Annotated in this window: 49 protein-coding genes and 1 tRNA gene (1 of these 50 only partly in view); 23 read left to right on the forward strand and 27 right to left on the reverse strand. The window is 68.0% G+C overall.

Annotation, left to right across the window (positions count from 1 at the left end):
- Positions 1-73 precede the first annotated feature (73 nt).
- Both parE and IE88_RS17275 read right to left on the reverse strand, forming a co-directional pair.
- On the reverse strand, positions 74-2080 hold the full coding sequence (gene parE, locus IE88_RS0107915; protein ID WP_051881692.1) for a DNA topoisomerase IV subunit B: 2007 nt from the start codon (positions 2078-2080) through the stop codon (positions 74-76).
- A 62-nt stretch (positions 2081-2142) separates the two neighbouring features.
- Positions 2143-2424 carry a hypothetical protein gene (locus tag IE88_RS17275; RefSeq protein ID WP_051881693.1) on the reverse strand — a complete coding sequence of 94 codons (282 nt, stop codon included), beginning with the start codon at positions 2422-2424 and terminating at the stop codon, positions 2143-2145.
- 64 nt (positions 2425-2488) lie between these two features.
- Here IE88_RS17275 and IE88_RS0107920 point away from each other — a divergent pair, with 64 nt between their 5' ends.
- From IE88_RS0107920 to IE88_RS17280, 4 genes are all read left to right on the forward strand, one after another.
- Positions 2489-3301 carry a competence/damage-inducible protein A gene (locus IE88_RS0107920; RefSeq protein WP_202900460.1) on the forward strand — a complete coding sequence of 271 codons (813 nt, stop codon included), beginning with the start codon at positions 2489-2491 and terminating at the stop codon, positions 3299-3301.
- A gap of 115 nt (positions 3302-3416) precedes the next feature.
- Positions 3417-4511 carry an HWE histidine kinase domain-containing protein gene (locus IE88_RS0107925; RefSeq protein ID WP_051881695.1) on the forward strand — a complete coding sequence of 365 codons (1095 nt, stop codon included), beginning with the start codon at positions 3417-3419 and terminating at the stop codon, positions 4509-4511.
- A 5-nt stretch (positions 4512-4516) separates the two neighbouring features.
- Positions 4517-5887, forward strand: coding sequence for an L-serine ammonia-lyase (locus IE88_RS0107930; protein WP_031552656.1), 1371 nt, complete (start codon positions 4517-4519; stop codon positions 5885-5887).
- A gap of 44 nt (positions 5888-5931) precedes the next feature.
- A complete protein-coding gene (locus IE88_RS17280; RefSeq protein ID WP_272945603.1) occupies positions 5932-6345 on the forward strand; it encodes a response regulator in 414 nt (137 codons plus the stop codon).
- An 18-nt stretch (positions 6346-6363) separates the two neighbouring features.
- On the opposite strand, the gene IE88_RS0107940 is transcribed toward IE88_RS17280, so the two are convergent.
- A complete protein-coding gene (locus IE88_RS0107940; RefSeq protein ID WP_031552664.1) occupies positions 6364-8343 on the reverse strand; it encodes an alpha/beta hydrolase family protein in 1980 nt (659 codons plus the stop codon).
- A 128-nt stretch (positions 8344-8471) separates the two neighbouring features.
- Between IE88_RS0107940 and IE88_RS0107945 the strand changes: the two genes are divergently transcribed.
- The 3 genes from IE88_RS0107945 (at position 8472) to spt (ending at position 11070) form a co-directional block, all read left to right on the forward strand.
- A tRNA-Leu gene (locus tag IE88_RS0107945) sits at positions 8472-8557 on the forward strand.
- A gap of 333 nt (positions 8558-8890) precedes the next feature.
- Positions 8891-9868 (forward strand): NAD-dependent epimerase/dehydratase family protein, encoded by a 978-nt coding sequence (locus IE88_RS0107950; RefSeq protein WP_051881699.1) that lies wholly within the window; start codon positions 8891-8893, stop codon positions 9866-9868.
- Positions 9865-11070: a serine palmitoyltransferase gene (gene spt / locus IE88_RS0107955; RefSeq protein WP_031552680.1), complete on the forward strand. Its 1206-nt coding sequence runs from the start codon at positions 9865-9867 to the stop codon at positions 11068-11070. The genes IE88_RS0107950 and spt overlap by 4 nt, the downstream gene beginning before the upstream one ends.
- Position 11071: 1 nt before the next feature.
- On the opposite strand, the gene IE88_RS0107960 is transcribed toward spt, so the two are convergent.
- From IE88_RS0107960 to IE88_RS0107975, 4 genes are read right to left on the reverse strand one after another with little or no spacing between them, the layout of a single operon-like run.
- Positions 11072-11980 carry a hypothetical protein gene (locus IE88_RS0107960; RefSeq protein ID WP_031552683.1) on the reverse strand — a complete coding sequence of 303 codons (909 nt, stop codon included), beginning with the start codon at positions 11978-11980 and terminating at the stop codon, positions 11072-11074.
- Positions 11977-12825, reverse strand: a complete 849-nt coding sequence (locus IE88_RS0107965) for a diacylglycerol/lipid kinase family protein (protein WP_162178316.1) — start codon at positions 12823-12825, stop codon at positions 11977-11979. The genes IE88_RS0107960 and IE88_RS0107965 overlap by 4 nt, the downstream gene beginning before the upstream one ends.
- Before the next feature lie 35 nt (positions 12826-12860).
- Positions 12861-13934, reverse strand: a complete 1074-nt coding sequence (locus tag IE88_RS0107970; RefSeq protein ID WP_031552690.1) for an LptF/LptG family permease — start codon at positions 13932-13934, stop codon at positions 12861-12863.
- A gap of 4 nt (positions 13935-13938) precedes the next feature.
- On the reverse strand, positions 13939-15114 hold the full coding sequence (locus IE88_RS0107975; protein ID WP_272945604.1) for an LptF/LptG family permease: 1176 nt from the start codon (positions 15112-15114) through the stop codon (positions 13939-13941).
- A gap of 43 nt (positions 15115-15157) precedes the next feature.
- Between IE88_RS0107975 and IE88_RS16485 the strand changes: the two genes are divergently transcribed.
- The 4 genes from IE88_RS16485 to IE88_RS0107995 all read left to right on the forward strand — a co-directional run bounded on the left by IE88_RS16485 (position 15158) and on the right by IE88_RS0107995 (position 18496).
- Positions 15158-15673, forward strand: coding sequence for a DUF2141 domain-containing protein (locus tag IE88_RS16485; protein WP_036766896.1), 516 nt, complete (start codon positions 15158-15160; stop codon positions 15671-15673).
- A gap of 130 nt (positions 15674-15803) precedes the next feature.
- Positions 15804-16571 carry a sterol desaturase family protein gene (locus IE88_RS0107985; RefSeq protein WP_031552698.1) on the forward strand — a complete coding sequence of 256 codons (768 nt, stop codon included), beginning with the start codon at positions 15804-15806 and terminating at the stop codon, positions 16569-16571.
- Entirely contained in the window at positions 16572-17738 is a 1167-nt protein-coding gene (locus tag IE88_RS0107990; protein ID WP_031552702.1) for a hypothetical protein, read from the forward strand. It begins immediately after the preceding gene.
- Between the two features lie 2 nt (positions 17739-17740).
- Complete coding sequence (locus IE88_RS0107995) at positions 17741-18496, forward strand: NTP transferase domain-containing protein (RefSeq protein WP_081871533.1); 756 nt, start codon at positions 17741-17743, stop codon at positions 18494-18496.
- Positions 18497-19796: 1300 nt separating this feature from the next.
- Here the strand turns inward: IE88_RS0107995 and IE88_RS18940 are convergent.
- On the reverse strand, positions 19797-20231 hold the full coding sequence (locus tag IE88_RS18940) for an HIT family protein (protein ID WP_081871534.1): 435 nt from the start codon (positions 20229-20231) through the stop codon (positions 19797-19799).
- A 41-nt stretch (positions 20232-20272) separates the two neighbouring features.
- Between IE88_RS18940 and IE88_RS0108010 the strand changes: the two genes are divergently transcribed.
- The 3 genes from IE88_RS0108010 to IE88_RS0108020 are packed head-to-tail and all read left to right on the forward strand — an operon-like array spanning position 20273 to position 22778.
- Positions 20273-21385, forward strand: coding sequence for a CDP-alcohol phosphatidyltransferase family protein (locus IE88_RS0108010; RefSeq protein ID WP_031552713.1), 1113 nt, complete (start codon positions 20273-20275; stop codon positions 21383-21385).
- Positions 21382-22038, forward strand: coding sequence for an HAD family hydrolase (locus tag IE88_RS0108015; protein WP_031552717.1), 657 nt, complete (start codon positions 21382-21384; stop codon positions 22036-22038). Before IE88_RS0108010 ends, IE88_RS0108015 begins: the two co-directional genes overlap by 4 nt.
- Positions 22035-22778: a phosphocholine cytidylyltransferase family protein gene (locus IE88_RS0108020; RefSeq protein WP_031552720.1), complete on the forward strand. Its 744-nt coding sequence runs from the start codon at positions 22035-22037 to the stop codon at positions 22776-22778. The genes IE88_RS0108015 and IE88_RS0108020 overlap by 4 nt, the downstream gene beginning before the upstream one ends.
- On the opposite strand, the gene IE88_RS0108025 is transcribed toward IE88_RS0108020, so the two are convergent.
- The 7 genes from IE88_RS0108025 to topA form a co-directional block, all read right to left on the reverse strand.
- Positions 22724-23185: a PaaI family thioesterase gene (locus IE88_RS0108025; protein WP_031552722.1), complete on the reverse strand. Its 462-nt coding sequence runs from the start codon at positions 23183-23185 to the stop codon at positions 22724-22726. The genes IE88_RS0108020 and IE88_RS0108025 overlap by 55 nt on opposite strands.
- Positions 23182-23607, reverse strand: coding sequence for a DUF1330 domain-containing protein (locus IE88_RS0108030; RefSeq protein WP_036766897.1), 426 nt, complete (start codon positions 23605-23607; stop codon positions 23182-23184). The genes IE88_RS0108025 and IE88_RS0108030 overlap by 4 nt, the downstream gene beginning before the upstream one ends.
- 50 nt (positions 23608-23657) lie before the next feature.
- The gene (locus IE88_RS0108035; protein WP_051881701.1) at positions 23658-25406 is read right to left on the reverse strand and encodes a SulP family inorganic anion transporter; all 1749 of its coding nucleotides are present in this window, start codon (positions 25404-25406) and stop codon (positions 23658-23660) included.
- A 46-nt stretch (positions 25407-25452) separates the two neighbouring features.
- Complete coding sequence (locus tag IE88_RS0108040) at positions 25453-26124, reverse strand: carbonic anhydrase (protein ID WP_031552731.1); 672 nt, start codon at positions 26122-26124, stop codon at positions 25453-25455.
- Positions 26125-26165: 41 nt separating this feature from the next.
- The gene (locus IE88_RS16490) at positions 26166-26510 is read right to left on the reverse strand and encodes an ArsR/SmtB family transcription factor (protein ID WP_036766898.1); all 345 of its coding nucleotides are present in this window, start codon (positions 26508-26510) and stop codon (positions 26166-26168) included.
- Positions 26511-26601: 91 nt separating this feature from the next.
- Positions 26602-27840: an MFS transporter gene (locus IE88_RS0108050; protein WP_031552736.1), complete on the reverse strand. Its 1239-nt coding sequence runs from the start codon at positions 27838-27840 to the stop codon at positions 26602-26604.
- 63 nt (positions 27841-27903) lie between these two features.
- The gene (gene topA, locus IE88_RS0108055) at positions 27904-30567 is read right to left on the reverse strand and encodes a type I DNA topoisomerase (protein ID WP_031552739.1); all 2664 of its coding nucleotides are present in this window, start codon (positions 30565-30567) and stop codon (positions 27904-27906) included.
- A 165-nt stretch (positions 30568-30732) separates the two neighbouring features.
- On the opposite strand from topA, the gene IE88_RS0108060 reads away from it, so the two are divergent.
- Positions 30733-30975 carry a hypothetical protein gene (locus tag IE88_RS0108060; protein WP_031552742.1) on the forward strand — a complete coding sequence of 81 codons (243 nt, stop codon included), beginning with the start codon at positions 30733-30735 and terminating at the stop codon, positions 30973-30975.
- Here IE88_RS0108060 and IE88_RS0108065 read toward each other — a convergent pair.
- From IE88_RS0108065 to IE88_RS0108090, 6 genes are read right to left on the reverse strand one after another with little or no spacing between them, the layout of a single operon-like run.
- A complete protein-coding gene (locus IE88_RS0108065; RefSeq protein WP_031552745.1) occupies positions 30972-31919 on the reverse strand; it encodes a tyrosine-type recombinase/integrase in 948 nt (315 codons plus the stop codon). The genes IE88_RS0108060 and IE88_RS0108065 overlap by 4 nt on opposite strands.
- 58 nt (positions 31920-31977) lie before the next feature.
- On the reverse strand, positions 31978-32556 hold the full coding sequence (locus IE88_RS0108070; RefSeq protein WP_031552748.1) for a hypothetical protein: 579 nt from the start codon (positions 32554-32556) through the stop codon (positions 31978-31980).
- A 58-nt stretch (positions 32557-32614) separates the two neighbouring features.
- A complete protein-coding gene (locus IE88_RS0108075; protein ID WP_031552752.1) occupies positions 32615-34687 on the reverse strand; it encodes a glutamine amidotransferase in 2073 nt (690 codons plus the stop codon).
- On the reverse strand, positions 34684-37383 hold the full coding sequence (locus tag IE88_RS0108080; RefSeq protein WP_031552755.1) for a DUF4159 domain-containing protein: 2700 nt from the start codon (positions 37381-37383) through the stop codon (positions 34684-34686). The genes IE88_RS0108075 and IE88_RS0108080 overlap by 4 nt, the downstream gene beginning before the upstream one ends.
- On the reverse strand, positions 37380-38249 hold the full coding sequence (locus IE88_RS0108085; protein ID WP_031552757.1) for a DUF58 domain-containing protein: 870 nt from the start codon (positions 38247-38249) through the stop codon (positions 37380-37382). The genes IE88_RS0108080 and IE88_RS0108085 overlap by 4 nt, the downstream gene beginning before the upstream one ends.
- Complete coding sequence (locus IE88_RS0108090; RefSeq protein WP_238319284.1) at positions 38242-39195, reverse strand: AAA family ATPase; 954 nt, start codon at positions 39193-39195, stop codon at positions 38242-38244. The genes IE88_RS0108085 and IE88_RS0108090 overlap by 8 nt, the downstream gene beginning before the upstream one ends.
- Before the next feature lie 214 nt (positions 39196-39409).
- On the opposite strand from IE88_RS0108090, the gene sppA reads away from it, so the two are divergent.
- The 5 genes from sppA (at position 39410) to IE88_RS0108115 (ending at position 45520) form a co-directional block, all read left to right on the forward strand.
- Positions 39410-41332, forward strand: coding sequence for a signal peptide peptidase SppA (gene sppA / locus IE88_RS0108095; RefSeq protein ID WP_162178318.1), 1923 nt, complete (start codon positions 39410-39412; stop codon positions 41330-41332).
- Positions 41333-41391: 59 nt separating this feature from the next.
- A complete protein-coding gene (locus tag IE88_RS0108100; RefSeq protein WP_031552768.1) occupies positions 41392-41934 on the forward strand; it encodes a DUF1285 domain-containing protein in 543 nt (180 codons plus the stop codon).
- Positions 41924-42586, forward strand: coding sequence for an NUDIX hydrolase (locus tag IE88_RS0108105; protein ID WP_051881703.1), 663 nt, complete (start codon positions 41924-41926; stop codon positions 42584-42586). Before IE88_RS0108100 ends, IE88_RS0108105 begins: the two co-directional genes overlap by 11 nt.
- Positions 42583-43812 carry a CCA tRNA nucleotidyltransferase gene (locus IE88_RS0108110; protein ID WP_031552774.1) on the forward strand — a complete coding sequence of 410 codons (1230 nt, stop codon included), beginning with the start codon at positions 42583-42585 and terminating at the stop codon, positions 43810-43812. The genes IE88_RS0108105 and IE88_RS0108110 overlap by 4 nt, the downstream gene beginning before the upstream one ends.
- 85 nt (positions 43813-43897) lie before the next feature.
- On the forward strand, positions 43898-45520 hold the full coding sequence (locus IE88_RS0108115) for a long-chain-fatty-acid--CoA ligase (protein ID WP_031552777.1): 1623 nt from the start codon (positions 43898-43900) through the stop codon (positions 45518-45520).
- 18 nt (positions 45521-45538) lie between these two features.
- On the opposite strand, the gene IE88_RS0108120 is transcribed toward IE88_RS0108115, so the two are convergent.
- Positions 45539-47542, reverse strand: coding sequence for an AsmA family protein (locus IE88_RS0108120; RefSeq protein WP_031552779.1), 2004 nt, complete (start codon positions 47540-47542; stop codon positions 45539-45541).
- Positions 47539-47739: a DUF6324 family protein gene (locus tag IE88_RS0108125; RefSeq protein WP_031552782.1), complete on the reverse strand. Its 201-nt coding sequence runs from the start codon at positions 47737-47739 to the stop codon at positions 47539-47541. Before IE88_RS0108125 ends, IE88_RS0108120 begins: the two co-directional genes overlap by 4 nt.
- Positions 47740-47936: 197 nt before the next feature.
- On the opposite strand from IE88_RS0108125, the gene recA reads away from it, so the two are divergent.
- Both recA and IE88_RS0108135 read left to right on the forward strand, forming a co-directional pair.
- Positions 47937-49007 (forward strand): recombinase RecA, encoded by a 1071-nt coding sequence (gene recA / locus IE88_RS0108130; RefSeq protein ID WP_031552785.1) that lies wholly within the window; start codon positions 47937-47939, stop codon positions 49005-49007.
- Between the two features lie 165 nt (positions 49008-49172).
- The gene (locus IE88_RS0108135) at positions 49173-50267 is read left to right on the forward strand and encodes a hypothetical protein (RefSeq protein WP_031552799.1); all 1095 of its coding nucleotides are present in this window, start codon (positions 49173-49175) and stop codon (positions 50265-50267) included.
- A gap of 46 nt (positions 50268-50313) precedes the next feature.
- Here the strand turns inward: IE88_RS0108135 and IE88_RS0108140 are convergent, their stop codons facing one another.
- Both IE88_RS0108140 and aroC read right to left on the reverse strand, forming a co-directional pair.
- On the reverse strand, positions 50314-50580 hold the full coding sequence (locus tag IE88_RS0108140; RefSeq protein WP_162178319.1) for a hypothetical protein: 267 nt from the start codon (positions 50578-50580) through the stop codon (positions 50314-50316).
- Positions 50581-50657: 77 nt separating this feature from the next.
- Positions 50658-51776: a chorismate synthase gene (gene aroC / locus IE88_RS0108145; protein WP_031552806.1), complete on the reverse strand. Its 1119-nt coding sequence runs from the start codon at positions 51774-51776 to the stop codon at positions 50658-50660.
- 45 nt (positions 51777-51821) lie between these two features.
- Between aroC and pdxH the strand changes: the two genes are divergently transcribed.
- Positions 51822-52505: a pyridoxamine 5'-phosphate oxidase gene (gene pdxH, locus IE88_RS0108150; protein ID WP_031552809.1), complete on the forward strand. Its 684-nt coding sequence runs from the start codon at positions 51822-51824 to the stop codon at positions 52503-52505.
- A gap of 891 nt (positions 52506-53396) precedes the next feature.
- Here the strand turns inward: pdxH and IE88_RS17835 are convergent.
- Together IE88_RS17835 and purD are read right to left on the reverse strand one after the other, a co-directional pair.
- The gene (locus IE88_RS17835; RefSeq protein ID WP_081871537.1) at positions 53397-56555 is read right to left on the reverse strand and encodes a RelA/SpoT domain-containing protein; all 3159 of its coding nucleotides are present in this window, start codon (positions 56553-56555) and stop codon (positions 53397-53399) included.
- A gap of 72 nt (positions 56556-56627) precedes the next feature.
- Positions 56628-57111 carry the 3' portion of a phosphoribosylamine--glycine ligase gene (gene purD, locus IE88_RS0108160; RefSeq protein WP_031552814.1) on the reverse strand. Its footprint extends 761 nt past the window's final position, so 484 of the gene's 1245 nt are visible here — the last part of the coding sequence; the start codon falls outside the window, past its right edge; the stop codon is at positions 56628-56630.

The following is a 57111-nucleotide window of genomic DNA, read 5'->3' on the forward strand; positions in this document are numbered from 1 at the left end:
GTGATGGGCCCCGGCTCGGGGGCCGGGGTGACGCCGGATTGCTAGCTAGGCGGGGAAAAAGCCGGGTGACAGGTCAGACGTCGAGCGCCTCATCCCCAAGGAACGCCGCGTTCTCCTGGATGAACTGGAACCGCGGCTCCGCCTTCTTGCCCATCAGCCTGTCGAACAGCGATCCGACCGCCGCCGCGTCTTCGCTGTCCTCCGGCATCCGCACCCGAGCCAGCGTCCGCGTGGCGGGGTCCATGGTCGTGGTCTTGAGGTCGCCTGCGTTCATTTCGCCGAGGCCCTTGAAGCGGCCGACATCGACCTTGGCGTTGGCCTTGAACTCCCGCGCGAGCTTCTTTTCGCGGTCGGCTTCGTCCAGCGCATAGACCGTCTTGCCGCCATGGCTGAGGCGGAAGAGGGGGGGCTGGGCGAGATAGAGGCGGCCGTCGCGCACGAGCTGGGGCATCTCGTATTGGAAGAAGGTGATGAGGAGGGCGGCGATATGGGCGCCGTCCACGTCGGCGTCGGTCATGATGATGACCTTGTCGTAGCGCAGGTCTTCGAGGTCGAAGCGCGAGCCCAAGGTGACGCCGAGCGCCTGGGCGATGTCCTGCACTTCCTGGTTTCCGGCGATCTTGTCGCGGGTGGCGGAGGCGACGTTGAGGATCTTGCCGCGCAGGGGGAGGATGGCCTGCGTCTCGCGGCGGCGCGCCTGCTTGGCGCTGCCGCCGGCCGAATCGCCCTCGACGAGAAAGATCTCCGTGCCCGTCCGGTCCTTGGCCGTGCAGTCGGCGAGCTTGCCGGGCAGGCGCAGCTTCTTCATCGCGGAGGCGCGGGAGACCTCCTTTTCCTTGCGGCGGCGCACGCGCTCATCGGCGCGGTCGATGACCCACCCCAGGAGCTTGTCGGCCTGTTTCGGATGGTCTGCGAGCCAGTGGTCGAAGGCGGGGCGGACCGCGTTGTCGGTCAGGCGCGTCGCCTCGTTGGTGGCGAGCTTGTCCTTGGTCTGACCCTGGAATTCAGGGTTGGAGACGAAGACCGAGAGAAGGGCGCCGGCCGTGCCGAGCACGTCCTCCGCCGTGATGCCCGCCGCCTTCTTCACGCCGGTCATCTCTCCGTAAGCGCGGAGCCCCCGGGTCAGCGCCTGGCGCAGGCCCTGTTCGTGCGTGCCGCCTTCGGGCGTGGGGATCGTGTTGCAATAGCTGGCAGAGAAGCCGTCCGCGACCTGACCGCCCGGCGTCTTGAGCCCGGCCTGGCCCCAGGCCACGGCCCATTCGACCGTGCCGTGCCCGCCCTCTTTCTCCACCCTTCCGCAGAAGAGGTCTTCTGTCACGGTGGGGCGCTTTTCGATGACGGAGCGCAGGTAATCCGCGAGGCCGCCCTCGAAATGGAAGACTTCCTTTTGCGGGGTCGCATCGCCCTCGGCCAGGAGGGAGGGGTCGCAGGACCAGCGGATCTCGACGCCGCCGAACAGGTACGCCTTGGACCGCGCCATGCGGTGAAGGCGTGAGGGCTTGAACCGGGCGTCCTTGCCGAAGATCTCGGCGTCGGGGTGGAAGGTGACCGTGGTGCCCCGGCGGTTCGGCGCGTCGCCGACCTTCTTGAGCTTGGAAGTCGGGAGCCCCCGCTCGAAGGTCTGGCGGTAGAGCTCCCGGTTGCGGGCGACCTCGACCGTAAGCTGATCGGACAGCGCGTTGACGACTGAGATGCCCACGCCGTGCAGGCCGCCCGAGGTCGCATAGGCCTTGTTCGAGAACTTGCCCCCCGCATGAAGCGTGGTGAGGATCACCTCGAGGGCGGACTTGGTCTTGTATTTGGGGTGCTTGTCGATCGGGATGCCGCGTCCGTTGTCGGTGACCGAGAGCGAGCCGTCGGCGTTGAGCGCGACCTCGATCCGGCTGGCATGGCCCGCCACCGCCTCGTCCATCGAGTTGTCGAGCACCTCGGCGAAGAGGTGGTGAAGCGCCCGCTCGTCCGTGCCGCCGATATACATGCCCGGCCGCTTGCGCACGGGCTCCAGCCCTTCGAGCACCTCGATGTCCTTGGCCGAGTAGGACTCGTCGAACAGGTCGGCTTTCTTGGCCGTGCGGGACATCGCGGACTCCGGGAGAACGAAGGAAGAACGGAAGGGTGTCCGGGTGTAGCCCGTTCGCGCGGTCAGGGGAAGGGCGGGGGCGCCTCCTCGCGGCGCGGCTCGGTGTTTTCCAGAGGCTCGGCCAGGCGCGGCGGGAGGCGGCTGCCGGTCTCGGCCAGCGCCGTGTCCAGGCGCCTGTAGCGGTTCCGCAGGCGGCGGATCCTGGCCGCGAAAGCGGGGCTGGTGCCAGACAGGACGATGACGCCGAGGGCGATCAGGATCAGGCCGACCGGGATCGGGCTGATCAGGAGCGGCAGGCCCGTCACGATCAGCGCGACGCCCAGGATCGGGCCGAGCAGGCGCATGGCGGAACGGTGCGCGCGAGGCGCGGCGACGGCAAGGCTGGCGGGCAGCGGTCAGGACCGCTAGATGGCGTCGATGGACGACGATACGCCTGAAACGCAGCCCGATCCCCGCAGCCCCACAGCCGCCATGCTCGTCATCGGCGACGAGCTCCTGTCCGGCCGCACGCGGGACGCCAACGCCTATCACCTGGCCCAGTGGCTCGACGCGCGCGGCGTGGCGCTGCGCGAGGTCCGCATGGTGCCCGACGAAAAGGACGCCATCATCGCCGGCGTCCGCGCCTTGAAAAGCCAGGCGGACATGCTGTTCACCTCCGGCGGGATCGGCCCGACCCATGACGACATCACCGCCGAGGCGGTGGCCGAGGCGCTGGGCGTGGACATCTCGGTGCGCGAGGACGCGCTCGGCATTCTCGAGGAATGGTATGCGGCCAAGGGCGAGGAAGTGACCGATGCGCGCCGCCGCATGGCGCGGGTGCCCGAGGGCGCGGCGCTGATCGACAACAGCGTCTCGGGCGCGCCGGGCTTCGTGGTGGAGGACGTCTTCGTCCTTGCGGGCGTGCCGGCGATCTTCTCGGCCATGCTGGACGCGGCGGACGACCGCATCGCGCGCGGGCCGCAGACCTCGGTCTACACCGTCATCGGCGAAGGCGGCGAAAGCACGGTCGCCGACGGCCTGATCGCCCTTGAAGAAGCCTTCTCCGGCCTCAAGATCGGCAGCTATCCGGGCAAGACCGGACAGGGCGGCCCCTTGTGCATCGTCTGCCGGTCCTTCGACGAGAAAGTCGCCCGCCAGGCGGCGCTGGCCGTGGAGGGGCTGTTCCGGGCCCAGGGCGTGGAGCCGGAGATCGTCGAGGGCTACGGCCCGATGCGGGACTGAGCAGGCCGAGTTTCGGTCTCGCAAAACAAGCGGTTCGGCGTTAAGCGGGCGAAAGCTATGTCCGCGGAGGCCGGGCCAAACGAGCAAAGACGGCCCGAGGGCCGAAGGAGTGAGATTGGGTGCTGCCCCTCCCCATCCACGCGAAAACGACCGCCTGAAGGCGCTGCGGAGCTATGAGGTGCTCGACACCGATCCGGAGCCGTCCTTCGATGACGTGACGCGTCTTGCAGCGCGCGTGTGCGACACGCCGATCGCGCTGGTGAGCCTGCTCGACGAGGACCGTCAGTGGTTCAAGGCGAGGCACAATCTCGATGCGCCCGAGACGCCGCGCCGTCAGGCGATCTGCGCCCATGCGATCCTCGAGAAGGAGATGCTGGTGGTGCCCGACACGCTGGCCGATCCGCGCTTCGCGGACAACGATCTGTGCTGCGGGCCGCCCCATCTGCGGTTCTATGCCGGGGCGAGGCTGGAGACCGCCGACGGGCTGCCGCTCGGCACGCTCTGCGTTCTCGACACCGAGCCGCGCGACCTGGATGCGGTCCAGCGCGATTCGCTGCGCATCCTCGCCGACCAGGTGATGCGGCAGCTCGATGACCGCCGGACGCTGAAGCGGCAGGCGGTGATGCTGCGCGAGGACGCGCACCGCGCCAAGAACGCGCTCTCGGTCACCCAGGCCCTGATGCGCATGTCGCGCCAGCACGCCGCGTCGCTCGACGAGTTCATGAACGCCTTCGAGCCGCGCCTCGCCGCCCTCGCCGACGCGCAGACGCTGACCAGCGATTCGGGCCTGGACCGCGTGTCCCTCAAGGAGCTGATCGACCGGCAGCTCCGCAGCTTCGCCGGAGACCGGGCCGAGCGGCTGGCGATATCGGGAGAAGACGCATTCCTCACCGCGAGCGCCGCGGAAGGCATGGGGCTGGCACTCCATGAGCTGGGCACGAACGCAGCCAAATACGGCGCATGGTCGGAGCCGAAAGGGCGCGTGGAAATCAGCTGGACCAATGGGCCGGAGGACGGCCTCGCATTTTCCTGGCGCGAGGTGGACGGCCCCGCGCCGGAAGAAGCGGAGGCGTTGTCGAAGGGCTTCGGCTCCCAGCTTCTCGAACGCATCGCACCGGCCATGCTCGGCGGCAAAGCGACGCTCGCCATCGAGGGAACGGGCGCCGTCTGGCAGGCGCTGATCGCCAAAGAACTCCTGGCCGAGGCCTGACGCCGGTGCTCAGCGTCCTGGATATCTTCAAGATCGGAATCGGTCCGTCCTCGTCCCACACGCTTGGGCCGATGAAGATCGGCCGCCGCTTCCTGATCGAGGCCGAGGAGGCCGGTGCGCTGGAGGGTGCCCACCGCGTCCTGGTGGATCTGTTCGGCAGCCTCGCGCTGACCGGGAAGGGACATGCCACCGACAGGGCGAGCATATTGGGCCTGATGGGCGAAGATGCCCGCACCATCGACACAGGCGCGGTCGAGGGCATGTTGGAGGCCGCGCGCCGGGAGCGCCGGCTGAACCTTCTCGGCAAGCACGAGGTGCCCTTCGATCCGGACGAGGATGTCCGCTTCATGCCGCCGGGCGACGAGCCCGTGCCCGACGCCCATCCCAACGGCATGCGGCTGAAGCTGCTCGACGAGAGCGGGAGCGTCCTGTTCGCGCAGGTCTATTATTCCGTCGGCGGCGGTTTCATCCGGCGCGAGGACGAGATGGGCGTGCCCGAGCCCGATGCCGCCGAACCCGCCCATCGCTTCTCGACGGGCGCGGAGCTGCTTGAGGTCTGCCGGCGCGAGGGCAAGCCGATCGCCGAGATCGTGCTCGAAAACGAGGACCGGCTGCGTCCGCGCGAGAAGACCCTGCGCCGGCTCGACGCGATCTGGAACGTCATGGCCGCCTGCATCTCGCGGGGCTTGAGCGAGGAGGGCCAATTGCCCGGCGGCCTCGAGGTGACGCGAAGGGCGCCGGGCCTCCACCGCCGGCTGACGGGCTCGATCCCGAACGAACGCGAAGCGCTGTTCGACTGGCTGAACATGTTCGCCATGGCCGTGAACGAGGAGAACGCCGCCGGGGGCCAGGTCGTCACGAGCCCGACCAATGGCGCGGCGGGCATCATTCCCGCCGTCATCAAGTTCTACTGCGCACAGGACGGCGTCACCGAGACGGCGAAGATCCGCACCTTCCTTCTGACGGCGGGCGGCATCGCCATGCTCTACAAGGAGAAGGCCTCGATCTCGGGCGCCGAGATGGGATGCCAGGGCGAGGTCGGCGTCGCCTGCTCCATGGCGGCGGCGGGCCTCGCCGCGGTCTGGGGCGGCAGTCCCGAACAGGTCGAGCATGCCGCCGAGATCGGCATGGAGCACAATCTCGGCCTGACCTGCGATCCCGTGGGCGGCCTCGTCCAGATCCCCTGCATCGAGCGCAATGCCATCGGCGCGGTGAAGGCCGTCAATGCCGCGCGCCTCGCCTTGCAGGGGGAGGGCGCCCACAAGGTCAGCCTCGACCAGGTGATCGAGACCATGCGCCAGACCGGCATGGACATGAACTCGAAGTACAAGGAAACGAGCGAGGGCGGCCTGGCTGTCAATGTGGTCGCGTGCTGACTTTTTCCGGTTTCGAAGGAAACTTCCCTCAGCCATTCCCGTTCGTGTCAGCACCCGCTTTGGAGATACGTGTTTTGCCGCCTTGTGAAATCCTGATCGTCGAGGATGAGCCGATGACGGCGATGCTGCTGTCCAAGGAGGTGAAGGCGCGCGGACACGAAGTGCGCGGACCGTTCCGCGATCCGGTCAAGGCCTGCGACGCCATACGCGAGCACGAGCCGGATGCCGCCCTTCTCGACGTGTCGCTCGAGAACGGCGCGAACAGCGAGACCGTGGCGCGCCTCCTGAACGACAGCGGCATCCCGTTCGCCTTCGTGACGGGCTACGGCCCCGAGACGGCGGGAATCGTGCGCTGCTACCCCGACAGCCTCGTCATTCCCAAACCCGTCAGCGAAGAGACGCTCGCGATGATCCTGCACGAGCTCCTGCCGCCGAAGGCCGCTGCCATCGGCTGCTGAAGGCTCGCGCTGGCCGCCTCAGTCGAGGCAGTCGCCGAGAAAATCGTCCACCGCCGCGAGGAAGGTCATCCGGTTGTCGCCGACATCGAGCTGATGGCTTCCCTTGGGCAGGGCGAGCCAGCGATGCGGCACATCGGCCCGTTCGAGCGCGCGCCGCATGTCCTCGCCCTGATCGAAGCTCACGACGCGGTCATCCTCGCCGTGGACGAGCAGGATCGGCACCTCGATCGCATCGGCCTGCATCGCGGGCGAGTTCTCCCGCAGCATGCGCCGGTCGGACCACAGCCTGCCGATATGCCGCGTGCGGTAGCGGCCGCCGACATATCTGTTCTCGTCCCGCACGAGCGCCGGCAGGTTGCTCACCGCGTTATAGGCGACGGCGCAGGAAAAGAGCTCCGGCGTCTTCACCGTCCCCATCAGGGCGGCATAGCCCCCATAGGACCCGCCCATGATGGCGAGGCGCTCGGGATCGGCATGGCCTTGCTCGACCAGCCAGGCGGCGCCATCCGTGATGTCGTCCTGCATGGCCTGTCCCCATTGCCGCTCGCCTGCGGCGCGGAACGCCTCGCCATAGCCGTCCGAGCCGCGGAAGTTCATCTGCAGGACGCCATAGCCGCGCGCGGCGAGGAACTGCGTCCGCCAGTCGAACTGGGCAAAGCTGCGCGCGGTCGGCCCGCCATGCGGCATGACGACGAAGGGAAGGTTTTCCGCGTCTTCGAGCGACAGGCCCGGCGGCAGGGTGACATAGGCCGGGATGGAAAGGCCGTCGCGCGCCTCGTAGTCGACCCTGAAGACATCGCCCATGGCCCGGCCCGCGAGGGCGGGATATTGCAGGGGCAGCGCGATGACGCGCCGGGCCTCGATATCGAAGATGTAGTAGCCGCCCGGCTCATTCGTGCCGTCGATGAAGAGCACGGCGTGCGTCTGCTCGGGGTTGAGGCTCTTCAGCGTGACCGACTTGCCTTCGAAGGTCCGGTTCATGTCCTCGAGCACCTCGCGAACGAAGTTCTCGCCGAACCAGTGAATGTCGCCCTCGTCGTCGGCATAGGTCACGCCGAGCGCCTCGCCGGTGCCGCGTTGCTGGATCACCGAATAGACGTCCGAAACGGGGCTGTGGAACAGCTGCTTCTCGAAGCGGTCCGCGTCGACGTCGTAGAGGTAGAGCGCCTCGGTCTCGGTCTCGTGGGTCGAGGCGACGAAGGCCTTGCCCGGCGTTCGCGGGAAACCGAGGACCCGGAAGACGGGCTTGTCCTCGCCCACGCGCTCCGTGCGGTCCTGCCAGTCGCCGCGCGAGTCGAGCATGCGCAGGCGCGGCTCCTTCTCTCCGGCGAGGCCCCAATGCTCGTTGCCAAGGCCCCAGCCCGACCGGATCTCGCCCGTCTCGTCGGCCTGCCAGTCATAGATGTCCGACCGGCCCCTGTGCACGCGCTCGTGGCGGCGGGTCTTGTCGACGTCGACCTTATAGACATGGGTGGTCCCCTCCTTCCAGTACTGGACGAGAAGGCTGCCGGGGTCCTGCCGCGTCAGCGAGACGATGTCGGTCTGGATCTGAACGGGAATGCCCGCCTCGTCGATCGTCGAGCCGATCTGGCGTCGCCGCTCGGTCTTGAACAGGGGAATGATCTCGCCCGTGTTCACGTCGAGGGACATCAGGCGCGTCTCGACCGTGTCGGTCCGGTAGCGTTCGGCGTTGAAGCGCAGGGAGAAGACGATGCGGTCGTCGCGCATCCAGATCGGATCGCTGACCCTGAACTTCTCGCTCTGCCGCACCTCGAAGACGATCTGCATCGCGTCCTGCGCGCCGCCGCCGCCGAAGACGACGAAGCTGTATTCCTCGTCCCTGTCGCCCCTGTAGAGGGCGGCGACGCGCTCGCCGCTCGGGGAGACCGAGACATCCTGCAGCGTCGGCATGCGGCCGAAGGCTTCGACATCGGTTTCGGCCGCCGCAGAAGCGGCGGCGAGCGCGAGCAGCCCCGCGCCGAGGTAAGCGATGATCACGGCAAAGCCCCTTTTCTTCGCCCGCGCCTGCCATGCGAGCGATTCCCGGGGAGGAGCCTACCGCGCCATTTCCTAACGCAACAATGCCCGCTTGCGCCGCTCTTGAGGGATCGCTTCAATGATGCCGCGCGGACGTGGTGGAATCGGTAGACACACCGGACTTAAAATCCGTCGGCCCCAGGCCATGCGGGTTCGAGTCCCGCCGTCCGCACCATATTGCAGTGCGCTACCGCCTTCGGCTGCTTGAGCGCGGTCTCTTCAGTGGCGCTACCGCCTCCGGCTGCTTGAGCGCGGTCTCTTCAGCGGCGCTACCGCCTTCGGCTGCTTGAGCGCGGGGGTGTTGCCGAATTCCCGCCCAGGCCGGAATTCGGGGCAAAAGTGTCCCTGGCGTCCCGCCATGTAACAACTCGCTGCCCTTCGTGCGCTTCACCCGCAGTCGTGGAACTGTTACATCACCCCTTTCGGCGGGCGGGTGTTCCGTCTTTGGAGGGCGCACGTTGCGAGCGACACCGACACGAACGCCCTCTCAGGGCGGTGCAAGCACAGGATGACGGCGCAGGAGATGCGCTCGGGCCCTCTGGCGCTGACCGGCGCCACGGGCCTCGTCGGCCGTGCGGTGCTGGGCGCCGCGCGCAGGCCTGTCCGTGCGCTCTATCGCAGCCGGCCGGGTGGCAGCGGCGCGGAATGGGTGCGGGGCGATCTGGGCGATGAGCGCTCTCTCGAAGCGCTGTGCGAAGGCGCGGAGGTGCTGGTGCATGCCGCCGGGCTGACAGCGGCGCGCAGGCCGGCGGATTTCCACGCCGTCAATGTCGTGGGCGCGGCCAGGATGGCGGCCGCGGCCCGCAAGGCAGGCGTCCGCCGCCTCGTCCTGATCTCCTCGCAGGCGGCCCGCGAGCCGCATCTGTCGCCCTATGCGATGTCCAAGCGGCTCGGCGAGACGGCCTTCCGCCGGGCGGCGGGCGACGCCGAGGTCTGCGTCATCCGGCCGCCTGCGGTGTTCGGTCCCGGCGACGAGGCGACGGCCCCGATCATGAACGCGATCCGCCAGGGCGCGCTGCCCGTGCCCGGCGGGCGGAACTGGCGCGACCGGCGCTTCGCCGCCGTCACCGCGGAGGATCTCGCCGAGGACATCCTGCGCGTCGCGGAGAGCGGCGGGCCGGGGCCTGTCGAACCGTCGAGCTTTCCCAGGCTCTCCTGGTCCGACCTGTCCGAAGCGGCCGCGGCCGCGGGCTATCCGGTCCGGCTGGTGCCGCTGCCGCCGGTTCTGCTACGCCTTGCGGGGAGTTTGGCGGACGGCTTCGGGCGAATCGCCGGTAAGACTTCCGTATTCGGCCGCGGAAAGGCCGAGGAAATGTTGCACGCCGACTGGAGCGCGGATGGCGGCCCGATCGGCGAGGGAACCCTCGCCGAGGCCCTGAGACCGCTGCTCGGGCCGGCGAGACGAGGACGTAACGAAGCGGGCGCCGAGCGCGCCGCACCGATCAAGGAACGCGCGGCGAGAGCCGTCACGGGGCATTCATCATGAGCATCTTCGACAAATACGAGGCGTTCCAGCAGCGCTACCAGATGGCCGAGATGATGCCGAAGAACCCGCTCGGCATGCGGTTCGACGAGATCCTGACCCCGACGCGCGCGCGGGTCGGCGAGCGCGAGGTGATCCTCGCGGGCACGAACAACTATCTCGGCCTGACCTTCGACGAAGAAGCCAAGGCCGCGGCCAAGGCCGCCATCGACAAGCACGGCACCGGCACGACCGGCAGCCGCATGGCGAACGGCTCCTATGCCGAGCACCAGGATCTCGAACAGGAGATCGCGGACTGGCTGGGCATGGAGAACGCGGTCGTCTTCACGACCGGCTACCAGACCAATCTCGCCGCCATCGGCACGCTGGCAGGCCCCCATGACCTGATCCTGATCGATCAGGACAGCCACGCCTCGATCTATGACGCCTGCCGCATGTCGGACGCCAAGATGGTGCGCTTCAAGCACAACCGGCCCGACGACCTCGACCAGAAGCTGCAAAAGCACCTGCCCGAGACCAAGGGTGCGGCGCTGGTCGTGGTGGAAGGCCTCTACTCCATGTTCGGAGACATCGCGCCGCTTCACGAATTCGCCGAGGTCTGCCAGCGCCACGGCGCCTATTTCTTCGTCGACGAGGCCCATTCCGTCGGCGTCTACGGCGAGGAGGGCCGCGGCGTCGCGGCGATGCAGGGTGTTCTCGACAAGGTCGATTTCTTCTCGGGCACCTTCTCGAAATCGCTCGCCTCGGTCGGCGGCTTCTGCGCCACGCGCCATCCCGAATTCGACCGGGTCCGCGGCCTGATGCGCCCCTACACCTTCACCGCTTCCGCGGCGCCCGGCACGATCGCGGGCACCTCGGTCACGCTGCGCAAGCTGCGCGAGGGCGAGGCGCTGCGCGAGAACCTTTGGGAACGAGCGCGGCAGCTGCATGGCGGGCTGACCGAGCTCGGTTTCGAGCTCTGCGCGGATCCGAGCCCCATCATCGCCGTGCGGCGCGGCAGCGACCTCGAGACGGTCATGGGCTGGCAACAGCTCATGGAGGCGGGGGTCTATGTGAACCTCGCCGTCCCGCCGGCGACGCCGAAGGGCGCATGCCTCCTGCGCCTCAGCCTGTCGGCGGCGCATACGGAGGAAGAGGTCTCGACGATCCTCGACGCCTTCGCCCAGCTCGCCAAGAACGGCGCCGTGGCGGTGGCTGCGGAATAGTTCAGCGCAGGGCGCCCGAGCGCAGGACCTTCCAGAGCAGGACGGGCGACCAGAGAACGGGATGCCGCCGCTGCGACGGCGTCACCTCGACGCGGACGCCCGAATGGCTCTCCAGCTTGTGGAGCGCGTAGTCGACGCCGCCTTCGAAGGTGAAGGCGGCCTTCAGCACCCTGACCACCGTCGCGGGCTTGCCGAGAATGCGCCGCCTGCGCCAGCGATCGGGGCGAGGCCGCTGCGGCAGGCTGTGCAGGCCCTCCGCATCCGGCGGACCGTAAAGCGCGTCCATCAGGGCACGGTAGCGCTGGCGGTCATGCGCGACGATGCCGGCGGCGCGGCCCTCCGCATCCTCTGCCCGCAGCTCGGTGCGGTAGGACGCGGCGAGGGCGCGGGTCCAGAATTCCTCCGCGCCGACCCTGCGCGGCGACAGGACCTCCGCCTCCTGCGCGAAGGTGCGGACGCAGGCGGCGAGCCCCTCGAAGATGCGCCGCTCCGCCGCCTCGCCCTCGGGGCGCAGCACGCCCGTCGCCTGCGCGAAGCGCCCCCACACGCCCGAGGAGAAGCCGCGGCGGGCCCGCCGTTCGAATTCGGGCAGGGAGAGGATCGAATATTTCGACCGCAGCGGACGCCCGTCCGGCCCCTCGGCCGCGAGGTAATAGACGTTCGGCGGGACCAGGCGGTTGAGCACGGCCCTCATGCTCCGTCCGTGCACCGCGCGGTAGCTGCGCACCAGGACATAGAGGTCGAGCATCTTTTCGGGATCGTCCGCCTCGCGCAGTCCCGAGCCATAGAAGAGGAAACCGGAGATGCTGCCTTCCGGATGGCGCGCGCGGACGAGATCGGTCAGCGCCAGGACACGGGGGTTCGGCGGCGTCTGGAAGCGGCGGACGATATCGAGAACGGGATCGGTCACGGTATGAGAACCTCGAGCGCCGCGGGCGCCGTGATGGTGAGGGGGCCTTCGACCTCGATCCTTTCGCCGTCCAGCACCACGGGCGCGGGCGTATCGATGACGAGGCGCGAGACGTTCCGGCTGACATAGCCGTTGCGGTCGGCATGGATGGGCGTCCGGCCGAGCCAGACCTGCGCCAGGCTGCGGCGCAGGTGCCGGCTGTGGCCGCGGGCGATCGTGGCGCGGACCGCGCCGTCCCCTTCGCCCCAGAACGGATCGAGCCCCACCATCAGCTCGGGCAGGGAGGTGACGAGCGCGAAGCGGTGGTCGGGGAACACCTCCTCTTCGTCCAGCAGGATGCGGGCGGGCGAGGGCGCGGTGATCGCTTCGCGGCGCGCGCCGTTCATCATCGCGCCCGCCATGGCGCCGAGGACCGCGACGGCCCCCTCGGCGCCCTTGGAATGGATCGCCTCGCGCGCATAGTCGATGCCGCGCGGCACGGCGCCCGTGGACAGGAAGAAGCCGTAAAGGTCCCCGTCCCCGTTTTCGATCCTGAGCACGGGCAGGGTCAGAACGTTGCCGCCGCGCTCGATCAGGCGGCGGAGAACGCCCCTGTCCCGCGGGGCGCCGCCGATGCGGGCGACGAGGTCTGTCATGCCGCCGGGCACGAGAAGGCAGCGCGGGAGAGGCTTGCCCTGCCGCAGGAGGGCGGTGACCGCCGCCTGGACCGTGCCGTCGCCGCCCTCGATGACGAGAAGGTCCGGCGCCAGCTCCGTGAGCTGTTCGCCCAGCCGCGCGAAATCGGGCTCGGCCCGCGTGATCCCGGGCAGGTCGAGCTGCGACAAAACGCTGCCGCGGCGGGCCACGCTGTGGCTCGCCGGATTGATCAGGAAAACGGTGGTCAGCGCGTCCGCTCCCGCCCCAGATTGAGATAGACGCCCAAGAGCGCGAACAGGCCGATCGGGAAGCCCACGGCCCATGCCGGGCGGCTGGCCCCGGCCTCCGCGAAGGAGATCATCACGCCGTCGAAGATCAGATAGCCGAAGCCGAGCGCGAGGCAGCCGATCATGGCGAGGTCGCCGTTGGAGCCGCGGCCGAGCCGCTGCATCAGCGGCACGCAGCACATGACGAGGACGAGCCCCGCGAGGGGCCGCGTCAGCCGGTGATAGTACCACGCGTCATAAGCGAAGCTCGGCCGGCTGCCCGAGCCGCGCAGCGAGCGGAGGTCCCGCATGTCGGCGAGCGACAGGTCGCGCGGCTCGGAGATGAGGCGGTCGAGCGCATCGGGAGTGACATCGGAGCGCCAGCGCGGCGCAGGCTCGGGCGCCCCGGGCGTCAGGCCGACCACCTCCGTGCCATCGAGCGTCCAGCCCCCGTCCTCGGACCAGTGCGCGGCCTCGGCATAGGTCACGGCGGCCATGCCGCCCGCGCTGCCGATGTCGTAGATCTCGATCTCGCCGAAACTGTCGGGCCCCTCGCGCTCCGCGATGCGGACGATGCGGCCCTCGTCGGACAGCCAGAGCGGCATGTCCTGGGACAGGCGGTCGAGGACATAGCCCGGCGCGCCCCAGCTTTGCAGCGCCCGCACTGCGGGCGGCATCAGCGCGTCCACGATGAGCAGCGAGAAGAGGCCGAGCAGAAGGGTGACCGGCGTCAGGAGCAGGACCTGCGCGGTCGAGGACAGGCCGGCCGCCGTCAGCGCGACGATCTCGCGCCGCCGCACGAGCGAGACATAGGTCAGCACGACGGCGAGGAGGATGGTGATCAGCAGGACCCGGTCGAAGATGATCGGCAGGCGCTGGAAGAGGTATTCGGTCGCCCCGCCCGCGCCGAGTTCGGCCGCGCGATCCGCGATGTCCGAAGCGTTGGCGAGCGAATCGAGCAGGCCGATCAGCGTCACCGCGGCGATGGCCGACATCAGCCAGCGGCTGGCCATCATCCCGCTCAGATAGAGGGCGAAGCGCATGCGGGACATCGGCTCAGATGCTCTGCGGCGCCAGCAATCCGCGGCGCAGGCGCGGCAGCTTGGGCAGGGAGGGCAGCGCCTCCATCGGCGGCGGCGCGGCGGTGAAGGCCGAGCGGTAGAAGAGGGCGCCGCTGACGAGGACGGTCACCGCGACGGCGGGCCAGACGCCCACCCAACCGGGAATGTCGCCCGACGCGGCAGAGCCTTCTCCGGATTCGAGCGCCTTTTGCAGGACGACGAGGAAGAGAAGCCCGACGAAGACGCCGCCGGAGCGCTGGGACCGGTTGAAGGTCATGCCGAGCGGAATGGCGAGGAAGGGAAAGGCGAGAAGCACGCTGGCCCGTCCGAGGCGCATATGCAGCGATGCGGCGGCGGCGTTGCGGAAGTCCTCGGGCAGGTCCTCGTTTCCGGCGGCGGCGAAGAGTTCGCCCAGGGTCAGCTCGCGCTCGTCCTCGCCGCGCTCGCGATAGGCGGCGATCTCTTCTGCGCCGGCCACGGCCAGCGTGTCGAAGGCGACGCTCGCTTCGGGGCGGCGCTCGGGCGTGATGACATAGGAGGACCCGCCGCGCAGGATCAGGCTCGGGACCCGCGTCGCGGGATCGACGCGCAAGACGCCGCCGGGCGCCATGGCAATGCGGGTCGTGCCGTCCTCGCGCCGCTCATGGATGAAGATGCCGGTGACGCCGCCCGTGTCGCCGAGTTCGTCCTGGGTCCAGAAGGTGCTGTCGCCCACGCGCACGAACTTGCCTTCGCGGAACGCTCCGGTGAAGGTCTGCTGCTTGGCGAGGTGCACGGCCTCCCGATAGCCGTAGCGGCTGTGCGGCTGGAGGTAGCCTTCGACGAAGACGACCAGCGCCGCCATCAGGACGGCGAGGATGAAGAAGGGCCGCGCGATCCGGGTCAGCGGCACGCCGGAGGCCAGCATGGCCGTCAGCTCCTCTCCGCGGTTGAAGCGGTCGATGGTGATGATCGTGCCGAGCATCAGCGCCGCCGGGATGGCGAGGCCGAGATAATGGGGGATCAGGTTGAGCACCATGCGCAGCGCGTCGGAGGCGGGATTGGAACTCAAGGAGACGACCTCGAGGATGCGCAGCATGCGCTCGAGCATGAGCACCGAGAGCGCCAGGAGGACAAGCCCGCCCACGACGATCACAGCGTTACGAAAAACATATCGGTCGAGGAGGCTCATCCGGCTTATGTTCACGGACCTTCGGGCAATGTCAGGGGCGGTTATGAAGAGAAAAGCGCTTTGGGGGAAGGGTGCCCTGTTCGGACTTCTGGCCGCGCTTTGCGGCCAGGCGGCGGCGCAGGAGCTGGATATCCGCGAATACGAGGCGCCGGACGCCTGCGATGCGGACAAGCCGCAGCTGCGGGTGACCGTGCGGGGCCTCGATGAATCGGGCGGCATCCTGGCGATCGAGCTCTATCGCAATGACGAGGACGGCTTTCTGAAGAAGAAGGCGCGGCTGCGCCGCGTGCGCGTGCCGGCGGACGTGTTCGAGGAGGGATATGGCAGCCAGACCATCTGCATGGATGCGCCGCCGCCGGGCCTTTACGCCATGGCGTCCTATCACGACCAGGACGGCGACCGGGATCTCGACAAGCGCTGGAACATGATGCCGAAGGAGCCCTTCGCCCTGTCCAACAACCCCAAGCTGAAATGGGGGTTCCCCCCGATCGGGCCGAGCCTCTTCCCCGTCTCGAAGCACGGCGCCGTCGTGACGCTGGTGCTGATGGAGGCGCGCTGAGCGCCGCTTGGAACGCTTCGCGGGCGCGGCCGGGCGATGTCACAGTCTTGAATAGGGTGTGACACGCATGCACTGGTGGGGGGCGGCCAACGGGGCCATATCTCCTCCCTCGCACGATCCGGAGATTCGCATGTTCGCCCGTCGCTGGAAGGAACAGAACTACCTTCTCGACCGCATGGACCTGAAGGCGCTGAACCGCGCCTATGCCACCTATCCGGGGGTCTGGGTCTATGGCGCGCTGGTCGTGCTCTGCACCGCCGCCGCCTTCGCGGTGGGCACGAGCCCGCTCGGCGGGATCGGCAGCGTCCTGGCGGTCATCGCGCTCTACCCGCTCTTCTGGTACGGGCTGCACCGCTTCGTGCTGCATTCGCGGCTGCTCTACCGCTTCGAGAAGACCTCGGCTCTGTGGAAGCGCATCCATTACGATCATCACCGGCGCCCCAACGACCTGTCGGTCCTGTTCGGCAGCCTCGTGAACACGCTGCCGACGATCGGCGTGTTGTGCGGGGTGACCGGTTACCTGATCGCGGGCTGGGGCGGCTGCCTCTTCGCGGTGGCGACGGGCCTCGTGATGACGATGGTCTACGAATACGTGCACTGCATCCAGCACCTTGGCTACCTGCCGGACTCCGAGCGCCTGCGCCGGATGAAGCGGCTGCACCTCCTGCACCACTTCCACAACGAAGAGGGCAATTACGGCATCACCGACTTCTGGCCGGACCGCGTGCTCGGCAGTTTCTATGGCGAAGGCGGGCGGCAGAAGCCGCGCAGCGCGACGGTGAGGAATCTCGGCTATACCGCCGAGGTCGCGAAGCGCTATCCGTGGGTGGCGCAGCTGTCGGGCGACGGCACGGACGTTCCCAAGGGGCGCCCGCGTCCCGAGACAGCCGAGGTCTAGATGCCGCTCGATCTGGGGGAGATCGCGGACGTCGCCGTCCGCCGCGTGCGCACGGCCGCCGAGAAGGCGGCCTTTCTGTCCCTGCCTTACGACCTCTATGCGGGCGACGAGGCCTGGCGGCCGCCGCTGCGCTTCGAGCGCAAGGACCATCTGGAGCGCCACCTGAGGGGCGAGGAGCCGACCGAGGAGATCGCGCTCTTCCTCGCCTATGAGGGCGAGCGGCCCGTCGGGCGCATCGCCGCCTTCCTGAACCGTGCGCATCTCGACCGCTATGAGGACGGCGCGGGCCATTTCGGCATGCTCGCCGCCCAGGACGAGGCCCCGCGCATCGTCTGGGCGCTCCTGCGCGCAGCCGAGGAGCACCTTAGCGAACTGGGCATGCGCAAGATCGTCGGCCCCTACGACTTCTCGGTGAACGAGGAGATCGGCCTGCCGACGAGCGGGTTCGACACGCCGCCCATGCTGATGATGCCCTATGCCCGCCCCGGCCTCGCCCCGGCGGTGGAATCGGCGGGCTATGCCAAGGCGATGGACCTCTACGCCTATGCCGTGGATCTCGACGCGCATTATCCGCGCCCGCCGGTCGTCCAGCGGCTCCAGCGCCAGGTGCGGGACGATCCGAGCCTATCCATGCGGCCGATGGATCCGAAACGCTTCGCCGAAGAGGTCCGCACCGGCATGGCCATCTTCAACGATGCCTGGTCGAACAATTGGGGCTTCCTGCCGTTTTCGGACGAGCAGGTCGACCACATGGCGAAATCGCTCAAGCCGCTGCTCGATCCGGACAGCTTCTGGATCGGGGAGAAGGACGGCGAGGCGGTGGCCTTCGTCGTCATGGTGCCCAATGTGAACGAGGCGGCGCGCGATCTGGACGGGCGCATCCTGCCGACCGGCTGGGCGAAGCTCCTCTGGCGGCTCAAGCGGCGCAAGGTCACGACCGCGCGCATGATGCTGATGGGCACCCGCCGCGACATGCAGAAATCGCGCGCGGGCGTGGCGCTGGTCTGCTCGCTCTTCGAGGAAGCCTTCGCGGCGGGCCGCAAGAAGGGCCTCAAGACCTGCGAGATGTCCTGGGTTCTCGAGACCAATGCCGACGTCCAGCGCCTGATCGCGCTGTCGGGGGCCGAGCGCTACAAGACCTACCGGATGGTGTCGAAGGACCTTTGAGCGTGACGGCTGCGGGAACCATGACGGCGGCACTCGTGCTCGCCGGGCGGCGGAATGAGCAGGATCCGCTGCTCGAGCGGCATCCCGGCCTGCCGTCGAAGGCGCTGCTGCCCGTCGCGGGCGAGCCGATGGTGCGCCGCGTGCTGGCGGCGCTCGGCGAGCGGCCGGTCTGGATCAGCGGGCTGAGCGCGGAGGAGGCGGGAGCGGATATCCGCTCCGCGCCGCCCGCCCCCGGTCCGGCCGGTGCCGTGCTCGCGGCGGTCGAGGCGGGGGCGCCCCTGCCGCTGCTCGTGACCACGGCCGATCATGCGCTGCTCGATGCGGAGATGGTGGCGGAGTTCGAGGACAAGGCGCGGGCGAGCGGCGCCGACCTCTGCGTCGGCCTCGCCGAGCGCAGCGTCATCGAAGCGCGCTTCCCGCAGACCAGGCGCACCTATCTCCGCTTCGCCGATGCGCGGGTGTCGGGCTGCAACCTCTTCTATGTCGGCAATGAGAAGGGCCTCGAAGGCGTGCGCTTCTGGCAGCGCGCCGAGCGGGACCGCAAGAAGCCCTGGCGCCTCGCCCGCAGGATCGGGCCCTCCGTCCTCCTGCGCTATGTTGCGGGCCGGCTGACGCTGGACGGGCTGTTCGCCCACGCGTCGCACCGCCTGAACGCCAGCATCCGCCCGGTCCTGATGTCGCGCGCCGAGGCGGCGGTGGACGTCGACAAGCCGTCCGACCTCGACCTCGTCGAGGCGGTGCTCGGAGGGCGGGCATGAGCCGCGCGAGCACGGTCGGGGCGCGCCTGCGCAAGAACACCTCGCTGATGGTGACGGGCAAGCTGACGGGCGCGGCCCTGTCGGTCGGCGCGCTGGCCGTGGCGACGAATGCGCTGACGGCGACGGAGTTCGGCACGCTGGTCCTGCTGCACGCGCTCGTCCTCTTCTTCACGGAGGTCGCGACCTTCGAGGCGTGGCTCGCCGTGGTGCGCTACGGGGCGGACCGGCTGGAGCGCCAGGACCTGCCCGGCTTCGGCCGGGTCGTGCGCTTCGGCGTCGCTCTCGACATCATCTCCGCGCTGCTCGCCTTTCTTCTTTCCGTGGCCGTCGTCCTGATCGCGCGGCGGTGGTTCGAGCCGCTGGCGCAGCTGCCGATCGCGCTCGTCCTCGGCTATCTCTCCTTGATCCTCTTCAAGCAGGTCTCGACCAGCCAGGGCATTCTGCGCCTGTTCGACCATTTCGGGCGCCTTGCCGCGCTCGCGCTGGTCATTCCGGGCATCAGGCTCGCGGGAGGCCTTCTGGTCGCGAAGATGGGATGGGGCTTCACCGGCTTCCTGATCGTCTTCTTCGCCGCCTCATGGCTGTTCTACGTCGTCCAGCCGCTCATGGCCTGGCATGCCCTCGGCGTGCGGGAGCTGCGCCATGTCGTGCGCGGGCCGCTGACCGTGAAGGCGCCGGAGCGCGATGCCTGGCGCTTCGTCACCCTCGCCAATCTTGAAACGGGGCTCGCCGTCGGCACGACGCAGCTGCCGCTCCTGCTTGCCGGCGCCACGCTCGGCGCGGCCTCGACCGGCGTCTTCAAGGTCGCCCAGGAAATGGCATCCGTCCTGGTCAAGGGCACCAAGCTCGTCGACCGGGTCGTCTATCCCGAATTCGCGGCGCTGATCGCGCGGGGCGAGGGGGGCGAGGTCATCGGCCTGACCCTCAAGACGAGCGCCGCGCTCCTCGTCACCGGCCTGGCGCTCGCCGGCCTGTTCTGGCTCGTCGGGCCCGAACCGCTCGGCGCTCTGTTCGGCGAGCGCTATGCGCAGGCGGCGGGCGTCGCCGCGATCCTGCTGCTGGCCGCGGCGCTGGCAGGCGCGGTCGCGCCGCTTTTTCCCGCCTTCTACGCCACGGGGCACCCGAACAAGCCGCTCTGGGGCCGGGCTGCCGCCGTCAGCGCCCTGGTGATCAGCTTCTGGCCGCTGACCGCGGCCTTCGGCATTCACGGGGCGGCGGGCGCGGTCCTGTGCGGCAGCGTCGTCCTGATCGCCGCCTCCATCGCGCTCGCCGTCCGTCACCCCTGGCACGAGGCCGCCTCTCAGCCCTGCGCGGGCCAGGCCGATCTCAGCGCGTCGCGAACGGCCGGGGCGATGTCGCCGACCGAGGCCGAGAGGTCGGGCTTCCCCGGCCAGCCCGCATCGGGTCTTTCCGTTCCCTCGAAGCTCGGCGCGCCCTCATATCGGGGGAGGGCGTGATAATGGACGTGCGGGTCGACCATCATCAGCATCAGATAGTTCATCTTGTCGGGCGCGAAGCTGCCGCGCAGCGCGGCTTCGAGATCGCGCACGACGCGTGCGAATTCGGCGAAGGCCGCGTCCGGCAGATCGGCATAGGCGGTCACGTCCGCATGGGCGACCAAAACCGCCGCGCCGAGCGTGGCCTGCTTGGGCCGGCACAGGACCGACCAGTGATCATAGGCCGCGATCAGGCTTTCGTCGCCGCCGAACTTCTCATAGGTGGCGTGATGCTTCATTGGGGCCCCTTTCTTCCGGGCGAGAACATAGAGTGACAGCAATGGGCGAACACAAGGGGCAGGTGCGCCTCGTCGGCGGTCTGCCGCTCACGCTTTACGGGCTGCCGCTCGAGGAATGGCAGGCGCGCGCCTGGGCGCGGGCCGGATTGCCCGATGGCGGCACGGTGATCGCCGACCGCAACTGGGTCGTCTCGACGGCCGTGATGAGCGCCCTCGTCAAGACGCCGGGCGCGGCGCTGGTCGAAAGAACCGCGAGCGGGGAGCGGCGTCTCGTCGCGGCCCATGCGCGCGACGAGAGCGAGCTGTCCGTCGCGAAGGCGCAGCTGGCCGAGGTCGAGGCCGACGAGGAGGCGCTGCTCGCCGCCGGCTACAGGGTCGATGACGCGGACGGCCTCGCCGGGCGCTACAACCACATGCTGCGCAAGCGCGAGGCGCCCTACGCCCTCGATCTTCTGAGCTGCCCGCAAGGCGTGGTCGAAAAGCGGCTCTTCGCGAGCGCCTATAAGGGGGTGACGGACTTCGTCACGAAATATGCGTGGCCGCTGCCGGCGCGGGCCGCGACCAAGTGGTGCGCCGAGCGCAAGATCAGCCCGAACGCGGTGACCACGGCGAGCCTCGTCCTGACGCTTCTGGCCTTCTGGTTCTTCTGGGAAGGGCAGTGGGCGGCGGGCCTGATCGCCGGCTGGGGCATGACCTTCCTCGATACCGTCGACGGCAAGCTCGCGCGGACCACGATGACGAGTTCGAGCTGGGGCAATGCCTTCGATCACGGCATCGACCTCATCCATCCACCCTTCTGGTACTGGGCCTGGTATCACGGCATCACCGGCGGCGGGCCCGCGCCGGAATGGCTGACCCTGTCCTTGTGGATCGTGCTCGGCGGCTATGTCCTCGGCCGCGCCATCGAGGGCCTCTTCATGCAGCAGCATGGCTTCCACATCCATGTCTGGCGGCCGGCGGACAGCTTCATGCGCGAGATCACGGCGCGCCGGAATCCGAACATGTTCCTCTTCATGGTGCTGACGCTGTTCGGCGCGCCCGCGCTCGGTCTCGCCGCAGTGGCGATCTGGACGGTCGTCTGCACGCTCTTCCATGCGGTCCGCCTTCTCGAGGCGATGGGCCGGCAGCAGACATCCTGGCTGGAGGCGACATGACCAAGCTCGCCGTCTTCGACGTCGACAAGACGATCACTCTCTTTCCGACCTGGCGGCAATTCCTGCTGCTGGCGACCGATGAGCGCCGGCACCGGCGCATGCGGCTCGCCGGCGCGATGGGCCTGGCCGGAATCGCCTATGCGACCGGGCGCGGCACGCGGACCGGCGTCAAGGAGGCGGCGCTTCGCTCGGTGCTGGCGGGCCGCACGCGCGAGGACCTCGAGGCGCTGGCGGAGCGCTTCGTGAACGATCTGCTCGAAAGCGGCCTGCGCCCCAATGCGCGCCGCGTCATCGAGCAGCACAAGGCCGCGGGCGAAGAGGTCGTCGTCGCCACCGCCGCGGTCGATCTGATCATCGACCCGCTCTGCGAGGCGCTCGGCATCGAGACCAAGCTCTGCACGCCCATGGCGTGGGAGGACGGCGTCCTGCAGGACCGTTTCGCAGGGCCGAACTGCTATGCGGAGGAAAAGGAGCGCCAGGTGAGGAAGCTGGTCGAGGAGCGGGACGGCGAGCTGGTCGCGTTCTATTCCGACCACATCAGCGATCTGGGCCTTCTCAAGCTGGCGCGGCGCGGCGTGGCGGTGAACCCGTCCCCGGCGCTGCTCGCGGCGGCAGAGGCCAATGGCGTGGATGTGGAGGACTGGAACCAATGAGAGCGATCATCCTGAGCGCCGGACGCGGCTCGCGCCTCCTCCCCCTGACCGCGGCGCGCCCCAAATGCCTGCTCGAGGTCGGCGGCGTCTCCGTCGTCCGGCACCAGATCCGGGCGCTGGCGCGCGGCGGGATCGACGACATCACCGTGGTCACCGGCTTCCTGCCCCATGCGGTGGAGGAGGATGTGCGCGCCCACGGCACGGATGCGACCGTGCGCTGCCGCTTCAACCCGTTCTACCAGATCGCGGACAACCTCGCCTCGTGCTGGATGGTGCGCGACCGGATGAGCGAGGATTTCATTCTCCTCAACGGTGATACGCTGTTCGAGGACGCGCTGCTCGAAGACGTCCTCGCAGCCCCGCCCGCGGCTGTCTCCGTCACCATCGACAAGAAGGGCGAGTACGACGAGGACGACATGAAGGTGACGCTGCGCGGCACCGAACTCGTCGGGATCGGCAAGACGCTCGGGCACAGCGCGACGGATGGCGAGTCGATCGGCATGCTGCGCTTCATGGGCGACGGGCCGCGCGTCTTCACCGACAAGCTCGAAGCGATGATGCGCACCCCCGAGGGCGTGCGCTCATGGTTCCTCAAGGCGATCGACGGCCTCGCCAAGAGCGGCATCACGGTCGAGACGTGCAGCATTCAGGGGCGCGCCTGGTCCGAACTCGACACGCCGGAAGACTACGAGACGGTGCTGGCGCTCTTCGGCCGGTCCGGGCGCGGCGGCACCGAATAGGTCAGGCTGGCCTGCGCCACGACGCGGTCCTCCTCGTCGAGCACCTGCGCGTCGCAGACGACGAGGCGCCTGCCGAGCTTCAGGAGCCTGCAGACGCAGCGCAGCGGCCCCGGGCGCGGCTTGACGAGGAAGTTGAGCGTCGCGTTCGTCGTCACCGCCAGCGCCTCGGGCCCGACATGCGACAGGACGAGGACATAGGCGGCGAGGTCGAACAGCGTGAAGAGCGTCGGGCCGGACACCGTGCCGCCGGGGCGCAGATGGGTGTCGCCCGCCTTCAGCAGAACCGTCGCCTCTCCGGCTGCGACCGAGGCGACGGTCATCGCCTCCTCGCCGCCGAAGGCCTGCGGGAAGACGTCGCGGAGGAGGGCAGTGACCTCCTCGGACGTCATGACCGGCTGGGGCGTCATCCGAAGACGCCGCCGCCGTCCTTCTTGGCGAAGCAATAGAGGCGGCTGTCCTCGACCGCCGCCTGGCGGTGGTGGACGATGGCCTGATAGCCCTCGTCCTTCACCATGCCGATAAAGGCGTCCTTGGACGGATATTCGGCGATGAAGCCGGCATCCCAGCGCTCGTCGCCCGGGCCGATGACGCCGGCGACGGGCTTGCCGCTCCAGGCCATGTGGCCGCCGACCTTCTTGAAGAAGGCGGCCGAGACCCGCGCATATTCGGCATAGGCCTCAGCGCCCGTCATCTTCTCTTTCGGGGCCTGGCCCTCGGCATAGGCCGCGAAGTCCCGGAACCGGAGCAGATTGAGCATCTGCACCGGTCCCTCGATCTCTTTCTCGGCAAGGGCATGGAAGGCTTCGCGGGTGGGGTCGATATGGCTCATGGCCCGACCCTAGCGAAGCGCTCCGCCCCTGCCGAGCGGGAAACCCAGTCTCAGGCCGGCTGGGGCGCGGACCCCGCAGGCGCGGCCTTGCCGTCGGACGCGGCCGCCGCGAGGCGCAGCGCGTCGAGGCGGCTGGCGGTGCGGTAGCCCTGCTGGAAGTCCGCATCCGCGCCCAGAGCCGACAGCTTTTCCGCCACGGCCTCGGGCACGTTGCAGGCGAAGATCGCCTTGCCCTGGTCCTTGGCGTCCTGCGCGATCGACTGGATCGCCCGGGCGGCCGACACGTCGACCTGAAGCTTCTTGGCGAAGTCGAGGACGAGCGCCGAGCGGTCGCGGGCCTGATCGCGGACCTTGTGGCTGAGATCGGCCGCGGCGCCGAAGCTGAGCGGGCCGTTGAACTCGAAGAGCTGGATGTGGCCCTTCGCGTTTTTCAGGATCGCTTCCTCCTCGGGGCCGAGCGGCGTGACGACTTCCTCGCCGAAGCCTTCGAGCTGCTGGTCGGCGATGGTCTTCACGAAGGCCAGCGCCGCCAGGAACACGCCGATGCCGACAGCCGTGATGAGGTCGACGAAGACGGTCACGAGAAGCACGACGGCCATCAGGACGAGGTCCCAGCGCGGACCCTTATGCGCCCGGGTGATGTAGGCGACGTCGATGATGTCCCAGCCCACCTTGACCAGGATGCCGGCCAGCACGGCGTGCGGGATCAGCGCGGCGAGGCCCGAGGCCACGAGGACGACGCTCAGCAGGAGGAGGCCGGCGATCATGCCCGACAGGCGGGTGACGCCGCCGGTCTTGATGTTGACCATGGTCCGCATGGTCGCCCCGGCCCCGGGGATGGCGCCGAACAGGCCGGCAATGCCGTTGCCGATGCCCTGTCCGATCAGCTCCTGGTCGGATTTGTGCCGCGTCCGGGTGGCATTGTCGGCGACGAGGCTGGTCAGAAGGCTGTCGATCGCGCCGAGCACGGCGAGAACGATCGCCGCTTCGACGACGAGGAAGGTGGTGGCGCCGCCGAGCGAGCCGAGATCGGGCAGGACGAAGGCGGGAAGCGCCGCCAGGCCGCCGCCGAAGCCTTCGGGCAGGTCCTGCTCGAGGATCGGCACGTCGAGGAAGAGGCCGAGGATCGTGCCGATGATCAGCGCGGCGAGCGCGCCGGGCAGGTATTTGCCGATCTTGGGCGGCCAGAAGAACACGATGGCGAGCGTGAGCAGGCCGAGCGCGAGCGCGGCGAGATTGGGGCTCGCAATGGCGCCGGGAATGGCCTCGATCGCGGCGATGGTTCCGCCGCCGGCAGGCTCCGAGCCGAACAGGCGGCTGAACTGCAAGAGGATGATGATGACCCCGATGCCCGACATGAAGCCGGAGATCACCGGGTAGGGGACGAGCCGGATCGTGTTGCCGAGCCGGAAGACCCCCATGAGGATCTGGATGATCCCCGCGAGGACGACGGCGAGGAAGACGAGACCCGCGACCTCGCCGAAGCTGGCCGCGCCGAGTTCGGCCTGAACGCCGCCCACGAGGCCCGCGAAGACGACGACCATCGGACCGGTCGGCCCGGTGATCTGCGTCTGCGTCCCGCCGAAGAGCGCGGCGAAGAAGCCCGTGATGATCGCGCCCCAGAGGCCCGCGACGGGTCCCGCGCCCGATGCCTCGCCGAAGGCGAGGGCGAGGGGCAGGGCCACGATGCCGGCGGTCACGCCGCCATAGATGTCACCGCGGAGATGGCTGAAGTCGAAATAGCCCGAAGGCTTCTTGGGCAGAGTGCCCGCCTCCGCGCCCGTCGTGGTATTGGTCATGTTGTCGGTCCCATTCGGTCTCGTCTCTTCGATGGCGCCCGGTGGCTCAGTGGTCCTGCGCGGTCACCTGCGCGGCATGGGCGGCGACCTCTTCGCGGTAGCGCTCGGAGACGGGCTTGAAGCGGCCCTCGTCCTCGTCCCAGGCATGAACCTCGCCGGACTTGATGTCGTAGACCCAGCCATGGAGCTGGACGCTTCCGGCGGCGAGGGCAGCGGCGACATAAGGATGCGTCTTCAGGTGGGTGAGCTGGAGGAGAACGTTCTGCTCGATCAGCATCGCCATCTTGTCGTCATCGGACAGCTTGTCGCCCTGGCCTGCAACGACCTGCACGGCGGCGCGGGAATAGCCGATCCACTCGCGGACATGGGGCAGGGCGTCGAGACCTTCGGGGTTCATCGCGCCCTTCATCGCGCCGCACTGCGTGTGGCCGCAGACGACGATGTGCTTCACGCCGAGGGCACCGACGGCGAATTCGATCGAGGCGGTGGTGCCGCCGGTATGGGTGGTGTGGGGCGGCACGATATTGCCGGCATTCCGGATGATGAAGAGCTCGCCGGGATCGGTCGAGGTCATCAGGTTCGGGCTGATCCGGCTGTCCGAACAGGTGATGAAGAGCGCTTCAGGGTTCTGGCCCGTCGAGAGCTTGTCGAAGAGCTCCTTGCGTTTCGGGAAGGCCTCTTCCTGGAACTTGACGACGCCGGCGGCGATCTTGGGCATGGGGAACTCCTCGTTCGTGGTTGATATCGGGAGGGGCGGGGTCACACGCCGAGCCAGGCGGCGAGGGCGGCGTGAACGATCTGCGGGTCGATGGGGACGCGGCCTTCGACGAAATGCGCGGCGCTGGCGACCCAGTCGGCGAAGCCCGGTTCGGTCAGCTGGTAGAGATGCTGGCGCCCCTCGCGCCGCTCCTCGACGAGGCGATGCGCCCGCAGCTGGGCGAGGTGCTGGCTGACCCGCGCGGCCGGAAGCTCCAGCCGCTCGGCGAGATCACCGACAGAGCGCTCTCCGGCCCGCAGCTCCTCAATCAGCCGGACGCGGTCCGGATGGGAGAGCTGCTTGAAGATGTCGGCGAGTTCCCTCGCGACGATGCTGCCTGCGGACATGGCTCCCTCGGTCTGCCAACGCGCATATCTGCGAAGACTTGCAGATGATAATGGACATTTTGCCGCAGGTTCCTGCTGCTGCCGGCGGGAACTATTCCGCGGGCGAGGCCTCCCGCAGCTCGGCGCCGCTGCGTGCGAGGCGGGCGAGGACGAGGCGGGTCGTGATCACGAGGACGATGCAGGCGCCCGCGCACCAGACCGCCATCGCATAGAGCTGCGTCTCATAGGGCACGCCCCGGTCGAGGAGCGGGCCGACGAGGGCCGGGCCGATGGCCGTGGCGACGACCATGCCCGAAGAGACGAGGCTGCGCACGCCGCCCAAGTAGCCGGTGCCGTAGACCTCGGGCCAGAGCGCGCCGAACAGCGTCGCCGACAGCCCGTAGGAAACGCCGAGCAGCGCCATGAAGGCGAAGACGCCCGCGGGGCTCGCGCTGACCGCGACCGTGATGCAGGCCGCCGCGAGCGGCAGGAGGAAGAAGGGCAGGACCCTGACCGCGCCGAAGCGGTCGACGAGCTGGCCGCAGATCAGCGCGAAGATGACGGTGAGGAGCGCCTTGACCGGAAAGGCCGCCGCGAAAATCGCCTCGTCGAAGCCCCGAAGATGCGCCAGCGTATCGAGATAGAAGAAGATGGTCGTCCCGATGAAGGGCGGCGCGAGGACGCCCGTCAGCAGGAGATAGAAGAGCGGGTCGCGCAGGACCTCTTTCTGCGTCCAGTCGCGCACGTCAGAGACCGGCGCCTCGGCCTCGCCCTTGGGCGCGCGGTCCTTGCGCAGCAGGCCGACGATCAGGGGCAGGGCGAGGGCGAGGAGCACGGCTGAGCCGATCCAGATGCCCCTGAAGCCGAACCACGCGGCGAGGGCCACGCTGAGCGCGGGCAGGATCGCCTCGCCGCCCTGATAGCCGAGGACGACGATCGACATCGCCTTGCCCCTGCGCGCGGCGAACCAGCGCCCGGTCTCGACCAGCGCGATATGCGACATCATCCCCTGGCCGAGGAGGCGCAGGAGGTAGAGCGCGATGAGCAGGATCAGCACGGACGGCGCGAAGGCGAGAAGGAGGCAGGCCGCCGCCAGCCCCGGCATGACGAACAGCGCCACGCGCCAGCCGGGTGCCACATCCAGCACGCGCCCGAGGAATGGCAGGGTCAGCGCGCTGGCGATGGTGGCGAGGCCGTAGAGCGCGCCGAACTCGCCATCCGATAAAGAAAAGGCCGTGCGGATATCCGTATTGGACAGCCCGATGAAGAAGGTCTGTCCGAAGGACGAGAACATCGTCAGCAGGAAGCCGCCCGCGAGCCAGCGGGCATTGTCGCGCAGGAAGGTCAGCATGGCCAGCACCTGCGCCTTTTGCTGCGACGCAACAAGGGGCGCGGGTGCGGGCGCGCGAGAGTGTTACTCGGCGGCGGTCTCCGAGCCCGCCCCCTTGGCAGCCGTCTTCTTTGTCGCGGTCTTCTTGGCCGCGGTCTTGGTGGCCTTCTTCTTGGTGGCCTTCTTCTTGGTCGTCTTCTTCTTGGTGGCCTTCTTCGCCTTCTTGGCGGGGGCCTTGGCCTCGCGCTCGCGGATCAGCTCCACGGCCTGTTCAAGCGTCACGTCCTCGGGCTTGGTGCCCTTGGGGATCGTGGCATTGGTCTTCTGGTGCTTCACGTAAGGCCCGTAGCGGCCGTCGAGGACATTGACGGGCTCGCCCGTCTCGGGATGGGCGCCGAGTTCCTTGAGCGGCTTGGCCGCCGCGCGCCCCCGCCCGCGCGGATTGTTCTTCTTGTCCTCGAGCACGGCGACGGCGCGGTTGAGGCCGATCTCGAAGACGTCGTCGACGCTTTCCAGATTGGCGTAGAGCTTGCCGTGCTTCACGAAGGGCCCGTAGCGGCCGATGCCGGCCTCGATCGTCTCGCCGTCCTCGGGGTGCGGGCCGACATCGCGCGGCAGGTCGAGAAGCATCATCGCCTTGTCGAAGTCGAGCGTGGCGACTTCCCAGCCCTTGGGGATCGAGGCGCGCTTGGGCTTCTCCTTGGTCTCGGGATCGGGCTCGCCGAGCTGGACATAGGGGCCGAAGCGGCCGTTCTTCAGGCTGACTTCGAGCGAGGTGTTGGGGTCGACGCCGAGCACCCGGTCGCCTTCCTCCAGCGCCTCCTTCTCGGATTGGCCGAGCTGACGGGTGTAGTTGCACTCAGGATAGCGCGTGCAGCCGATGAAGGCGCCATAGCGGCTCATCTTCAGGCTGAGCTGGCCTTCGTGGCAGGTCGGGCATTCGCGCGGATCGCTGCCATCGCCCCTGTCGGGGAAGATGTGAGGGCCGAGCGCCTCGTTCAGCGCATCGAGGACTTCCGTGATCCGAAGGCCCGTCATCCCCTCGACCTGAGCGTGGAACTCCTCCCAGAACCGGGCGAGGAAGGTCCGCCATTCGACATCGCCGTTCGAGATCTCGTCGAGCGTCTCCTCCATCCGCGCGGTGAAGTCATAGGCGACGTAGCGGCCGAAGAAGTTCTCGAGGAACGCCGTGACGATCCGGCCCTTGTCGCCCGGAATGAAGCGCTTGCCGTCCATCTCGACATAGGCGCGGTCCTGAAGCGTCGAGATGATCGACGCATAGGTCGAGGGGCGGCCGATGCCGAGTTCCTCGAGGCGCTTGACGAGGCTCGCCTCGGTGAAGCGGGGCGGGGGCTGAGTGAAGTGCTGCTCGGGCTTGGCGTCGCGGACGTCGGCATTATCGTTCGCGGTGACCTTGGGCAGGCGCGCGCTGTCGGCGAAGTGGCCGTCCTCTTCCTTGTCGTCGCGGCCCTCCTCATAGACCTTGAGGAAGCCGTCGAAGGTGACGACCGAGCCGGTCGCGCGCAGCGCCGTCTTCTCGTCCGAGGACACGACGTCGATCGTCGTCTGTTCGAGGCGCGCGCTTTCCATCTGGCAGGCGACCGAGCGCTTCCAGATCAGGTCGTAGAGCTTGTACTGATCGCCATCGAGCGATTTCAGGTCGTCAGGATGCCGATGAAAGCCCGTGGGGCGGATACATTCGTGCGCCTCCTGAGCGTTCTTCTGCTTGGACTTGTACATGCGCGGCGAGGAGGGGACATAGGTGTCGCCGTAGAGCTTCTTCACCTCGTCGCGGCAGGCCATGACGGCCTCGGGCGCCATGTCGATGCCGTCGGTCCGCATATAGGTGATGAGGCCCGTCGTCTCCCCGCCGATATTGATGCCCTCATAGAGGCGCTGGGCGGCCTGCATCGTCCGCTTGGCCGAGAAGCCGAGCTTGCGGGACGCTTCTTGCTGCAAGGTGGAGGTCGTGAAGGGGGCGGAAGGGTTGCGCTTGGTCGGCTTGGCCTCGACGCTCCCGATGCGGAAGGTCCCGGCCTCGACGGCGGCCTTGGCGCGGGCGCCGTCCGCCTCGGTCGTCAGCGAGAACTTCTGGAGCTTCTCGCCGTCCAGGCGCACGAGCCGCGCGCGGAACGGGCCGCTGCCGGCATTCACCTCGGCGTCGAGCGTCCAGTATTCCTCGGCCTTGAACTTCTCGATCTCGAGCTCGCGCTCGCAGATGATGCGCAGGGCGACGGACTGGACCCGGCCGGCCGAACGCGCGCCCGGCAGCTTGCGCCACAGGACCGGCGACAGCGTAAAGCCGACGAGATAGTCGAGCGCGCGGCGAGCGAGATAGGCGTCAACGAGGTCCTGATCGACCCGGCGGGGATTGTTCATCGCCTCCTGCACGGCCGATTTCGTGATGGCGTTGAAGGCGACCCGGTCGACCGGCTTGTCCTTGAGGACCTTCTTGTTCTGCAGGACCTCGAGAAGGTGCCATGAGATCGCTTCGCCCTCGCGATCGGGGTCGGTGGCGAGGACCACGCGGTCGGCGCGCCTGACCGCGTCGACGATGGCGGAGACCTGCTTCTTCGACTTGGCGTCGCTTTCCCAGATCATGGCGAAGTCGTCGTCCGGGTTCACCGAGCCGTCCTTGGACGGAAGGTCCCTGATGTGACCATAGCTCGCCAGGACTTCGTAGTCCTTGCCCAGATACTTGTTGATTGTCTTGGCCTTGGAGGGCGATTCGACGATGACGACCTGCATAGGGCGGGGTCTCTCCGAGCATGTGCGGGCGCGGAAACTGGGGAGGGGGCGAGGGCCTGTCAACTCCGTGCGATATCTTCGAGCTTTCTCTCTTTTTGGTTGCAGGTTAAAAACGCATCACGTACAGGTTGCTCCCGTCGGCGAAAAGACAACTGGGAGCGTTCCATGCTGCAATCCGCCTACGAGACCTCCGGACAGGACCAGGACGAAGACAGGGCTGCCGTGGACGAGCGGGGCTGTCGTCACGACAGGTCGGCGGAGCAGGCCCTTCAGAAGCTGCACCTCCGGGAGATCGCTTCCGCGCTGGTCCGGCTCGAAGCGTTTACGCGCATTCAGGGCTTCGAGGATCTCGCCTCCCGGATCGACGCGGCCGTGGATGAGGCGGACCGGATGCTGACGGCGCGCTAGCCCCTGCGCCGCGCGCGCGGATGCGCCTCGGCATGAACGGCGAGAAGGCGGCCTGCATCGACCTCGGTATAACGCTGCGTGCTGGCCAGCGATGCGTGGCCCAGAAGGTCCTGGATCACGCGGAGGTCCGCCCCCGCGCTCAGGAGGTGGGTGGCGAAGGCGTGCCGCAGGGCATGGGGGGTCGCGCTCTCGGGCAGGCCGAGCAGGGGGCGCAGGCGGCGCATGCTGCGCTGGGCGACGGCGGCGGAGAGGCGTCCGCCGCGCGCGCCGACGAAGAGCGGCGCGGGATCTAAGCGGCCCCGGAAGAGGCGCGCCTGCGGATCGGCCGCGAGAGCGGTTTCATAGGATGACAGCGCTTCGCGCACAGGGGCGAGCAGCGGCAGGTCCCGGTGCTTGCCGCCCTTGCCGAGCACGCGGAGGACCGCGCCCTCCGCCGCGCCCGCATCGAGCGCCAGCGCCTCCCCTATCCGCAGGCCGGCGCCGTAGAGCAGCGTGAACAGGGCCGCATCGCGCGCTCCGATCCATATCGGCACCCCCTCCCGCGCGAGGGTCTCGATCCGCGTCAGCGTCAGGGCGTCGGTGTGGCTGACCGGACGCGGCAGGCGCTTGGGCGGTTTCGGCGTGCGAAGGGCGGCCAGCGGTTCGAGCGGCAGGCCGACCCGCCGATTGAGATAGCGGAAGAAGGTCTTGATGGCCGACAGATCCAGCCGCACGGTCGGCACCGAAACGCCGTCCCGCCGCCGGTCCGCAAGGAAGGCGCGGAAGTCGCGGGTCTCGAGCGTTTCGAGGGCCCCAAGCGAGGGCGCTTCGCCGAGATGGCGGCCGACAAAGCCTTCGAAGCGGGAGATCGCGGCCTCGTAATTGCGAAGCGTATAGGCGCTGTAGCGCCGTTCCGCAGCGAGGCTGGAGAAGAACGCGGCGCGCAGGGCGGAATAGTCGCTCATCCCTCCAAGATTGGCGCCTTATGGTTTCTCCGCGCTTAATGCAGTCGCGACTAGCGGTTCAGCCGCCGAGCCGCGTCCGCAGGAAGGCTTCGTCCTCGGAATAGACCTCCATCGCCCGCGCGACCCGTTCCAGCGCGGTCTCGACGCGCCGGAGCGTGTCGGCGATCTCGGTATGGGTCGCGAAGGCCTCGGCCGGAGGCGGCAGGTCGAGTCCGCTCTCCGCCGTGGACAGGGGGAAGGGCGAGATGATGTAGGATGCGCCCGCGAGCTGGACCGTCAGCCGGCCAGCGCCCGCAAGGAGGAGGGGGCGGGCAGGCTCGTCCTCATCGGTCAGCAGCGTGTCGATCTTCTGGCGGGCGTCGTCGAACCGTTCCGCGAGAAGCGCTCTTTGCCCCGGATCGGTCTCGGAAGCCGCCTCGATGACGGGGCGGGCCGCCTGGCGGACGAGGCTTCCCGCCTCTTCGAGCCGCGCGAGGGCGGCGTCGAGCGCGCTCAGGGCCTGCCGGATGGGCTCTCGCGGCCCATCGCCGGCGACACCCTCCTCGCGAGCGGGATTGCGCAGGGCGCGCTGCAACCCCTCCGTCAGATCCGTGCTCTGTACCGGGGCCTGCGCCTTGCGTTTGAGCGCTGCGAACATCGCACCGTCCTTCGAAAAGTTTCCCTGTCCCTTCTACGCAGAAGCAGTTGCGCGCGGCTTAACGCTTCGCCCGGCGCGGCCAGCGCCCGCCTTCGGCGAGCCACGCGCCGAGCAGGGCCGCCGCCGCGAGCGCCAGCCAGGCCCAGGCCGGCAGGAGCGGCATGGCGCGCAGGGAGCGGATCTCGGCGGCATTCTGCTGGACGAGGCCCGCCCAGTTCCGGCCGCTGGCATCGCGGCCGGGCCGCACGCTGCGGAGCGAGGGCAGGCGGCTGCCGGCCTCGGGCAGGATGGCGCTGAGCCCGCCCGTCGCCTCGACCAGCGGGGCGAGGAGGTCCGGTGTGGTGCGCACCTCTGACAGCTCGCGCGGCGCGGGCTCTCCGAGGGCAGCCACCGCGAACAGCACCTCTCCGTCGCCGTCTCGCGTGCGCAGTCGGTAGAGGCCGTCCTGTCCGGCCGGAAGATCGGCGCCGAAGAGGCCGGGCGCGATGCGCGAGGGTTCGACCTCCCGCAGGGTTCCGTCGGGCGCTTCGATCTCGAGCGGCGCGACCGCCTCGCCGAGCGTGCGCCGCTCGGCGATCAGGCGCCCTTCGCGCGTCAGGCGGGCGCGGAGCGATTCCTCTTCGAGGGCCGGCTCCTTCATCAGCCAGTGGACGAGGCGGCGCAGAAGCTCGCGGTGGGGCCCGCCCCCATCGAAGCCGCGCGCCCAGAGCCAGACATGGTCGGACATGAGGACGGCGATGCGGCCTTCCCCGATCCGGTCGAGGACGAGGAGGGGGCGGTCGCCGGGCCCGGCCAAGACGGTATCGCCGGACACGACCTCGCCCGGCATGAGGCGCAGCCAGCGGCCCCAGTCGCCCGGCTCGCCGAGGCCCGCGGTCACGGGATGGCGCCGCCCCGCCGCGGTCAGCATGGGAACGAACGGCTCCTCCACCGCATCGCCGGTGGGCAGGACGGGCAGCACGTAAGCGAGGCTGCGCCGCGCGGCGAGACTGCCCGCCCCGGCGAATTCGGGACCCGAGGCGATGAGGACCGCGCCGCCGCCTTCGACATAGCGGGCGATCTGGTCGAACTCATAGGCCTGGAGGACGTAGCGATAGGTGTAGCGGTCGAAGATCAGGACGTCGAAATCCGAGAGCTTTTCGAGGAACAGCTCTTCGTGCGGGAAGGGAATGAGGTTGAGGTCCGAGGGGAAGGCGCGCGCATCCTTGTCCATCGGCTTGAGGATGGTGAAGTGGACGAGGTCCACCGCCGGATCGGATTTCAGGATGTTCCGCCAGGTCCGCTCGCCCGGATGCGGCTCGCCCGAAACGAGGAGCACGCGCAGGCGGTCGCGGATCGCGGTCAGGGTGACCGCGGCGCGGTTGTTCATCGCCGTCAGCTCGCCGGGCGCGACTTCGGCGCTGATGTCGATCACGCTTTCGCCCGGCGCGTCGAGCGGCACGTTGAGCGTGACTTCCCGCCCCGGCACGACCTCGCGGCGGGCTCGGACCTCGCCGCCGAGGGACAGGGTGACGGGGACGGGGGCGCCCGCCCCTTCGTCGAGAACGGTGAAGGTGATCTCGGCCTCTTCGCCCACCACGCCGTAGCGCGGCGCGCGCAGGATCTGCACGCGCCGGTCCCGCTGGTCCTCCGGGTCGCCGGCGAGATAGGCGTGAACCGGAATGCTGAGGCCGAGGCTCGCCCCGCCCGGGACATCCGTCAGCTGACCGTCGGTGATCACGAAGATGGCCGAGAGCCGTGCCCGCGGCACGCCGGACAGGGCCGCGGTCATCGCCTCGGAAAGATCGGTCTCGGTCCGCCCTTCGACCGTGCCCTGCCGCACTTCGACGCCGCGCGATTCGAGATCCGCGAGCAGGCGCTCCTCGGCCGACGCGATGATCGCGTCGCGTCCGCCCAGCTCCGCGCTGCGGCTCTGATCGGTCAGGACGAGCACGATATCGGACAGCGGCTCGGTCTCGGCCTCGCGCCGCTCGGGCCCGGTAAGGAAAGCCAGCACGATCAGCCCGGCCAGAAGGCGGAGCAGCGCCCCCGGCACCGAGGCCCGCAGGCGCAGCGCCGCGCCCGCGAGCACGATCACGCCGAGGACGATCAGGACCGGCCAGGGCAGAAGCGGGTTCAGCGCGACGCTCACGGGGCCTCCTCGCCGAGGCGGTCGAGAAGTTCCTGCACGTGGATCTGGTCGCCCTTATAGCTGCCGGTCAGCGCGACCATCGCCATGTTGATGCCGGACCGGTAGGCCGCCTCGCGCCGCGAAGGGCCGCCAGCGCCCGCCGGGCGCAGCGGCACGCCGCCTTCGTCGACAGCCCAGGCCGAGGCCCAGTCCCGCCCGGAGATGACGAGGGAAGGGACTGCATCCGTCGTCTCGCGAAGGGCGGAGGCGGCCTCGACCCAGACGGTGCCTTCGGTGTTGCGCCCATGCAGGGCGTCGAGGCGGTAGAAGCTGAGCTTGAGGATGTGATCGTCCGGCAGCGGCTCGAGCGGCGGCGTGTCCATCCGTTCGAGAATGCTGCGCAGGCGCGCCTGCTGGGGCGTCTCGGCGCCCGTGCCCGCGCGCTCGCCGTCCTGCGTGTCCATGATCACCATGCCGCCGCCCGCCATATAGGCCTCGAGTTCGGACAGCGCCGCATCCGAAGGCTCGCGCATGGAGGGCGTGATCGGCCAGTAGAGCAGCGGATAGACCGACAGGTCGTCCGTCTCGAGATCGACACCGATGGGCTGCGCGGGCTCCAGGGCGGAGCGGCGGATGGCTTCGCGCGTAAGGCCGAAGAGACCTGCGCGGCTGATCCGGTCCGTGCTCGGATCGCCGGTTTCCACATAGGCGAAGCGGGTCTCCGCGGCAGCCTGAAGCGCCTTGCCGCTGAGCGGCGGCCGCAGATCCTGCGCGCGGGCGTCGGGCAGCAGGGCGAGGGCGAGCATGGCCGCAGCGAGCCCGCCCATGCCGCGCCTGCGCAGCCACGCCATGGCGCAGGCATCGGCCAGGAGTAGGAACAGGGCGACTGCGAGGAGCGGCGGTCCCAGGCGGGCGAGCTGCGAACCTTCGGGCCCCGCAATGGCGAAGCCCGCGGGCAGGCCGCGTGTCGCGGGAGCGAGAGCGGGCGTGCCGGTCCAGGCGTTCACGCTGAGCGGCGCCTCGGCCAGGCCGTAGAAGCCGGGCGCGGCCCGGCCCTGCGCGATGGCCGCGGGCGTTGCGGGCGGTGTGCTGGCCGCGGGTTCTTCGAGCGCGCCGAAGCCGTCCAGAAGGCGCAGGGCGCCGAGCGGCCGGTCCGGCGAGGCCTCTTCCACGACGCTGGTGCCCGCCAGCGCCACGATGCGGCGCAGGATCGCGGGGAAGGCGCCGGACAGCGGCAGGTCCGACCAGGTGGGGCTGGCGGTGACGTGGAAGAGGACGATCAGCCCCTCGCCCACGCGGCGTGCGGTGATGAGCGGCGTGCCGTCGGTCAGATAGGCCCAGCTCTCCGCTTCGGCGCCGCCGCGCAGAAGGACCTGCCGCCGGACCTCGACGTCTTCGGGAACCGAGAGGCTGCCAAGGGGGCTGTCGCGGTCGAAGCCTTCGAGATCCTGCGGCGTTTCCCAGGTCAGTGCGCCGCCGAAGCTGCGCCCGCCAGTGCGAAGCGGCGCAGGGAAGGTCGGCGCGTCCTCCGTATCGGCATTGGCGACATCGGGCCCTGCGAAGCGGACGAGGAGGCCGCCTCCTTCGAGCCAGCCCATCAGCGCGCGCTCGGCCTCGGTGCGCAGCGTGCCGACATCGTCGAGGACGATGAGGTCGGCGCCCGCGGCGACGAGGTCTTCGGGCGTGCCGCGCTCGATGACCGCGAGCGGCGCGAGCGCCTGGGTGAGATAGGTGCCGCTGGTCAGGAGGCTGTCGGTCGCGCCCTCGGTCACCAGCCCCGCGCGCACGCGGCGGGCCGAGGCGTCGACCAGCCAGGTCGCCCCCGCGCTGCGCTCGCCCTCCATGCGCAGGATCGCGGCCTGATTGCGCAGGGCCAGCGGCAGGTCGAGCGCCGCTTCCGTTTCCGCTTCTCCCGCGCCGAAGGCGAAGGGCAGGCGGGTCAGCGTCCGCCCGTCCCGCGCGATCACGCGGATGTCGCCTTCGCGGGCGGGAAGGCGGTTTCCGATCCGGGAGAGCTCGATCGTCAGGGCGGCGCCCTCGCTTCTGAGGCCGGTCAGGGCAGCGGTCTCGGCGCCGGGCAGGCGGAAGGCGGTGACGAAGCCCTGCCGCGAAAGCGAATCGAGAAAGGCGCGCCGGCCCGCGGTCGCGGGGGCCGCGCCGCCGGCCAGCCAGAGAACCTGCGTCTCGGGCAGGGCAGCGGCGCGCAGCGCCCTGGCGGCGGCGTCATGATCGGGAAGGCGCGGCTGGGGCACGAGGCCGGCGACCCGCCGCGCCGCATCGTCCAGCGTCATCGGCCCTTCGACCACGGGCTCGTCCGACGCCGTGCGCAGAAGCCAGGCCTCGCGCGTGCCTGCGCCCGGGCGAGCGGCTTCGAGCGACACGGCGTCCTGCCGCGCGCGCCATTCGGATGCAGCGGTCCAGTCATCGTCGAGGACGATCAGAAGCGGCCCCCTCTGCCCGGTCTGGGCCGGGGCGCCGATCATCGGCCCGGCCAGAGCGACGATCAGGAGCCCCGCGATCACGAGCCGCAGGAGGAGGATCGGCCACGGCGTTCGCGCCGGGGTGTCCTTCTCGTTGCGCAGGCCCCGCAGGAACAGCATGCCGCCGAAGCGCCGCTCGGCGGGCGCGGGCGGCGTCGCGCGCAGGAGCCACCAGACCAGCGGCAGGGCCAGGAGCGCGAGAAGCAGGGCCGGGCTCGCGAAGCTCAAGGCGCTCATCGGCGCGCATCCTGCGACATGGCGGCATGGAGCGCGGAGAGGGTCGGGGCGAGCGAACTGCCCGTGACATGGCGCTGGAGGGTCCAGCCGTAATGGGCGCAGGTCGTGCCGAGCGCCTCGAAATGCGCCGCGCGGGCGGCGGCATAGCGGTCCGCCACCGCGCCCGCATCGCCGAAGAGGAGGCGCTCGGTTCCGCCGGGCGAGCGGAAGACGGTGCGCCCGGTGAACGGAAAGGTCTCCTCCGCCGGGTCCGCCACCTGGACGAGATGGCAGGGACGCGCGGCGGCGCGGATCGCGCGCAGGCGCTCGAGCAGCGCTTCGGTCGGCGCGTGGAAATCGGAAACATAGACGAGCCGCGTCGCCCCCTCCGGCGGCAGCGGCGGCAGGGCGTCCCGCGGCGGGTCGGCAAGAAGGCCTTCGGCCAGCGCCATCACCCCGGCCCTGCCGGACCGCGCCGGAACCCCCGGCGCCATCGGGCCGACGCGCTCGCCCCCGCGGGTCAGCAGCAGCGCGAGCGCCACCGCGGCGACATCCGCCCGCCAGCGCTTGGTCGTCTCGCCGCTGGCATAGTCGAAGCTCTCAGTGCCGCCGCACCAGATGCGGATCGTCGCCGCGGTCTCCCATTCGGTCTGCCGCACGAAGAGGCGTCCCGGGGAGCGGGCGGACTGGCGCCAGTCGACGGAGGAGGCGGGATCGCCCTCGGCATAGTCGCGATATTGCCAGAAGGTCTCGCCCGTGCCCGGCCTGCGCCGCCCGTGAAAGCCGGCCATCAGCGTGCCCGCCACCCGCTCCGCCTCGGTCAGGAGGGCGGGCAGGCGCGCGGCGGCGGCCCCTGCGGCGCGTTCGAGTGCGAGAGCCTCAGCCAAGGCGCGCCGTCATCTCCTCGATGACGCCCGGAACGGTGTGGCCCTCGGCCCTCGCTGCGAAGGTGAGGGCGAGGCGGTGGCGAAGGACGGGCGCCGCCAGGGCGGCGACATCCTCCATCTCCGGCGCCGTGCGGCCGTGCAGGAGCGCGCGCGCCCGAACGGCGAGGCTTAAGGCCTGCGAAGCGCGGGGCCCCGGGCCCCAGCTCAGCCTGTCGGCGAAGGCGCCGCCGGGACGGGCGTCGCGGACAAGGGCGAGGATCGAATCGACCACGCGCTCGCCGATGGGCAGGTCGCGCACCAGAGCCTGCGCATCCTCGAGATCGGCCGCTCCCATGACGGCCTTGAGCTCGTCCTCGGGCTTGCCGGTCGTTGCCGCCAGCATGCGGCGCTCGGCGTCGAGATCGGGATAGTCGACGTCGATCTGGAGAAGGAAGCGGTCGAGCTGCGCCTCGGGCAGGGGATAGGTGCCTTCCTGCTCGATCGGGTTCTGCGTGGCGAGGACATGGAAGGGCTCGGGCAGGACGCGGCGTTCGCCCGCCACCGTCACCTGCCGCTCCTGCATGGCCTCGAGAAGAGCGGACTGGGTGCGGGGGCTTGCGCGGTTGATCTCGTCGGCCATGAGGAGCTGGCAGAAGATCGGCCCCGCGATGAAGCGGAAGGCGCGCTTGCCGCTGCCGGTCTCCTCCAGCACTTCGGCGCCCAGAATGTCCGACGGCATCAGGTCCGGCGTGAACTGGACCCTGCGTTCGGAGAGGCCGAGCACGGTGGCGGTCGCGGCCACGAGGCGCGTCTTGGCGAGGCCGGGCGTGCCGACCAGCAGGCCATGCCCTCCTGCAAGAAGCGCGATCAGCACCTCCTCGATCACGCGCTCCTGGCCGAAGACGTGCTCGCCGAGCGCGGTCCTGGCCCGTCCTGCCGCGGCGGCCAGCCTGTCGAAGCGTTCCATCGGCTCCTCCGCCGCCCCTTTTCGGCGGCCTGTCCATCTTTCCATGCTCTTGCCCTGTTCTGCCGCCCGCGGCCTATCGCTATGTCACCCTAAGGAACTGCACAAATTGACAAGCAGCAACACGTAACCTGCGGCATAGCGCGCCGGGAATTGATTGTTTCCCGATAAAGCGTGCATGCTATGAGCGGGCGAATTGGTCACAGGGTGGGCGAAGGTGCAACAACGAGACAGACTGACGGCGTGGGGTTTCATCAAGACGGCCTTCAAGGTCGTGATCGGCTTCTCGCTGCTCGTCCAATCCCTGCTGTTCATCGTCCTCCTGGTGGCGATCTTCGGCATTATCGGCGGCGTCGCGACGCAGCTCGGTGAAGAGCGCGAGGATGGCGGACCTTCCCTGCATGTCGCACGCGGCGCGGCCCTCGTCCTGAACCCGCAGGGCACGCTGTCCGAACAGGCGCCCGAGACCGATCCCTTCCAGGAGGCGTTCTCCGAGGCCTTCGGGTTTTCGACGGCGTCGGAAGTCTCCGTCCACGAGCTCGTCCGGATCGTGCGCGCGGCGCAGGACGATAACCGCATCGAGGCGCTCGTCCTCGATCTCGGCGGCCTCTACGTGCCGTCGATCTACGCCTCCAAGGCCTATTACCTCGCCGACGCGATCGAGGATTTCCGCGAAAGCGGAAAGCGGGTCGTGGCGATGGGCGACGCCTATACGCAGGAGCAGTATCTGATCGCCTCGGAGGCCGACACCGTGCTGATGCACGATTACGGCCAGGTCTTCATTCTCGGCTATGGCAGCTACAGGACCTATTTCGCCGAGGCGCTCGAAAAGCTGAAGGTGAACAGCCACGTCTTCCGCGTGGGCACCTTCAAATCGGCGCTCGAACCCTATCTGCGCAACGACATGTCGGAGGCGGCGAAGCTCGCCAATTCGGCGTTTCTCGGCGTTCTCTGGGACACCTATACCGAGACGGTCGAGACCAATCGGGGCCTGCCCGATGGCACGGTGCACGACTTCGCCTCGGACATGCCGCGCTATCTCGAAGCGGCGGGCGGCGACATGGCGCGCATGGCGGCCGAGATCGGCCTGATCGACGAAGCCATGAGCCGGGCGGACATGATCGCCTATGTCCAGGACATCGTCGGCGAGGATGAGGACGGGGAAAGCTTCAACCAGGTCGCCTGGACGAAATACCGCCACGCTGTGCGCGGCCCGCAGGACCGGGACGATATCGGCAATGTCGCCGTCGTCACCGCCGCCGGCGCCATCGTCGATGGCGAGGAGAGCACGGGCGTGGCCGCGGGCGACTACATCGCCGAGCAACTGCGCGAGGCGCGCGAGCGCGAGGACGTCAAGGCCGTCGTCCTGCGCGTGGACAGCCCCGGCGGCTCTGCCTTCGCCTCGGAAGTGATGCGGGACGAGGTCCTGAAGATCAAAGCCGAGGGCAAGCCGGTCATCGTCTCGATGGGCTCGCTCGCGGCGTCGGGCGGCTACTGGATTTCCGCGCCTGCGGACGAGATCTGGGCTTCGCCCACCACGGTGACGGGCTCGATCGGGATCTTCGGCTATCTGCCGACCCTCGAGGAGACCGCGCAGAGCATCGGCGTCAATGTCGACGGGGTCGGCACCACGCCGCTCGCCGCCTTCACCGCCGTCGGCCTCGGCCCGCTGCCCGACGAGGCGAGCCAGATCCTGCAGATGTCGATCGAGCAGGGCTATGACCGCTTCCTGACCATCGTGTCCGAGGGGCGCGGCATGTCCAAGAACAAAGTCGATGCCGTGGCGCAGGGCCGCGTCTGGATCGGCCAGACCGCGCAGGAGCTGAACCTCGTCGACAATCTCGGCGACATCGACGAGGCCATCGCCGCAGCCGCGGCGCGCGCGGGGCTGGAGGACTATGACGTGGTCGGCCTGACCCGCGAGAAGTCCGCCTTCGAGCGCTTCCTCGAAGGGCTGACCGGCACCGCGCAGGAAGTCGGCCTCGTGAAGAGCCCGGAAGCCAAGCTGTTCGCCGCGGAAAGCGCGCGGCCGGGCACGATCGAGCAGGTGTTGTCGCTGGTTCAGGCGGAGGCGAGGTTCCAGGCGAGCTTCAACGACCCGAATGCGATCTATGCGCGCTGCCTCGCCTGCGGCCTCTGATCGGGAGCAGGATCGCGAAAGCGGTTGACCGGCGCGCTCAGATCGCCACCTTCTGAGCTGTGCCGGACCTTTACGCCATAGCCGCCGATCTGTCCGCCGAGCGGGCGGACGGCCCCCTGCCGGTCGAGAACTGGCATCCCGAGCGCGTGGCCGACATGGACCTCGTCATCAAGGCGGACGGGACCTGGATCCACGAAGGGCGGCCCATAGCGCGCCCTGCGCTGGTCCGCCTGTTCAGCCGGATCCTGCGCCGCGATGAGGACGGCTTCGCCCTCGTGACGCCCGCCGAGAAGCTGCGCATCGCGGTGGAGGACGCGCCCTTCCTCGTCGTCGATCACGAGCGGCAGGACGATGGCTATCGCTTCCGCACCAATGTCGGAGACGTCGTGACCGCCGGGCGCGATCATCCGATCACGGTGAGGGACAGCCGGACGCTGGGGGCAGCCGTGCCCTATCTGCGCGTGCGCGGCGGCCTCGAGGCCCGGATCAGCCGCAATGTCTATTACCGCCTGGTCGAGGACGCGGAGACCGGCGAGGACGGCGCGCTGTTCATCGAGAGCGGCAAGGAGCGCTTCGTGCTCGGACATCCCCATGATGCCTGACGACCTGCTGCGGCGCCTGCGCGCCGCCCCCGACCGCGCCGCCGCCAATGTCGATCGCCGCCTCTTCGAGGCGCTGAACCCGACGATGACGCATGCCCCGATCCTCGACAAGCCGCCCGAGCGCTACCGGCCCGCCTCGGTCCTGATTCCCGTGATCGACCGCCCCGAGCCGACCGTTCTCTTTACCGTCCGCACCCCGACCATGCCCTCCCATGCGGGGCAGATCAGCTTTCCCGGCGGCGGCCCGCGCGTGGAGGATGTCGACGAGATCGACACCGCCCTTCGGGAAACCGAGGAGGAGGTCGGCGTCGGCCGCGACCATATCGAGGTGCTCGGCCGTCTCGGCCTGCATTACGGCGGCATGGGCTATGTCGTCACGCCGGTGATCGGCCTCGTCCATGTCGACGCCGAGACCGTGCCCTGTCCGCGCGAGGTGGCGGAGATTTTCGAGGTTCCGCTCGCCCATCTGGCAGACCGCCGCAACCACATCACCGAGGAGCGGCATTTCAACGGCATCGGCTACCAGATGTATGCCGTCCCCTATGAGGAGCGGAACGGCAGCGTCCGGCATATCTGGGGGCTGACCGCCGGCATTCTCGAGACCTTCTGCCGCGCGCTCAACGACGATCCCCTGCCGGAGAGCGCGGCATGAGTGCCGCCTTCGGCTGGATGGACGCGGCGCCCGTCCGTGCCGTCATGGCCGCCCTGAACGCGAAGGGAGAGGCGCGCTTCGTCGGCGGCTGCGTGCGCGACAGCCTGATCGGCCGGCCCCCTGCGCCGCTCGCGAAGGGCGGCGAGGCGGGCACGACCGATATCGACGTCGCGACGACGCTTCGGCCCGAAGAGACGATAGCTGCGCTGAAGGCGGCAGGCCTCGCCGCCCATCCCACAGGTGTCGAGCACGGAACGATCACCGCCGTCGCGGACGGCCTGCCGGTCGAGGTGACGACCTTGCGCGCCGATATCGCGACCGATGGCCGCCACGCCGAGGTCGCCTTCACCACCGACTGGGCGCAGGACTGGCGCAGGCGGGATTTCACGATCAACGCGATTTATTCGGATGCGGACGGTACGCTGTTCGACCCCGCCGCCGGGCAGGCCGATCTCGATGCGGGGAGGGTCCGCTTCATCGGCGATCCCGATACGCGGATCCAGGAGGACTACCTGCGCATCCTGCGCTTTTTCCGCTTCACCTCCCGCTATGCCGCGGCGCCGGACGAGGCGGGGCTCGCTGCCTGCGCCCGGCAGGCCGAGGGGATGGCCCGCCTGTCCAAGGAGCGGATCTGGCAGGAGGTCTCGAGGCTCTTCGCCACGCCGAATGCTCCCGCCATGCTGGCTGCGGCCGAGGAGGCAGGGGTGCTGCGGCAGGTCATCGGCGCGTCTGCGCGGATCGGCCTCTTCGCGAGGCTGCACGATCATCTCTACCCGGACATTCCAGAAGCGCTGGCCGTCGCGGCGCTCTGGCCCGATGCCGGACCGGGTATGCTGCGCGAGGCGTTCAAGCCGCCCACGGCTCTGATCGGCCGGATCGAGGCCTTGCGCGAGGCGCGCGCGCATTTGACGCGGGAGCGGGGCGCGCCCCTCCTGCGCGCCCTCTACCGTTTCGGGCGGGAGGCGGTCTGCGACGCCATGCTGCTCGAAGCCGCAGAAGGCCGAGAGGCGCAGGACTGGCTCTCGCTCCTCTCCGAGGCGGAGCGCCTGCGCGTCCCGGTCCTGCCGATCGGCGGGCGCGACCTTATCGCGGCGGGACTGGCGCCCGGACCCGCGCTCGGCGAGGCGATCTCGCGCTTCGAGGCGGAGTGGCTGGCGCAGGGCTGTCCGGCGGATGAAGAGCGGATCTCCGCTCTCCTCGAAAGGGTGGTACGCGAGCGGCGCTGACCCGAACTGCCCGGTTCACATTGCCGCGCGGCGCCGATTGGCTATGAATGAGCCAAAGCCGAAAAGAATCCTGGAAGGAAACGCCATGCAAGGCCTGATGATGGACGCCCCTCTGCTCGTGTCGGGCATTTTGACCCATGCCGAGCGGAACCACGCCCATCAGGAGATCGTCACGCGCCTCGTCGAGGGCGGCATCCACCGCTACACCTTCGGCGACTGCGCAAGGCGCACCGCGCAGCTCGCTCACGCCTTGCAGGAGATGGGGGTGAAGCCCGGCGACCGCATCGGCGTGATGGGCTGGAACACGCATCGCCAGCTCGAGCTCTATTACGCGATCTCCGGGATCGGCGCGGTCTGCCATACCATCAACCCGAAGCTCGGCCCCCAGAACGCGGCCTTCGTGATGAACCACGCCGAGGACCGCTTCGTCTTCTTCGACACGACCTTCGCGCCGCTCGTCCAGGCGCTGCGCCCGCATCTTTCGGGCGTCGAGCGCTATGTCGCCATGACGACCGAGGAAGAGACGGCGAAGCTCGGCGTGGGCGTCGATTGCTACGAGACCCTGCTCGAAGGGAAGCCCGAGCGATTCGACTGGCCGTCATTCGACGAGAACACGGCCGCGGCCATGTGCTACACCTCCGGCACGACCGGCCAGCCCAAGGGCGTTCTTTATTCGCACCGTGCGCTCGTCCTCCAGTGCTTCGCGGCCTTGCTGCCGACCTCCTTCGGCGCGGGCGCCGGCGACACGATCCTGCCGGTCGTGCCCATGTTCCACGTCAATGCCTGGGGCGTGCCCTATTCGGCGCTGATGATCGGCATGAAGCTCGTCATGCCGGGGCCGGGCCTCGACGGAAAGAGCCTGCACGAGCTCATCACGACGGAGGGCGTCACCTTCGCCGTCGGCGTGCCGACGGTCTGGCTCAACCTGCTGGCGCATGTGGAGGAGAACGGCCTCGATCTCGGCAGGCTGCGCTACACGCTGGTCGGCGGCGCGGCGCTCAGCCGCAAGATCATCGACGGCTACGAGAAATACGGCGTGCGCACGCGCCAGGGATGGGGCATGACCGAGATGTCGCCGACGGGCACGGTCAATTTCGACGGCCCCGGCTTCTACGACCTGCCCCATGACGAGCGCATCGAGGTGCAGCTGCGCCAGGGCAAGGCGCTGCCATTCGTCGATATGCGGATCGTCTCGGATGCCGGCGAGGAGCTGCCCTGGGACGGAAAGAGCGACGGCCACCTTCATGTGCGCGGGCCCTGGATCCTCTCGTCCTATTACAAGGCGGAGGAGCCGACCCTGACCGATGATGGCTGGTTCGACACGGGCGATGTCTGCGTCATCCACCCCGATGGCCGGATGCAGATCACCGACCGCGCGAAGGACGTCATCAAGTCCGGGGGCGAATGGATCAGCACGATCGACATCGAGAATGTCGGCCTCAGCCATCCGGCCGTGGCGCAGGCGGCCGCCATCGGCATGCCGCATCCCAAATGGCAGGAGCGGCCCCTCCTGATCGTGCAGCTGAAGGACGGCGCGGCGGCGAGCACGGACGACATCAAGGATTTCGTCAACGAGAAGCTGCCCCGCATCAGCCAGGTCGACGACGTGCAGGCCGTGGACGAAATTCCCCTCGGCGCCACCGGCAAGGTGCTCAAGACCGAGCTGCGCAAGACCTTCGCCGACTACCAGCTGCCCGACCTGCGCTGAGGCCGGGCAGCCGGGAGGTCACTCCTCGGGGTCCTGGGGCGTCTCGCCCTCGGTCTCCTCGTCCGAGCCGCGCCCGAACAGCCGTCCGAGTTCCTGCGTCGCTCTACCGCGCAGGGCATCGCCGACCGATTGGTCCTCGCCCAGCTCGACGCCCTGGCCCCGCAGGACCTCTCGGACCGCGCCCCCGGCCGCGTCTCTGACGAGCGGCTCGGCGTCGACGCCGATCTTGGGGTCGCTGAACGTGCCGGTCACCAGGATCGGCGCGATCAGCTCTCGCCGCGCGGCGCCGTCCTCGGCCGACACCGAGGGGCGCAGGACCAGCCGCACGGTCTGGTTCGGCAGGTTCGCCGACCCCTCTCCGGTGACGCTGTAGAAAGGGCCTTCCAGGGCCAGCCTTCCGGTCTGCGCCACGCCTTCGGTCAGGTCGAGATCGACCACGAGCGAGGCGAAAGGCGTCTCTTCCTCGGCGCCCAGCGCACCGTCCGAGACGGTGGCGAAGGCGCTGGTGACGGCGGCGAGGTTCAGCTGTCCCTGCCGCAGCGAATTGGCGACGCCGAGCGCGCTGCGGGCGATGGTGCCGAGATCGACGCCGGTGATGACGCCGTCGGTCAGCTCCGCACCGAAATCGCCCGACAGGTTGCGGACGAAATCGGCCTGGCTGTCTCCCGCCGTGGCGAGGTCCAGCGACAGGTCGGCCGTGCCCGCCACGCGGGAGACATCCATGACGTTGCGGGCGAAGGCGGCCGCGTCGACGCCGCTCAGCGCGAACTGCGCGGCCACGGTCTGGGTCGGCCCCGCCGCATCGACACGCAGCGTGCCTTCGCCGCTGCCGCCATAGAGCGCGAGCCGGTCGAGCACGAAGCTCAGATCGCCGCCGCGCAGCGTCACCTGCGCGGCGCTCTCTCCGACTTCGATCGACGGCAGGAGAATCGTTTCCGCCGACAGGGCGATGTCCGCATCAGCAGCCGTCAGGACGGAAAGGTCGAGCGGCTCCTCCGACCATGCCGGAAAGCCCTCGCTCTCCTGCGCGGCGGGAGCCTCCTCCTCCGGCAGATAGGGGCGCAGGTCGACGACCCCGGCCCGGAAACTGCCCGAAATGTCCGGCCGCTCGCCGCCGAGAGACAGGGTGAGGGCGCCCGTCCCCTCGATCGCGTCGAAGGCGACGCGGGTCCCTTCGGCGAAAGCGAGCTGTTCGCTGTTGCCGGTCACCTGACCCGTGACGAGCAGCCGCTCGAAGCCCGAGGGCGCCTCGATCGTCGTCCCGAACAGGGCGAGGAGGTCGCGCAGGCGCGGGGCGTCGAGGTCGAAGCGTCCCTCGAAGGCGAGGTCTTCGCCGAGCTCCATCTCCGCCTCGAATTCGTTCTCCGCCACAGCCGCGGTCATGGCGAGCGCGGCCTGTCCGGTTTCGGCGAGGCTGCGCGGCGTCTCCACCCGGGCGGTGAAGCGGGCGGGCCTGTTCTCGAAGACGAGGTCGCCTTCCGCCGTGAGCGGCTCGTCGAGGCTCGGCACCTGCAAAGTGATGTCGGCGTCCTGCGCCGTGAATGTCTGCCCGGTGCCGCCGTCATAGGTGATGGCGCCGTTCACGATCCGCACCGTGCCGAGCCGCAGGTCGGGCAGGGGGCCTGCCTCCTCCTCTTGCTGGGCGAAGGTCCAGTTCGCTTCGCCTTCGGGCGTCGCCTCGAGATTGATCTCCGGCTCCTGCAGCACGAAGCGCGTGATCTCGATCCGAGAGGACAGAAGCGGCAGCAGCTTCACGCCGATATCCGCCTCCCCGACCCGCAGGAAATAGGGCGCGTCGAAGCCTTCGGCATTGGCGACCGTGAGGCCGTCCACGCTCAGCGCAGTGGGAAAGAGCCGGATGTCCGGCGTGCCCTCGATGGTGACGGTTCGGCCCAGCGCCTCTGTCGCCGCCCGTTCGATGCGGGCTTCCAGCGCATCCTTTGGCACGAGGACCGGCACGAGCAGCAGCGCCGCGACGATCAGGACGACGAGGACCCCGAGGCCGATGAGCAGGCCCTTCATGACGGCTTCCGCCCGGATTGCGAGCGTGCCGCCTTGGCCGCGGCGAGAAGCTCCTCGGCGATGGCTTCGGCGTCCTCAGGGTCGAAATCGAGCGGCATGTCGATCTGCGAGGAGAACAGGTAGAGGCGGACCATCCCCTGATCGGTCGCCCCGATCTGGAGGTCGGCGCCTTCGTCGGACTGCGTGTTCAGCGGCATGAAGAAGCCTTCTTCTTTGTCTTGAAACACCTATCTAGAGCGTCGGCCCTGTCCGTGCATGCCGCTTTTGCGGCTCCCGCACCAACGAGACGAAATGTGTTCCCCAATTCCCGCAATTCGCTTGCCGGAAGAGAACAAAACAGGTACAAATTAGCCGTTGAATACGGGACGGAACACAAGGCACGTTAGGACGGACGATGGCACAGAATCTCAAAGTTGTGGACGGCGGTATGGACAAGGCGAAGGCGCTCGAGGCAGCGCTGTCACAGATCGACAAGGCGTTCGGCAAGGGCTCGGTGATGAAGCTGGGCTCGAACGAGAACGTCCAGAAGATCGAATCGATCTCGACGGGCAGCCTCGGCCTCGACATCGCGCTCGGGATCGGCGGCCTGCCCAAGGGCCGGATCATCGAGATCTACGGACCCGAAAGCTCGGGCAAGACGACCATGGCGCTGCACGCCATCGCCGAATGCCAGAAACAGGGCGGCCAGGCGGCCTTCGTCGACGCCGAACACGCGCTCGACCCGTCCTATGCGCGAAAGCTCGGGGTCGACCTCGAAGAGCTGCTGATCTCGCAGCCCGACACGGGTGAGCAGTCGCTCGAGATCGCGGACACGCTGGTGCGCTCGGGCGCGGTCGATATCCTGGTGATCGACTCGGTCGCCGCGCTGACGCCGCGGGCCGAACTCGAAGGCGATATGGGCGATTCGCTGCCGGGCCTTCAGGCCCGCCTGATGAGCCAGGCCCTGCGCAAGCTCACGGGTTCGATCGCCCGGTCGAACTGCATGGTCATCTTCATCAACCAGATCCGGATGAAGATCGGCGTCATGTTCGGCAGCCCGGAAACGACGACCGGGGGCAATGCGCTGAAATTCTATGCGTCCGTTCGCCTGGACATCCGCCGGATCGGCGCGATCAAGCAGCGTGACGAGGTTGTCGGCAACCAGACGCGCGTGAAGGTCGTCAAGAACAAGGTCAGCCCGCCTTTCAAGCAGGTCGAATTCGACATCATGTATGGTGAAGGCGTATCGAAGACCGGCGAGCTTCTGGATCTCGGCGTCCTCGGCAATGTCGTCGAGAAGTCTGGCAGCTGGTACAGCTACAACTCCGAGCGCATCGGTCAGGGACGCGAGAACGCCAAGCAGTTCCTGAAGGATCATCCGGACATCGCCGATTCGATCGAGGCGCAGATCCGCAAGAATGCGGGCCTTCTCGCCGAAGACATGCTGACCGGACCCGAAGCCGAGGACGAGGCGGCCGAAGCCTGAGCTCCGCCTTCCCGGCATGGCAAACGAGGCGCCGTCCGCGACATGCGGGCGGCGTTTTTCGTTCGGAGCGGCCTCCAGTCCCGCGCGGCGCAGACTGCAACCCCCGTGGAACCGCCACCGTGATAGGCTGTTGCCCGGGCAGGACGAGCACGAAGCGAGGGAAGCATGGCGATCGACGACACGAATTCGGGCGGGGCCCGCCGAGGCGCTTACGAAGATAACCGTTACGAGGCGGAGAATGTCCGCGTCGGCCGCGCCGAGGCCGTGGCGCTCAGCCAGCCGGGCCTCCTGCGGCGCATCTCCTGGGGGGCCGTTCTCGCCGGTGCCGTGATGGCCGTGGCCATCCAGTTCCTGCTGGGCCTTCTGGGCGTTTGGCTCGGCGGTATGGTGCTCGACCCGACGGATCCGGCCGGTATCGGCGATTGGGGCCTTGGCAGCGCGATCTATACCTTCTTCTCGCAGATCGTGTCGCTCATCGTCGGCGGCTTCGTCGCCGCGCGGCTCGCCGGCATTCCCAAGGAGACGACGTCCCTGATCCATGGCGCCATGGTGTGGGCCGTGGTCAGCCTCGCCACCCTCTGGGCCGCGACGACGGCTGCGGGCTCGATGATCGGCGGGGCGACCTCCGCGCTCTCGGCCCTCGGCCGGGGCGGTAGCGAAGTGGTCGAGACGGTGGTCCCGGACGATCTCGGCAACCTGCCGACGCCGCAGATCGAGATGGAGATGCTGCCGCCGCAGGTTCGTCAGGCCCTGCGCGAGAACGATCTCACGACCGAGGACCTGCAAGAAGAAATCCGCGGCATTTATCGTGACGTCGTCTCGCAGCAGGAAGAGCGCCGCATCTCGCGCATCGCCGGCCGCACCGTCCGCGACGTCGCCGCCTCGCCGGACGAGGCGCTGTCGGAGATCGAAAGCGCGATCGACCGCATCATCGGCGAAGGTGCCGTCCTGTCCAACGAGGAGCGCCAGGAGCTTCTCGACAGCCTGCAACAGCGGCTCGACCTTTCAAATGAGGAAGTCGACCAGCTGGTGACCGAGGTCGAGACGGCCGCGCAGGAGGCGGCGCAGAATGTCGAGGACGCCATCGAGACCGTGGAGACGGAAGCGGCCGAAGCGGCCGAGGAAGCCGCCGACACGATCTCTTCTATCGCGCTGACCCTCTTCATCGCCAGCATTCTCGGCCTGCTTGCGGCCGTTGGCGGCGGCATTGCGGGCAAGCCGGAGCACGGCTTGGTGCGGGACGAGCGGTCGATCCGCTGAGGCTCGCTTCCCTCTGCCAGCGGCCTGCTGACGGGCCGCTGGCGCATCAGCGCCGCAGGAGGCCCAGAAGGCGCTTCAGACCCCAAAGGGGCAGGACGATCATCGCGCCGCTGGCGATGACGGCGAGGAAGATGCCGAAGCCGTCGAGGCCATAAGCGTAGAGGTCATGCGCCCCCTGCACGATCGCGGCGAAGAGGCCGCGCCAGAAATCGAGCGGGTTCACGCCCAGCGCCGTCAGCACCGCGCCGACGGCAAGGCAGGCGAGGAGCAGCTTGATCACCGTGCCGACCGCGCCGCGCGGCGGGCGGGGCATCCGGCGGCTGCGCGGGGGCGGGGGCGTATCGTCGAACGAGGACATGGGACCGAGGTAAGACCGCCCCAGCCTCTGCGCTAGCCTGCGGGGCCGAGGCGGCCGGTCTGGCCCCTGTGGCGCAAAGCGTGGTCGGCGAGGACGCAGGCCATCATGGCCTCGGCCACCGGCACGCCGCGAATGCCGACGCAAGGGTCGTGGCGGCCCTTGGTGACGACCTCGGTCTCGGTTCCGTCCGCCATCACGCTGCGGCGCGGGGTGAGGATCGAGGAGGTCGGCTTGATCGCGACCCGCGCCACAACGTCCTGCCCCGTCGAGATGCCGCCCATGACACCGCCAGCATGGTTGGCGAGGAAGGCGGGGCCATGCTCGCCCTTGCGCATCTCGTCGGCATTGCCAGTGCCGGTATTCATCGCCGCCGCGAGGCCGTCGCCGATCTCCACCGCCTTGGCCGCATTGATCGACATCAGCGCCGCAGCGAGCTCCGAGTCGAGCTTGCCATAGACCGGCGCGCCCAGACCCGCAGGCACGCCGCTCGCCCGGACCTCGATCAGGGCCCCTAGGGAGTCCCCGGATTTGCGTGCTCCGTCCAACACGCCTTCCCACTCTACCGCAGCGACAGGGTCCGGGGAGAAGAAAGGGTTCTCCGCCACCGTGTCCCAGTCGACCCGCTCGGGATCGACCTCGTGCGGCCCCATGGCGACGAGGCCACCAAAGATGCGCACCGCGCCGCCATAGAGCGCGTCGAGCACCCGCTCCGCCACGGCGCCTGCGGCGACGCGGCAGGCGGTTTCGCGCGCGCTGGAGCGGCCGCCCCCGCGATAGTCCCTGATCCCGTATTTCGCATCATAGGCGTAGTCGGCATGGCCGGGACGGTAGGTGTCGCGGATCTCGTCATAGTCGCGGCTGCGCTGGTCGGTGTTCTCGATCATCAGGCTGATCGGCGTGCCGGTGGTGCGGGGGCCTCCCGTGCGGTCGTCCTCGAAGACGCCGGAGAGGATGCGCACCTGATCGGCCTCCTTGCGCTGGGTGACGAAGCGGGAGGTGCCGGGGCGGCGCCGGTCGAGCCTCTGCTGGATGTCCCCTGTCCGCAGCAGCACGCCCGGCGGGCAGCCGTCGATGACGCAGCCGATGGCGGGGCCGTGGCTTTCGCCCCAGGTGGTGACGCGGAACAGGGTGCCGAAGCTGTTGTCGGACATGACGCCTCGTTTGCGGATCGGCCGGAACGGCCTAGCTAGCAGGGCATGACCGATGACGCACTCATCCCGCCCACGCCCAGTGCCGAGGACTATGCCCGCGAAGCGGAGGCGCAGGAAGCCTTCGGCGTCTCGGACGATCAGGGCGAGGTGTTCACCTCGAACGAGCCCTTCGCCCTGTTCGCCGAATGGCTGGCCCTCGCCAAAAGGCACGAGGCCAACGATTCGAACGCGCTGGCCCTCGCCACCGTGGCGCCGGACGGGATGCCGGAGGTGCGGATGGTCCTCCTCAAGGATCTCGACGACGGCTTCACCTTCTACACCAACACGCAGTCGGCGAAGGGCGAGGCGCTGGCCGCGAACCCGCGCGCGGCCATGTGCTTTCACTGGAAGTCGATCCGCCGCCAGGTCCGCGTCGCCGGCCCGGTCGAGCCCGTCGCGCCCGAAGAGGCCGACGCCTATTTCGCCTCCCGCTCCCGCGGGGCGCGGATCGGCGCCTGGGCGAGCGACCAGTCGCGCAAGATGGGCGGCAAGGACGCCCTCAAGGCGCGCATCGCCGACCGCGAGGAGGCCTTCGAGGGCCGGGACGTGCCGCGCCCGGACCATTGGAGCGGCTATCGCCTGATGCCGCAGCGCATCGAATTCTGGGTCAACCGCCCCCACCGCCTGCATGACCGCCTGCTCTTCGAGCGCGACGGGGAGGAGTGGCGGACCTCAAGGCTTTATCCTTAAGTGGCGCTACCGCTCGCTCGCGCTCGCTGCTTGAGCGCGTCTTAGTGGCGCTACCGCCTCCGGCTGCTTGAGCGCGTGTTCGCGGCGTAGCCGCTCACGGTGCGCAGCGGATGTAGGGTGGATCGTGATCCACCATAGGTGCTGACGCGCTTCGCGCGACGGGCCGTTGGCCCGGCTCGCTCCTGGACGTCGCTCGCTCCGCGGCGGGAGTTTGCGCGGGTGGCGGGGCGCCTCGCGGCCGTAGGGTGAATCGTGATCCACCATCGCCCGCGCCGCCCGGCGCATCGCTCGCGGGCGCCCGCTTTTCCGAGATGGGCCCCGGCTCTCCGCTGCGCTCCGGCCGGGGTGACGCTTAGATGCAGCCGCTGTCACCCCGGCCCCCGCGCCGGGGCCCGTCTCGGAAAGAGGGAGCAAATGCAGCGGCGGGCCGCCGGGTGAGATGTCACCATCCGCCTCCTCCGCGCATCTCAGTCGCGCTATCGCTTCGCTACTTGAGCGCGCAGCCGTCATCGCCCGTCCGAGCCGGTTTCGCGAAAATCGAGGGTCCCGCGCGCGGCTTCCGTGCCGACGGAGGGTCTATTGATACTGTGTCGGCTCGGTTCGGGTGTCCCAAACCCTCGCCGCGCGCGGCTCTCCGCCATACGACCGGGGCCCCTCCGGAGCTCGCCCGACGCGTGCCATCCCCTCCGCAAACGCGAAGGGCACGAGACGAAGAGGCGGCGTGCCGAGCAGACGACGGTACCTGCCGGCCCCGTCACGCCGCGAGGGGAGATTATGGAGTGGGGTGGAGGGGGTGGGGATAAACACCCCATGGTTCTGACATATTCTTCAACTTGAAAGTAGTTCTAGGGAACGTGTACACTGCACATGGTAGCAAGCATCGATGCCCCTCTACCCGCCCGTATCACCGTCAGGTCTTGCGTCATTCTCGGAAGAGATTGGCTCACCATACTCCAAACGTCGTTGAGCAATGTCTCGTTCGACCCTCTGCTGCTCATTCGCGATCTGATTTTCCAGAGAGCGGGCGAACGTCCTAGCGAAAGCGCGCACAGCCTCACGCTCGTCGTCAAACCATGCCTCGATCTTCGACTTCTGCTCGATGAGCGCATCGCGATATCCAAAGTGCCCATGCATAGTACCTGTAGACTGAAGAGCGCTCCCAATCTTTGAAAGCAACTGGTCGGAACCTGCTGCTTCAGCTACCAGCTCCTTCGCAACCACCCAGACACCAGGAGCACTTTCAAAATGTTCTATCACCGCGATAGCAAATTCTTGCCTCGCCTCGTCTCCTGATGAGGTGAATTCTCTAAGCGCCCTGATCAACTCTTCAGGTAAATCGGGATAAACGCCGGCAACGAACCGGCCGCCGCGATAACTGTTGAGCCAGTCGGATTTTTCAGCCCAACGGCTGGTGGCTTCAAGAACGAGATCAACGTCATCTAATGAGAACCCCTCTGACAAATGGTGGAACTCGTAAGGGATTGCCTCAAAATGATTGGGATCGAATGGATTGTTATCTTCTGATTTATCAAATTCTATTCGCTTACCAAACATGTCAATAACTTCGTTTGGATGCTTACGCGCTACTTTAACTAGAAATTCTTCCGTACGATGGTCGATATTGCGTAGCGTAGATACAGCTCTCAAGAAGCGCAATCTATCTTTTTTAGGGAGTGATTCTATGAAATCGCTGTCCTGAGAATAGAGCCAGACTGGATTTACCCATTCGTCCTCAGATCGTGCCGCAAGGTACTCGATCATCATGAGGCCTAGCTTAGTGGCTCGTTCCCCGCCCAGCACCACCCTCTCTTTAACCGCAAACTCCAGGACAGAGATGGCAGCTTGCTTATTATTTGAATGAGCGGCAACGCCTGCCATCTGCTCAACCAAGTCTGGTAGAGGCGGGTCGGCATGGTTGAGAAAGTGTGCCAGTGAGGTGATATATCTACCGGCCTGCATAGCTTGTTCTACCCAAGCAACCGCCGAGTCGGGCGCTGCCTTGTAGAGGCCTCGCAGCATGCCCGGTACAAACCTTTCGAGCGGCCGACCCTCAGATTGGTCTAGCCAAATTGGTCCGATGGATGGATGACGTGCTACGATGTCTGTAATGAATTTCCCGAGTTTTGGAAAGGTAGCGAGATCACTGGAATCTGTCGCGGCATAGCGGTCGAGGCGCTCGAACCAATCAGGCGCACCTTCAACTGTTACACTCGCAAGTAGCTCGGCAGCTCGCTCGTCTCGTGCCTTGTCGTTGAGCTTGTACATGGCACGGAACTCCGGCGCCTCCCACGCATCGGCAAAAACGCCTTCGAACCCGACAAGTGTTTTGAAAATTTCGTAGTCCTCGAAACCAGATATATGATCACGGAAACTGAGCGCGGCACTGACCACTTCCAATCCCGCGGCAGCGACAGAAGCTGCTCGAGTTGGCTTCCCTTCCGTATCCTGATTCCAGCGATAGCGGAGGTAGATGTCACGCTCGACTGACTGAAGGAGGGGGTTACTTAAGACGCCCGCTTTATTAGTCAGGAAGCGAATCATCCGCGCTGTATCGAGGCGCACCCGGACTATTAGATCGTCGCTTAGTATCGCAGCATTATGGAGCGATGTCGCCTGCTTGTACGCAACGAGGGCACGGCGTCGTTCCACGTCGTTCGAAGCCATATTGAATGCTTCTTCGATCAGGGCAATGGCTCGATCACGGATTTTGTTCAAGTCCTCGGATATAAGAACAGCGCCCCTTGTGAAAGTCACGCTCTCTGAATTCGAAGAGGTCCCAGCGATTTCCGTGCCGAGCGCATTGCTCGCAACCTTGAGGATCAGCGGCCGAACCGTATCAATTATCTTCGGATCAAGGCCGCAGATTGTCTCCGTTAGCAATTTTTGAACGATAGGACCGCCTTGACGCCAAGCAGAGAGATTATAGTGCGAAAGTTCGGCGGCTGCCTCGACGAGTAGGCGCTTCGCCTCTTCATCTAGCCCCTCGATGCTATACATGTCGATCAGAGTATGTAGCGTCGCCGTTGGATCAACGAGTCGCAGTTCCGGCCCGTTTATTAGCCGGACTGCACGCTTCGTCACGTCTTCGAGCGTCTTGCCTGGGATATCTCCGTATGGAGTCTTGATCGGTATAATGAGGTGACCGCTCGCATGCCGGACGGCGCTCAACGCCGCGCGTCGGATATCTGGTGCCCAGGCCTGAATCTTATCAATCTCTGGTAACACAAAATTTTGGAATCGATCGAGAAGGTCGGAGACATCGTTGTTATTTGTTGCTCTCTCGATTGCCTCAAGTGCATCGGTATCAATCAATTTTTTGCCTTGGGCGAGCCGCTCGAATGAGTCCAGAACCTTTTGGAACTCGTGTCCGGCCGGAATCAGGTAACGCCTTTGGATGGCGTTCATCTGCGTCTTCAGCGCTACCAAATTGCGGGCGCCCACCTCGCCGAGGTCAGGACTCTTATAGATTTTATCGTGAGCTGTTTCAGACCAAGCATGTTGCAAGATCGTCTGAACCTGTATCTCGCACCGTAGACTAGATAAATCAGCGTATTCAGGGAGGGATGTTCGTGCGTCCGTAAGAAGGGCAACATAGTTCCGGCCAATGAAGTGAGAAACATCCTTATCCCCGCTGACGGGATAATGGAATCTCGTGCGTTCCCACTCAATGCTGAAATTTTCATGTAGAAGTCCAGACCCTTCTAATCTATCAAGATCGCTATCCGTATATAAAACTATGCGAACCCCAGCGAGATCTTTTGCATACTGCTGGATAACAGATGTTCCAGCCGCATCGCCCAGTTTCTTTCTCAAGCTGTCGACAGCCTTTGCTCGAGCTTGAACCTCTTGATGCCTGATTTCAGGGTGACGAGCTAGGGCAGCAAGAAGAATTTGCCGGACCGCATCAGCATAGCGGGCGTAGAGATCGCGACCACGAGCCTCGTAGTCGCTCAACGTCATTCTAGGTTCTTGGCCTGATTCGAGGACGCCTTCGCTGGCCTGTCGATTGGGTGCGCTACTTTCGGATTCCATTTCGATATTGCCAGCCATTATTCATCTCTTAGACCGAAGTTATGCACCCGTAGAGAAGTTATGCACCGGTAGAGCAGTGATATCCGCCCCTCACACCCCCACCCCAATATCCTGCCGGTAAAACCCATCCGGCCACTCAATCGCGCCTATCCCCTCATACACCGCTTCCGCCGCCGCCTGAGGCGTGTCGGCCATGGCCGTAACGTTCAGGACCCGGCCGCCATTTGCGAGGAGGCGGTCTCCGTCCTGTTTCGTTCCGGCGTGGAAGATGACGAGGCCTTGGGCTTCGGCCTCGGCGAGGCCGCGAATCTCGGAGCCTTTCTCGTAGGAACCGGGATAGCCCTTGGTCGCCATGACGACGAGGGTGCAGGCCTCGACCATCCAGTCGAGGCCAACGCCGCCGAGGCGCCCTGTCGCTGCGCCCCATAGGGTGGGGACCACGTCCGAGCGCAGGCGGCGCATGAGGACCTGCGCCTCGGGGTCGCCGAAGCGGCAGTTGAACTCGATCAGCTTGGGGCCGTCCGCGGTCAGCATCAGCCCGGCATAGAGGACGCCCTTATAGGGCGTGCCGCGC

Source organism: Parvularcula oceani, assembly GCF_000733125.1.
Classification (GTDB): Bacteria; Pseudomonadota; Alphaproteobacteria; order Caulobacterales; family Parvularculaceae; genus Parvularcula; species Parvularcula oceani.

What these genes read in the sequence shown, in the direction of transcription:
- IE88_RS0108030 (WP_036766897.1), bottom strand. Translation starts at nt 23,607, where the DNA reads ATGAGCCATATCGACCCCACCCGCGAAGCCTTCCATGCCCTTGCCGAG.
- IE88_RS0108050 (WP_031552736.1), bottom strand. Translation starts at nt 27,840, where the DNA reads ATGCTGACCTTCCTGCGCGACAATGCCCGCTGGCTCGCGGGCGGCTTC.
- IE88_RS17275 (WP_051881693.1), bottom strand. Translation starts at nt 2,424, where the DNA reads ATGCGCCTGCTCGGCCCGATCCTGGGCGTCGCGCTGATCGTGACGGGC.
- IE88_RS0108070 (WP_031552748.1), bottom strand. Translation starts at nt 32,556, where the DNA reads ATGTTCGCAGCGCTCAAACGCAAGGCGCAGGCCCCGGTACAGAGCACG.
- IE88_RS0108060 (WP_031552742.1), top strand. Translation starts at nt 30,733, where the DNA reads ATGCTGCAATCCGCCTACGAGACCTCCGGACAGGACCAGGACGAAGAC.
- IE88_RS0108120 (WP_031552779.1), bottom strand. Translation starts at nt 47,542, where the DNA reads ATGAAGGGCCTGCTCATCGGCCTCGGGGTCCTCGTCGTCCTGATCGTC.
- IE88_RS0108135 (WP_031552799.1), top strand. Translation starts at nt 49,173, where the DNA reads ATGGCGATCGACGACACGAATTCGGGCGGGGCCCGCCGAGGCGCTTAC.
- IE88_RS0108025 (WP_031552722.1), bottom strand. Translation starts at nt 23,185, where the DNA reads ATGACGCCCCAGCCGGTCATGACGTCCGAGGAGGTCACTGCCCTCCTC.
- IE88_RS0108115 (WP_031552777.1), top strand. Translation starts at nt 43,898, where the DNA reads ATGCAAGGCCTGATGATGGACGCCCCTCTGCTCGTGTCGGGCATTTTG.
- IE88_RS0108090 (WP_238319284.1), bottom strand. Translation starts at nt 39,195, where the DNA reads ATGGAACGCTTCGACAGGCTGGCCGCCGCGGCAGGACGGGCCAGGACC.
- IE88_RS0108040 (WP_031552731.1), bottom strand. Translation starts at nt 26,124, where the DNA reads ATGCCCAAGATCGCCGCCGGCGTCGTCAAGTTCCAGGAAGAGGCCTTC.
- topA (WP_031552739.1), bottom strand. Translation starts at nt 30,567, where the DNA reads ATGCAGGTCGTCATCGTCGAATCGCCCTCCAAGGCCAAGACAATCAAC.
- spt (WP_031552680.1), top strand. Translation starts at nt 9,865, where the DNA reads ATGAGCATCTTCGACAAATACGAGGCGTTCCAGCAGCGCTACCAGATG.
- IE88_RS18940 (WP_081871534.1), bottom strand. Translation starts at nt 20,231, where the DNA reads ATGAAGCATCACGCCACCTATGAGAAGTTCGGCGGCGACGAAAGCCTG.
- IE88_RS0107970 (WP_031552690.1), bottom strand. Translation starts at nt 13,934, where the DNA reads ATGTCCCGCATGCGCTTCGCCCTCTATCTGAGCGGGATGATGGCCAGC.
- IE88_RS0108110 (WP_031552774.1), top strand. Translation starts at nt 42,583, where the DNA reads ATGAGTGCCGCCTTCGGCTGGATGGACGCGGCGCCCGTCCGTGCCGTC.
- IE88_RS0108125 (WP_031552782.1), bottom strand. Translation starts at nt 47,739, where the DNA reads ATGCCGCTGAACACGCAGTCCGACGAAGGCGCCGACCTCCAGATCGGG.
- IE88_RS0108065 (WP_031552745.1), bottom strand. Translation starts at nt 31,919, where the DNA reads ATGAGCGACTATTCCGCCCTGCGCGCCGCGTTCTTCTCCAGCCTCGCT.
- IE88_RS0107975 (WP_272945604.1), bottom strand. Translation starts at nt 15,114, where the DNA reads ATGAGCCTCCTCGACCGATATGTTTTTCGTAACGCTGTGATCGTCGTG.
- IE88_RS0108010 (WP_031552713.1), top strand. Translation starts at nt 20,273, where the DNA reads ATGGGCGAACACAAGGGGCAGGTGCGCCTCGTCGGCGGTCTGCCGCTC.
- IE88_RS17835 (WP_081871537.1), bottom strand. Translation starts at nt 56,555, where the DNA reads ATGGCTGGCAATATCGAAATGGAATCCGAAAGTAGCGCACCCAATCGA.
- IE88_RS0108020 (WP_031552720.1), top strand. Translation starts at nt 22,035, where the DNA reads ATGAGAGCGATCATCCTGAGCGCCGGACGCGGCTCGCGCCTCCTCCCC.
- IE88_RS16490 (WP_036766898.1), bottom strand. Translation starts at nt 26,510, where the DNA reads ATGTCCGCAGGCAGCATCGTCGCGAGGGAACTCGCCGACATCTTCAAG.
- aroC (WP_031552806.1), bottom strand. Translation starts at nt 51,776, where the DNA reads ATGTCCGACAACAGCTTCGGCACCCTGTTCCGCGTCACCACCTGGGGC.
- IE88_RS0108105 (WP_051881703.1), top strand. Translation starts at nt 41,924, where the DNA reads ATGATGCCTGACGACCTGCTGCGGCGCCTGCGCGCCGCCCCCGACCGC.
- IE88_RS0108035 (WP_051881701.1), bottom strand. Translation starts at nt 25,406, where the DNA reads ATGACCAATACCACGACGGGCGCGGAGGCGGGCACTCTGCCCAAGAAG.
- IE88_RS0107950 (WP_051881699.1), top strand. Translation starts at nt 8,891, where the DNA reads ATGACGGCGCAGGAGATGCGCTCGGGCCCTCTGGCGCTGACCGGCGCC.
- IE88_RS16485 (WP_036766896.1), top strand. Translation starts at nt 15,158, where the DNA reads ATGAAGAGAAAAGCGCTTTGGGGGAAGGGTGCCCTGTTCGGACTTCTG.
- IE88_RS0107985 (WP_031552698.1), top strand. Translation starts at nt 15,804, where the DNA reads ATGTTCGCCCGTCGCTGGAAGGAACAGAACTACCTTCTCGACCGCATG.
- IE88_RS0108015 (WP_031552717.1), top strand. Translation starts at nt 21,382, where the DNA reads ATGACCAAGCTCGCCGTCTTCGACGTCGACAAGACGATCACTCTCTTT.
- IE88_RS0108140 (WP_162178319.1), bottom strand. Translation starts at nt 50,580, where the DNA reads ATGCCCCGCCCGCCGCGCGGCGCGGTCGGCACGGTGATCAAGCTGCTC.
- IE88_RS0108080 (WP_031552755.1), bottom strand. Translation starts at nt 37,383, where the DNA reads ATGAGCGCCTTGAGCTTCGCGAGCCCGGCCCTGCTTCTCGCGCTCCTG.
- IE88_RS0107920 (WP_202900460.1), top strand. Translation starts at nt 2,489, where the DNA reads ATGGCGTCGATGGACGACGATACGCCTGAAACGCAGCCCGATCCCCGC.
- IE88_RS0107990 (WP_031552702.1), top strand. Translation starts at nt 16,572, where the DNA reads ATGCCGCTCGATCTGGGGGAGATCGCGGACGTCGCCGTCCGCCGCGTG.
- recA (WP_031552785.1), top strand. Translation starts at nt 47,937, where the DNA reads ATGGCACAGAATCTCAAAGTTGTGGACGGCGGTATGGACAAGGCGAAG.
- pdxH (WP_031552809.1), top strand. Translation starts at nt 51,822, where the DNA reads ATGACCGATGACGCACTCATCCCGCCCACGCCCAGTGCCGAGGACTAT.
- parE (WP_051881692.1), bottom strand. Translation starts at nt 2,080, where the DNA reads ATGTCCCGCACGGCCAAGAAAGCCGACCTGTTCGACGAGTCCTACTCG.